The organism is Micromonospora sp. CA-244673 (assembly GCF_050948395.1).
GTDB lineage: Bacteria > Actinomycetota > Actinomycetes > Mycobacteriales > Micromonosporaceae > Micromonospora.
The window spans coordinates 447,819-502,123 of record NZ_CP192019.1 but is presented as its reverse complement, the minus strand read 5'-3'; the positions used below and the strand labels follow the sequence as shown (position 1 = coordinate 502,123).

Below are 54,305 nucleotides of genomic sequence, written 5' to 3'. Positions count from 1 at the left end.
CACCTGGCGGATCATCGCCACCTGGCCGTCCGGCAAGGCCACCGCCCAGGCGGTCTGGGATCTCGACAAGACCCGGCAGAACGTCGCGCCGCACGACGACATGGCGCAATACCTGTGCGCCGAGCGCCCCACGCCGATCCTCGGCCAGGAGCCGGCGCCGGAGCGGGGCGGCCACGCGCTGCCCGGCCCGTCGCGCGGCGAGCCGAGCCGGGGCGGGCACGGCCTGCCGTCGCCCGCCGAGCACGCCCGTCCGGGGCGGGATCCGATCCGCGCCGGCCGGGACGCGCTGCTCGCCTCGCTGGACCGGCCGCTCGGCGGCACGTCCGGCCGCGGTCTGGACACCCGCTCCCCGGCCGCGCTGGCCGGGTCCGACGCCCCCCGCCAGCGGGCGGTCACCGGCGGCGCGGCCGCGCTGCTCGGCGGCGGCCAGGGCTCCGCGTTCGACGACGACTCGGACGCGCCGAAGGAGATCCCGGCCGTGCCGTCGCTGGCCGTGCTCCGGCCCCGCCGCACCGGTCCCGCTGCGGCGACCGGTGGCACCGGCACCGAGTCCACCGACGCCGCCGGCAAGCCGCGCAAGCGCCTGCCGAGCTGGGACGACGTCCTCTTCGGCACCGGCCCGGCGGCCCGCGAGTCCTCCTGACCAACGGTCCACCCTGGCGTAACGAGGCACTCTAAGTGCCCGCGTGCCAGGGTGGACCCATGGAGTACACGAACCTGGGACGCACCGGCCTGTCGGTGAGCCGGCTCTGCCTCGGCACCATGAACTTCGGCCCGCAGACGACCGAGCCGGACAGCTTCGCCATCATGGACCGGGCACTCGAACACGGCATCAACTTCTTCGACACCGCCAACGTCTACGGCTGGAAGACCGGTGAGGGCGTCACCGAGCAGATCATCGGCCGCTGGTTCGCCCAGGGCGGCGGGCGCCGCGACAAGGTCGTCCTGGCCACCAAGGTCTACGGCAAGATGGGCGAGTGGCCCAACGAGCAGGGCCTGAGCGCCCGGCACATCATCCGGGCCTGCGAGGACTCGCTGCGCCGGCTGCAGACCGACACGATCGACCTCTACCAGATGCACCACATCTCGCGGACCACGCCGTGGGAGGAGATCTGGCAGGCCATGGAGACCCTGGTCGCCCAGGGCAAGGTCCTCTACGTCGGCTCGTCCAACTTCGCCGGCTGGCACATCGCGCAGGCGCAGGCGGCGGCCGGCCGCCGCAACTTCCTCGGCCTCGTCTCCGAGCAGAGCATCTACAACCTGATGACCCGGCACGTCGAGCTGGAGGTGATCCCGGCGGCGCAGCACTACGGGCTGGGCATCATCCCGTGGTCGCCGCTGCACGGCGGGCTGCTCTCCGGGGTCATCCGCAAGATGGCCGAGGGCGGCGCGGCCCGCGGCGCCTCCGGCCGGTCCGCCGACGCGCTGGCCGAGCACCGGTCCACCATCGAGGCGTACGAGAAGCTCTGCGCGGACCTCGGCCACGACCCGGCGGACGTGGCGCTGGCCTGGCTGCTCTCCCGGCCGGGCGTGACCGCCCCGATCGTCGGCCCGCGGACCATGGACCAGCTCGACCGCAACCTCGGCGCGCTGGATGTGCGGCTCGACGAGGCCACGCTGGAGAAGCTCGACGAGCTCTTCCCGCCGGTCGGCAACGGCGGCCCGGGCCCGGAGGCCTGGGCCTGGTGACCCGCTGACCGGGTTGGCCGGGCCTCTCCGGTCAACCCGGTCGGTGCGTCAGATGGGCCAGGCGGCGAGGCGGTCGTAGGTGGGGCGCGGGCCCGGGTGGCTGCGCACCAGGACCAGCTCGTCGGCGCTCCACTCCGGGCCGTGGTAGTCGTGCAGGGTCTCCCGGTCGGCCAGCACGTCGGCGCGGTCGATCCGGTCGCCGGGGCGGGCGATGGTCAGGTGGGCCCGGAACGGCTTCTCGTCGTGTGGCAGCCGGGCCCGGCGCAGCCCGGAGCGGATGAGCCGGGCGAGCACGGTCAACCCGTCGACCTCTCCGCGTACGTCCACCCAGAGCACGGTGAACCGGCCGCGCCCGAAGCTGCCCCCGCCGCCGAGCCGCAGCCGGGGGGAGCTGCCCCGGGCGCCCCGGAACGTCTGCGCGGCGAGGCCGAGCGCGCTCTCCACGTCGACCAGCCGGTCGTCGGGAGTGTCGCCGAGGAAGGCCAGGGTGAGATGGGCGTTGGCCGGGTCGGCCAGCCGGACGTTGGTGCCGGCGGCGGAGGCGGCCCCGGTGCGCAGCCGGGCCACCTGGGCGCTCAGGTCGTCGATCGCCGGCGTCGGCGGGTAGACCGCGACGAAGAGCCGCACCGGTCAGCGGTGCCGCTGGTGGTGGCCGGGGCGGGCGGCGGGCAGGGTGAGCCCGGCGGCGTGCAGGAGGCCCTCGACGCGTACCCGTTCGATTTCCTTGTCAACGCCCTCCAGCTCGGCCAGGTGCTCGGCGATGCCCAGCGCCCCGCAGGCGGCGCGCAGCCGCTCGTCGTACGCGTCGATGACCGAGCCGTGCCACACCACCGAGCGGTCGGCGGCGGCGAGCCGGTGGCCGCCGAAGCGGCGCAGGTCGACGGCGAGCTGCTCCAGCGGGCGGCGGTCCTCCCGGTCGAACTCGGTGAGGTCGATGTCGCGGGTGAGCGACTCGGCCTCGATGGCCCGGTCCAGCCGGGCGATGGTGCGGCGTTCCCGGCGCTGCTCGCGCCACTCGGCCCAGCCGCAGGCCACCCGGTCGAGGATCTCGTCGGCGCAGAAGATCAGCGCGAAGAGGGCCGGCAGGCAGCAGACGGCGAGGATCGCCAGCGCCAGCAGTAGTCCTCGCCCCACTCCCACATATCGACGCTATGCCGCGCCGTCCGCGCCCGCCACCCGATTGGTGAGATCCGGACGCGAATGAATGAGGAAGGACCGGTCCCCTCGGGCGGGAACCGGTCCTTCGGGCGGTCGACAGGTCACTCCGCCCCGGGCGACACCACGTAGAAGCGCGGCATGGGCAGCACCCGCAGCCGCAGCCGGGCGCCGGAGCGGCGCAGCTGCCAGGTGAGCGCCAGCAGGGCGGCGGCCAGCGAGATCAGGCCACCGATCCAGATGCTCGCGCCGGCGCCGAACGTCTCGGCCACCCAGCCGATGATCGGCGCGCCGACCGGGTTGGTGCCCAGGAAGACGAGCACCCACAGCGCCATGACCCGGCCCCGGAAGGCGGCGTCGACGCCGAGCTGGACCCGCTGGTTCGCGGCCTGGGCGAAGAAGACCATGAAGAACCCGGTGGGCAGCAACAGAGCCGCCACCAGCCAGTACGACGAGGCGAGCCCCACCAACGTGCCGAAGCTGGCACAGCCGACCGCCGCGCCGAGCACCAGCCACACGGTGGGCCGGCTGCGCCGGCCGGTGCCGGACAGGGCGCCGACCAGTGCGCCCACCGCCAGCGCGGTGGTGAACAGGCCGAACGAGGCGGCACCGGTGTGGAACACGGTCTTGGCCAGCGCGGCGAGGGTGAGCTGGAAGTTGAACAGGGTCATCCCGACCACCGACATCAGCGCCATCGGCAGCAGGAGGTCGGGGCGGCGCGCGACGTACCGGAGGCCGTCCACGACCTTGGCCTGGTCGCGCTCGCCGGCCGGCGGCAGGTCCTTGCGGTACAGCTCGCTGGTGCGCATCCGGACCACGTTGACCAGCGGGGCGATCGAGCTGAACGCGGTGATCAGGAAGACGGGGCCGACGTCGAAGGCGGCGATGGCCAGGCCGGCGATGGCCGGGCCGAGGATCCGGGCCGAGTTGAAGGTGGCCGCGTTGAGCGAGAGCGCGTTCGGCAGCAGCGGCATGCCGACCAGCTCGGAGACGAACGCCTGCCGGACCGGGGTCTCCACCGCGTTGAACACCCCGAGCAGGGCGGCGAACGCGAAGACGTGCCAGAGCTGCACGAGCCCGGTGACCACCAGCAGGCTCATCGCCAGCGCCAGGACGGTCCAGAAGATGTTGGCGATGAAGAGCAGCATCCGCTTGTCGTAGCGGTCGGCGAGGCGGCCGGAGATCAGTGTCAGCAGCAGGACGGGGGTGAACTGGAGCGCGGTGACCACGCCGAGCGCGGTCGCCGAGTTGCCGCTGAGGTCGAGGACGAGCCAGTCCTGGGCGATGTACATCATCCAGACGCCAATCAACTTGATCAGCTGTCCGGTGGCGAAGAGTCGGTAGTTGCGGACTCGTAGGGACTGGAACATCGTGCTCAACTTGGCCTGCACTCTAGGTGCGCCTCCTCGCGATCATGTACGCCTCATCCACAACGGACGAAGCGGACCGCGGGACGCGGGTACCCGCTCAGGCGCGAGCGATGCCCTGCAGGATGTCGGCGGCACGCTGCAGCGTGTCGCGTTCCTCCTCGGTCAGGGCCGCCAGCCGGGTGGCCAGCCACGAGTTGCGGGCCCGCTCGAACTGGTCGAGTACGGCCCGTCCTCCCTCGGTCGCCGCCAGGATGACCTGCCGTCCATCGGTCGGGTGGGGGGTCCGCTGCACAAGGCCGCGGTCCTCCAGCTTCGCGATGATCTTCGTCATCGTTGGCGGCTGCACCCGCTCGATGTCGGCCAGCTCCCGGGGTGTCAGGGCGCCCGCCAGGTTGAGGCTGGTGAGCGCCGAGAGCTGAGTGACCGTGAGGTCGCCGACCGGTCGGGCCTGTCGGACCCGCCGGTTGAGTCGAGTGATCGCATCACGCAGCTGAGGGGCCAGCTGCGCCGGTGGCACGCGTTTCGCCGTCACCGTCCGCTCCGTCACAGTAGTTAGCTTAACTAATGAGCCTGGCTAACGACATGCGATATGACCAGGCTCACCAGCGACTTCAGAGCACCACGGCCTCGATCGGCCCGCGCAGGAAGTAAAGGATGAACAGCGCGGCCACCCCGTACAGCAGGGGGTGGACGTCGCGGAACCGGCCCTTCGCCACCTTCAGCAGCACGAAAGTGATCACCCCGGCGCCGATCCCGTTCGAGATCGAGTAGGTGAAGGGCATCAGCACGATCGTGAGGAACGCGGGGATGGCGATCTCGTAGTCGGTCCAGTCGATCGTGCGGACCGCGGTCATCATGAGGAAGCCGACCACCACGAGCGCCGTCGACGCGGCCTCGAACGGCACCACCACCGCCAGCGGCGCCAGGAACATGGCCAGCAGGAACAGGCTGCCGGTGACCAGGTTGGCCACCCCGGTCCGGGCGCCCTCCGCGACCCCGGCGGCACTCTCGATGTACGACGTGTTGCTCGACACCGAGGCCGCCCCACCCGCGGCTGCGGCGATCGAGTCGACCAGCAGGATCTCCCGCGCCCGCGGCGGGGTGCCCCGCTCGTCGAGCATGTCGCCCTCCTGGCCGATCGCGACCATCGTGCCCATGGTGTCGAAGAAGTCCGTGATGAGCAGGGTGAAGACGAACATCAGCGGGACCAGCCAGCCGACCCGGGTCCACGAGTCCAGCAGGTTGAAATTGCCCAGCAGCGAGAGGTCGGGGACGTCCACCACCTTCGCCGGCACCTCGGGCACGTTCAACGCCCAGCCCTTGGGGTTCGGCTTCCCGTTGACGAACGACGGCCCGATGTTGCCGACCGCCTCGACCACGATCGCCAGCACGGTGGAGGCCAGGATGCCGATCAGGATCGCGCCGCGGACCCGGCGTACCACCAGCACCAGGGTGAGCAGCAGACCCACCACGAAGACCAGCAGCGGCCAGCTGACGATCTTGCCGCTGATGCCCAGCCCGACCGGCACGGTCGTGTTCGCGACGTCCGGCACACGTCGGACGAACCCGGCGTCGACCAGGCCGATGATGGTGAGGAAGAGGCCGATGCCGACACCGATCGCCGTCTTGAGCTGGGTGGGCACCGAGCGGAACACCGCCGTACGCAGCCCGGTGAGCACGAGGATGCCGATCAGCACACCCTCGATCACCACGAGGCCCATGGCGTCCGCCCACGTCATCTGCGGCGCGATCTCGAACGCGACCAGCGCGTTAACGCCCAGCCCGGCGGCCAGCGCGATCGGGAACCGGGCCACCACGCCCATCAGGATGGTCATCACGCCGGCGACCAGCGCCGTGGCCGCCGCCAACGCCGGGATGGCGAGCTTGCGCCCGTCGCCGTCGACCGCGCTGCCCAGGATCAGCGGGTTCAACACCACGATGTACGCCATCGTGAAGAACGTGGCCAGCCCACCCCGCACCTCCCGGCCCGGCGTCGACCGGCGGGCGGAGATCTCGAAGAAGCGGTCGAAGGCGTTGCGCGGGTGCGCGGGATCGGGTGGCGTGCCGTGGTCCGGCGGCGGCGCGATGGCCATCGGGTCCTCACATATCGATCGACCGGTTGTCGCGCGCATCGTCCCAGATCACTCGCGGGCAGGGAAGGACGATCGCGTACGCTGGGCGCGTGCCCCAGGAGCAACCGCCGCGGCCCGAGCCGCTCGACCCGCCGATGGTGCCGTTCGCCCTCGCCGGGCTGGTCGCCTGGGCGCTGGCCGGGCTGGTGCTACTGCTGTTCTTCCGTGGCTGGCTCACCGCGCACGGGCACGAGAACTGGCTCTGGACCTGCCTGGCCGGTTTTCTGTGGGGCTTTCCCGGGCTGGCCGTGATGATGCGGCACGACGCCAACCGGCGCCGCCGCCGAGCGGCAACCGCCCGTCAGGGCTGACCGGTCAGGGGTGGCCGTACGGCTCCGCCGGCTCGGCCGCCTCCACGGAGCCCGGGGCCCGGCTCACCGACATCGCCTCGACCGCGCTGTCGTCGTAGACCGTGGGCAGCTCGTCCACCGGGGAGTCCGCCGCTTCGACAAGCGTCTCCGAGTGGGCGCCGCAGCCGTGATCCGCGCTGACCACCCGACCGTCGTCGGGGGCGTAGAAGTTGCCGCAGGCGCCGAAGGACTGCCGCAGGGCGCCGGCAAGCGGCAGGTAGAAGCCGCAGGTGCCGCAGCGGGCGGCGGCCGGCGCGGCCACCGAGATCGCGGCGTCGGGGCCGTGGTCACCGTCGTACCAGCGCTGGGCGGCGTCGGTGCGGCCCTCGCGGGACAGCACCCGGGCCCGGCCGAGGCCCAGCTCCCAGGCGGTCTCCTCGACGGCCGGGTCGTCGGAGAGCAGGTAGCCGGGGGCGAGCCGCTCGTCGTCCGCCGGGGTGGGGAGCAGGTCACCGGGGCCGAGATCGCCCGGCTTGAGCCGCTCCTGCCAGGGCAGCCAGCCCGGGGCCAGCAGCGCGTCGGCGCCCGGCAGCAGCACCGTCTCGCAGATGGTGACGGTGCGGCTGCGCGGCACCCGGGTCACCGTGACGGCCCAGCGCCAGCCCCGGTAGCCGGCCAGGCGGCACTCGAAGTAGTGGGTGACGAGCCGTTCGCCCTCGGCGACGGCCTGGAGGTGATCGCCGACGTCGGCGGGGTCCACCTCGGTGATGGCGGCGCGGGCCACCTCGACGGCAGCGGCGCACATCTGGTCGAGCCGGGGAGCGCGGGCGGAGGCGGGCCTGGTCACCGGACCATTGTTCCCCATGCCCGTGGTCGGATGACAGGCACTCCCCGGAGTCGTTCTCTCCGGGTGATGCGGCGCGCGTGGATCAGATGGGCGAGGATGGGACACATGCCGCTGTCCTCCCGCTCCGGCCGGTCCGTCCTCGGGCGGACCGTCGGCACCGGCATCCGTGCCACCCGCCTGCTGCTCCGGGGCTCGCTGCACGGCGGGCGGTGGATGACCCGGCGGGCCGGCACGGCCCGCGCCCGCAGCGCCGGCAACGAGGTCGGCATGGTCCGCCTCTTCGACCTGCACGCCCTCTCCTGCGCCGGGGACACGCTCATCGCCATCGGCCTGGCCGGCACGATCTTCTTCGACGTCCCGCTCGGCGAGGCCCGCAACAAGGTCGCGCTCTACCTGCTGGTGACCATGGTCCCGTTCGCCATGCTCGCCCCCGTGGTCGGCCCACTGCTGGACCACTTCCGGCACGGCCGGCGCTACGCGCTCGCCGCCACCATGCTCGGCCGGGCCTTCCTGGCCTGGCTGATCTCCGACTACATCGGCGGTTTCGGGCTCTATCCGGCCGCGTTCGGGGTGCTCGCCCTCTCCCGGGCGTACGGGGTGGCCCGCTCGGCGGCGGTTCCCCGGCTGCTGCCCGAGGGGCTCGGGCTGTCGCAGGTGGGCGCCCGGGCGAGCGTCTACGGCACGGTGGCCGGCGCGCTGGTCGCACCGATCGGGCTGGCCGCGTTCTGGTTCGGGCCGCAGTGGCCGCTCCGGGTCGCCTCGCTCATCTTCCTGATCGGCATGATCATCTCGCTGCGGTTGCCGCCGCGGGCCGACTCGGAGCCGCCGGAGCGGGTGCCCAGGCCGCTGCGCGCGCTGCGCCGCCGAGACGGGGAACGCCCGCTGGGCCGGGGCCGGCCGGCGGGCCGGCTGGTGATCGCCACCCTGATCGGCGCGGCGGCGCTGCGCGGGCTCTACGGCTTCCTGCTGCTCTTCCTGGCCTTCGCGATCAAGGCCGGCGACCTGACCACCGACTTCTTCGGGCGAAATCTGGGCGCCCAGGGCGCGCTGGGCCTGGCCGGCGGCGCGCTGGCGGTGGGCACCTTCCTGGCCACCGCGATCGGCACCCGGCTGCGCATCCACCGCCCGGCGGCGATCCAGTCCAGCGGCACGGTCATCGTGGCCGGGGTGGCGGTGCTCGCCGCCCTGAAATTCTCGCTGCCCATGGTGGCGCTGCTCTGCGTGGTCACCTCACTGTTCAGCGGCATCGCCAAGCTCGCGGTCGACGCCTCGATCCAGGAGCGGATCCCGGAGCGGCTGCGGGCCAGCTCCTTCGCCCACTCGGAGACCGCGCTGATGCTGGCCTTCGTGGCCGGCGGCGGGCTCGGGCTGGTCCCGTTCACCGGCCCGGTCGGGGTGGCGGTCGCCGCCTGCGTGGCCGCGCTGGTGGCCGCCCGCGGGGTGCTGGTGGCCACCCGGTTGCGTGGCGAGCACCTGGTGGGCCGCCCGCTCGGCGACGACGAACTGGCCACCGAGCCCGGTACGGAGTTCGACGACCCCGCCCCCACCTCGCCCGCCCCGCCCCGGGCCGACCCGCCGCCCGCGAACCACGACGACGAACTGGCCCCGCCCGGATTCCACATCTACCGCCCCTCGTCCTCCGTGGGTGGGCCGGGCGGCAGCGAGGAGGAGAACCGGCGGGAGCCCCGGGGACCGGTGGCGTGAGCGGGCTGCTGGTGGTGACGGCGGTGCCCGCCGAGGCGGACGCGGTCCGGGCGGGCCTCACCGATCCCACGGTCACCGTCGCGCCGGTCGGGGTCGGCTCCGCCGTCGCCGGCGCCGCCACCGCGCGGCTGCTGGCGCTCGCCGAGGCGGCCGGACGCCCGTACCGGGCGGTGGTCAGCGCGGGCATCGCGGGCGGCTTCGTCGGCCGGGTGCCGGTCGGGGGCACCGTGCTGGCCACCCGCAGCGTCGCCGCCGACCTGGGCGCCGAGTCCCCCACCGGCTTCATCCCGCTGGAGGATCTTGGCATGCCGCCGGAGCTGCTCGGCGGCGGCAGCGTCATACCCGCCGACCCGGGCCTGCTGGGCGCCCTGCGCACCGCCCTGCCGGAGGCCACCGCCGGCACGGTACTCACCGTCAGCACGGTGACCGGCACCGCCGCGAGCACGGCGGCCCTCACCGACCGCCACCCCGACGCCGTGGCCGAGGCCATGGAGGGGTACGGCGTAGCCGTCGCCGCCACCCAGGCCAACCTCCCCTTCGCCGAGCTACGTACGGTGTCCAACCCGATCGGCCCCCGCGACCGCGACTCGTGGCGCATGCGCGAAGCCTTCGCCGCCCTCACCGCGGCGTCCGCCGCCCTCCACTGACCGGCGGCGGCCCCTCCTCGCTGCCCGGAGACCGCCCCTCCTCGCTGACCGGCGGCGGCTGCGCTCGGCTGGCCGGCCGGTGGAACCGCAACGCCGCCGGCCGGCTCGCCTCCAGGTCGAAGCCGCACGCGAGCAGGAAGCTGGCACCGCCGCTCTCGGCGATCGCGTGCGTCGACCGCACGCCGGCCCCGTCCATCTCCGTCAGGAGCGCGGCGACCAGCCGCCGCCCGATGCCCAGCAACCGGTAGGCCGGCGCGACGAGCACCCCGTCCAGCACCACCTGCCGCTGGCCGGGCTCGGGATGCCCGATGAGCAGGTCGCTGCTGCGTTCGTGCGCGCGCAGCTCGCCGACGAGATCACCGTCGGGCAGCTCGGCGACGAACCGCCAGGAGGTCGACGGCAGCGCCGGATCGACGTAACGGCGCACCAGATAATCGCGGCGCACCGCCTCGCGCAGCCTCTCCCGGTCCCGCACAGCCCGATCGAGCCGGAACGTCACGGCGGGCAACGGCGGCCACCGGTTGGACGGGATCTTGAACCAGTGCGCCCACCAGGCGCCGGGCCAGTCCTTCGGCTCACGCACCTCGCGGGCGTCCAGGTGCGCGGGGCAGTGCCGCCCCGCCGCGTCCCGCAACGTTTCGTACGGCACCGTTGCCAGCTCACCGGTCGCCGGCCCCTGAAGCACGATTCGACCGGCCACGGCGCCGACCAGGCGCTCGATGGTGCGGAAGCTCGGATCCGCCGTCTGCCCCGACTCGATGCGGGCGATCGTGGCCTGCGGCACCCCGGACTTCCCGGCCAGCTCGCGCTGACTCAGATCAGCCGCGCGCCGCAACGCCCTCAAGGCAGCGGCCAGGTCGGTCACGGGCGGCGCGTCGCTCACCGAACCATGTTCGGATGGCGCCGAGCCGCCCTCAACCCCGCGCTTTCCACCTGTGGAAAACCCTGTGGAAAACGGCGCTGGCTGGGGATGGGTGAGGTCGCTGGCGACTACAAACTTGATGACGTAGGTGGATCAGACCTCGGGCAGAGGTGGCTCCGGTGGATCCGCGGACGACGACAAACTCGCTGACTCCGGTGATTCAAGTCCCCGGTGGGGCTGCTGTGGCCGCCATGGTCGCTCCCGGCGCGATGGGCCGCCCGGGGCGGTCAAGCAGTGACGCGAGAGAGCCGGACTCAAGGCGGATGCCCGCACTTGACGCAGGTTGCCAACGGGCCGCCGTGATCCATCCACGTCATCAAGTTCGTAGCGGCTGAACAGGAGGCGCCGGGGCTCACGGGCGCACCCCGGACGGTCGCCCGTCACAGCCGGCGGGGCGGGGTGGTGGGCGCCGGAACGGGCGGGGTTACGGTGGGGGCGTGGCGCTCTCCCTGGCGATCTCGCCCTGCCCCAACGACACCTTCGTCTTCGACGCCCTCGTGCACGGCCGGGTGCCCGGCGCGCCGGCCGTCGAGGTGACCTACGCCGACGTCGACGTCACCAACACGGCCGCCGAGCGCGGGGCGTTCGACCTGGTGAAGGTGAGCTACGCGGCGTTGCCGTGGCTGCTCGACGACTACCACCTGCTGCCCTGCGGTGGGGCGCTGGGCCGGGGCTGCGGCCCGCTGGTGCTCACCCGGGGCGACCGGACCGACCTGTCCGGCGCGACAGTGGCGGTGCCGGGTGAGCGGACCACGGCGTACCTGCTGTTCCGGCTCTGGGCGGCGGAGCAGCCGCCGGCGCGGATCGAGGTGGTGCCGTTCCACGAGATCATGCCGGGGGTGGCGGCCGGGCGGTACGACGCCGGGCTGGTGATCCACGAGGCGCGGTTCACCTACCCGCGGCACGGGCTGACCGCCCTGGTCGACCTGGGCGAGTGGTGGGAGGGCGACACCGGGCTGCCGATCCCGCTCGGCGCGATCCTGGCCCGCAAGGGCGCGGTGGACCCGGTCGAGGCGGCCGCCTGGATCCGCGAGTCGGTCCGGCAGGCGTGGGCCGACCCGGAGGCCAGCCGGGAGTACGTGCTCGCGCACGCGCAGGAGATGGAGCCCGACGTGGTGGACCGGCACATCGGCCTCTACGTCAACGAGTTCACCGCCGACCTGGGAGAGGCCGGCTTCGCCGCCGTGGAGGCGCTGTTGGGCCGGGCCGCCGACGCCGGGCTCGTCCCTCAGACCTCCAGCTCGCGCGCCACCGCGTGGACCAGCTGAGCGATCTTCTGCGCGGTCTTCCGGTCCGGGAAGCGGCCCCGGCGCAGGTCCGGCTGGACCTTCGCCTCCAGCACCTTGATCATGTCTTCGACCAGGCCGTGCAGCTCCTCGGCCGGCCGGCGGCGCAGCTCCGCCACCGAGGGCGGCGCCTCCAGCAGCTTGACCCCCATGGCCTGGGCGCCCCGCCGGCTGTCCACCACGCTGAAATCGACCCGCTGGCCGCCCTTCAGGTCGGCGACACCCGCCGGTAGCGCGCCCTTCGGCAGGAACACGTCGCCACCCTCGTCACTGGTGACGAACCCGTATCCCTTGGCCGCGTCATACCACTTCACTCGACCCGTCGGCACCTGAAAACCCCTGCTTCGCTCGGAACCTCTACCCCTCCAAGGCTAGCCGGATGATCCGGTCCAGCGCCGCTGGGAATCCGGCGAGATCATCCAGCACGACGTGTGCACCCGCCGCGCTCAGCTCGTCCCTCGTGCAGGGGCCGGTCGCGACTCCCACGCCCGGGATTCCCGCAGCTTGTGCGGCGGCCATGTCGGCCACGTGGTCGCCGACGTAGAGGGTCGCGCCGTGGTCCCGCAGCGCGGTCGCCTTCTGTTCGGCGAACAGGTCGCCGGCCAGCTCGTCGACGGCCAGGCCGAGGTGGTCCAGGTGCAGCTTCGCCAGCCGGCCCATCTTCGCGGTGACCACCATGACCCGGCCGCCCCGCGCGTGCACCGCCGCGATGGCGGCCTCCGCGCCGGGCATCGGCAGGGCCGGGGTGATCGCATACGCCGGGTAGAGCTCCCGGTAGGCGACCACCGCCTCCTCGACCCGCTCCGGCGGGAACCAGTGCGCGATCTCGGTGCGCAGCGGCGGGCCGAGGCGGGAGACCGCCAGCTCGGCGTCGACGGGCACGCCGGTGCGGGCGGTCAACGCCCGGAAGGCGGCCGCGATGCCGGGGCGCGAGTCGACCAGGGTCATGTCGAGGTCGAATCCGACCATGAGCGAGGGCACGACGAGAACGTACCCGTCCGAGGGGCGCGACAGCCCCCGGCCGGGCTAGCGTGGAACGACGATGACCACCTCATTCGCCGACCACCTGCGGACCCTTCCCGACGAGTCCCTGGCCGCCCTCCTCCAGCTGCGGCCGGACCTCGTCGTACCGGTGCCCGCAGACGTCTCCGCCCTCGCCATCCGCGCCCAGTCGCGGGTCTCCGTGGCGCGGGCGCTCGACGGGCTGGACCAGTTCACCCTCCAGATCCTGGACGCCGCCCGGCTCACCCGTGACCCGGAGGGCGGCGGCACCGCCACCGAGGCCATCCTGGCCCTGGCCACCTCCGGCCCGCACCCACCCGCCCCGGCCGCGGTCCGCGGGGCGGTGAACCGGCTCCGCGCGCTCTTCCTGCTGTACGGGCCCGAGCACGACCTGCGCGTGGTGGGCGGCGTCGACGAGGTGTCCCCGTACCTTGCCGGTCTGGGCCGGCCGGCCGCGGAGCTGGACCCGCGGGCGGCGGCCGTCTGCGCGGACCCGGCCAAGCTGCGGCGGACGCTGCTGGCCGCGCCGCCCTCGGCCCGGGCGATCCTGGACCGGCTCGCCGCCGGCCCGCCGGTCGGCGCCGTGCCCCCGGGCGCGCTGGACGCCCCCGCGACCGGCGAGGAGGACATCCTGCCGCCGGACCTGGTCAACGGCGGGGCGGCCACCGGCTCCCCGATCCGCTGGCTCGTGGAGCACCGGCTGCTCGTCCGGATGTCGGCCGTCAAGGGTGGCGGCACCGTCGAGCTGCCCCGCGAGGTGGGGTTGCTGCTGCGCCGGGACACCGGCCCCCTCGGCCTGCTGCGCACCAGCCCGCCCGAGGTGTCGAGCCCGCCGCGGGAGGCCAAGTCCGTCGACTCGGCCGGCGCCGGGCAGACCATGGAGGTGGTCCGGCACACCGAGGCGCTGCTGGAGGCCCTGGCCGCCGAGCCGGCCCCGGTGCTGCGCTCCGGTGGGGTGGGCGTCCGGGACCTGCGCCGGCTGGCCCGCGGCCTCGGGCTGGACGACCCGACCACCGCGCTGATCTTCGAGGTGGCGTACGCGGCCGGGCTGGTCGGCGAGCTGGACCTGACCGGGGCGGTGACCAGCCGGTACGGGGGCGACCAGCAGATCCTGCCCACCGGCGGGTACGAGGTGTGGCGGGCCGCCTCGCTGGCCCAGCGTTGGGAACAGCTCGCCCGCGCCTGGCTCACCATGACCCGCCAGGTGGGCCTGGTCGGCCAGCGCGACGACCGGGACCGGCCCATCGCGGTGCTCTCCGCCGAGGCGGAACGGGCCGGCGCGCCGGCCGCCCGGCGTTCGGTGCTCGCCGTGCTGGCCGACCTGCCCCCGGCTACCGCCCCGACCCAGGACGAGGTGCTGGAGCTGCTGGACTGGCGGGCGCCCCGCCGCGCCCGGGGCCGGGAGGCGGCGCACCGCGAGGTGCTGGCCGAGGCGGCCCAGCTCGGGGTGACCGGGCTCGGGGCGCTGACCTCGTACGGGCGGCTGCTGCTGGCCGAGCTGAACGAGGCCGACGAGCGGGCCGACGACCCGCTCGGGCTGTACTCCGAGGCCGAATCGGGCGAGCCGTCCACCGCCGTCCGCGCGCTGGACGCGCTGCTCCCCGCCCCGGTCGACCACTTCCTCGTGCAGGCCGACCTGACCGTCGTGGTGCCCGGCCCGCCCGACCCGGCGCTCGCCGCCGAGCTGGACGTGGTGGCGGAGCACGAGTCGGCCGGCGGGGCCAGTGTCTACCGGGTCACCACGGCCAGCGTGCGGCGGGCCCTGGACGCCGGCTACTCGGCAGACGACCTGCACGCGCTGTTCCGCCGCCGGTCGCGTACCCCGGTGCCGCAGGGGTTGAGCTACCTGGTGGACGACGTGGCGCGCAAGCACGGCGGGCTTCGGGTCGGCTCGGCCGGCGGGTACGTGCGCAGCGACGACGAGGCGCTGCTCACCGAGGTGCTGTCCGACAGGCGGCTGGAGGCGCTGGCGTTGCGCCGGCTGGCCCCGACGGTGCTGGTCACCCCGTACCAGGTGAACCGGATGTTGATCGCGCTGCGCGACGCCGGTTACGCGCCGGTGGCCGAGGACGCCGGCGGCGCAGCCGTGCTGGCCCGGCCGAAGACCCGGCGGGCGCCGGCCCGGGTCCCGGCGGCCAGCCGCAGCCTCGACCCGCTCGCGGCGCCGCGGCTGCCGCTGCCCCGGCTGCTCGGGGTGGTCGAGCAGATCCGCCGGGGCGATGCGGCGGCCCGGGCGGCGCGGCGGGCCCCGGCGGTGGTCCGCGGCGGGACGGCGCGCACCGGCCCGGGGCCGGCGCACACCCACAGCGACGCCCTCGCCGTGCTCCAGCAGGCCGTGCGGGACAAGGCGCTGGTCTGGGTGGGCTACGTCGACGCGCACGGGGCGACCGCGTCCCGGCTGGTCCGGCCCGTCTCGATCGGGGCCGGCTACCTGCGTGCCGAGGACGACCGCACCGAGATGCTGCACACCTTCGCGCTGCACCGGATCACCGCGGCGGTGCTGGAGGACTAGTCCCCGTTGCGGCGCAGGGTGCCGATCACCGAGACGGCGAGCAGCAGGCCGAACGCGGCACCGGCCGACTCGCCGACCGAGTCGACGAAACCCTGCCGCTGCACCAGCAGCCCGAACAGGAACCAACCGAAGATGCCGGTGGCGGCGGCCGCGTAACCGAACATGGCCGCCGGTGAGACCTCCTGCTGGCGCGCCCGGTCGTCCTCGGGAAGCACGTCGTGATCGACGGTCATGGCCAGTCCCTCCCGCCCCGTGGTGGACCCGACCTCCAGAGTGGCACCGGAGGGGGTCACCCGGACAGGGGATAAAACCCTGATCCGGGCGCGCGGGTCACGGGGGGACGGGTATCAGGTGCCCGACCGGTGGCCGAAGACGACCACCCGGGTGCCGACCGAGCCCAGCTCCCAGAGCCGGACGGCGTCGCGGTGCAGCAGGTTCACGCAGCCGTGCGAGCCGATCGAGGAGTTGTGGATGTACGTCGTCGTCTCGTGGAAGCCGATCCCGCCGTTGAACCGCTGCCAGTAGGGCAGCCACACCTCGTACGGGTTGGACCACTCGCGCAGGTTCTTCCCACCCACCCGGTAGGTGCCGGTCGGCGTGGCGTAGCCGGACATGCCGGTGCGGGTCACCGTCGGGCCCATCACGACCTTGCCGCCGCGCATCGCGAAGACGGTCTGCCGGGTCAGGTCGACGCAGAAGGTGAGGCCGGAGCCGGCCCGGCAGCGCCCCGTGTCGGTGCTGGCCAGCCGCTTCGCCACGTCGTACGTGGTGGGGCCGGCGCGACCCGAGGCCGGGCTGATCCCGTACCGGCGCTGGAACTTCTTGATCGCGGTGCAGTCGGCGGCCGACTGCTTGCCGTCCACGCTCAACGTCCCGAAACCGCCCAGCCGGCTCAGGTACGTCTCCACGGCCCGCTGCTGCTCCCCCTGCGGGCAGCCGGCGGACTTGGACGGCTTCGGCGTGGTCGGCTTCGGCGTGGTGCTGTGGCCGGGCGTCGGCGTGGCCGTCCGGCTCGGCTGCGCCGACGGGGACGCGGCCGGCTGCTCCGGCGCGGGCGGCGCGCTCGCCCCCGATGCCCGTTCCGTCACGCCGACGGGCTGCGGGGCGGCGGCCCCGGACCCGTCGCCCTGCGGATCGAGCGCGCACGCACCGACGCCGACCAGCACGACCACTGCCAGGCCGACGGCCCGGGCGGCGAAACGGACACGCTTCATGGGCCCTCCCCCTGGACAGTTGTCTCGCTTGCTAGACGTACGGGAGCAGTGTGACGTTGCCTGTCCAGCGAGACTTTTTCCGGACACCCTCGGGCGTGCAACACTGGATGGTCCGCCTTCGGCAGGTCAGCCGCCGTGCGGGTGAGAATTTTCCGGCATAGGGAGAGGACACTGGCGTGAGCGGTGGACCACTGATCGTGCAGTCGGACAAGACCCTGCTGCTGGAGATCGACCACCCCGACGCCCAGGCGTGCCGGATGGCCATCGCGCCCTTCGCCGAGCTGGAGCGCTCCCCCGAGCACGTGCACACCTACCGGCTCACCCCGCTGGGGCTGTGGAACGCCCGGGCCGCCGGCCACGACGCCGAGGGCGTGGTGGACACGCTGATCAAGTACTCCCGCTACCCGGTGCCGCACGCGCTGCTGGTCGACGTGGCCGAGACCATGGACCGCTACGGCCGGCTCCAGCTCGCCAACGACCCGGCGCACGGCCTGGTGCTCCGCGCCCTCGACCGGGTGGTGCTCGTCGAGGTCGCCAAGAGCAAGAAGCTCGCCGGCATGCTCGGCCCGAAGCTCGACGACGACACCATCCAGGTGCACCCGTCCGAGCGCGGCCGGCTCAAGCAGGCGCTGCTCAAGCTCGGCTGGCCCGCCGAGGACCTGGCCGGCTACGTGGACGGCGAGGCGCACCCCATCGAGCTGGCCGAGGCCGGCAAGGACGGCGGCAAGCCGTGGACGCTGCGGTCCTACCAGCGGGAGGCCGTCGAGGCGTTCTGGGCCGGCGGCTCCGGCGTGGTGGTGCTCCCCTGCGGCGCCGGCAAGACCCTCGTCGGGGCGGCGGCCATGGCCGAGGCCAAGGCGACCACCCTGATCCTGGTGACCAACACGGTCGCCGGCCGGCAGTGGAAGCGCGAGCTGATCGCCCGCACGTCGCTCACCGAGGACGAGATCGGCGAGTACTCGGGCGAACGCAAGGAGATCCGCCCGGTCACCATCGCCACGTACCAGGTGCTCACCTCCCGCAAGAAGGGCGCGTTCACCCACCTCGACCTGTTCGGCGCCCGCGACTGGGGCCTCGTCGTCTACGACGAGGTGCACCTGCTGCCCGCGCCGATCTTCCGGTTCACCGCGGACCTCCAGGCCCGCCGCCGGCTCGGCCTCACGGCAACTCTGGTACGCGAGGACGGCCGCGAGGGCGACGTGTTCAGCCTGATCGGCCCGAAGCGGTACGACGCGCCGTGGAAGGACATCGAGCAGCAGGGCTGGATCGCCCCGGCCGAATGCACCGAGGTACGGGTGACGCTGACCGACGCCGAGCGGATGTCGTACGCGACGGCGGAGGCCGAGGAGCGCTACCGGATGGCGGCCACCGCGCGGACGAAGCTGCCGGTGGTGCGGGCGCTGGTGGAGCGGCATCCGGATGAGCAGGTGCTCGTGATTGGCGGGTACATCGACCAGTTGCACCAGCTCGGGGAGTACCTGGACGCGCCGATCGTGCAGGGGTCGACGACGAACCGCGAGCGGGAGCGGCTCTTTGACGCCTTCCGGTCCGGTGAGGTTCGGACGTTGGTGATTTCCAAGGTCGGGAACTTCTCCATCGACCTGCCGGAGGCTGCGGTGGCCATTCAGGTGTCGGGGACCTTCGGGTCGCGGCAGGAGGAGGCGCAGCGGTTGGGGCGGGTGCTGCGGCCTAAGGCAGATGGGCGGCAGGCGCACTTCTACACCGTCGTCTCCCGGGACACGATCGACACGGAGTACGCGGCGCACCGGCAGCGGTTCCTCGCGGAGCAGGGGTACGCCTACACCATCGTGGACGCCGACGACGTCCTCGGCCCGAAGCTCCCGACGATCGACTGACTGACTCACGTCGCCGCGGTGGTTTGATCTGATCATGATGCAGCCCCTGCGGCACGCCGCCTACCGGCTCTACACCCATCGCCTGCGCGCACAACTGGCCGGCACCTCACTGCCGCGGCACGTGGCCATGGTCATGGACGGCAACCGACGGTGGGCCAGGGAGATGGGCTTCGACGACCCGGGGGTGGGCCACCGGTACGGCGCGGAGCACATCCACGAGGTACTTGGCTGGTCTGCCGAAATGGGCATCCGCCACGTCACCCTGTTCGTCGCCTCCGTCGACAACATGCGCAAACGCGCATCCGACGAGGTCGAGAACCTCATGCAGATGATCGAACAGGTCGTCGCGGAGCCACTCCTACGGCCGGGCAACCCGTGGCAGCTGCACCTGGCCGGCCGCGCGGACGTCCTACCCGATTCAACGCGCCAGGCGCTGAAGCTCGCCGAAGACGCCACCGCTGAGCGAGGCGGCGATTTCCATCTCACCGTGGCCGTCGGCTACGACGGCCGCGAGGAAATTGTCAGTGCCGTCCGTTCCCTGCTCGAGGAGGAGGCCCGAGCCGGCGCGACACTCGATGACGTCACGCAACGCCTCACTGCCGAAGCCATCGCGGCGCACCTCTACACGGGCGGCCAGCCCGACCCCGATCTCGTCATCCGCACCAGCGGAGAACGCCGCATGTCCGGGTTCCTGCTCTGGCAAGCCGCCTACTCCGAGCTGTACTTCTGCGACGTGTACTGGCCCGGCTTCCGGGAGATCGACTTCCTCCGCGCCCTGCGCTCCTACTCAGCCCGCAACCGTCGATTCGGAGCCTGACGGGAAGCCGCGCTAGTCAACCGCTGAATGATCCCCAGCAACGTATACGCCCTTACCTTGATGACCTTCGATCAGCCCTTCGGCCTGAAGGATCAACAGAGCGGATCGGACCGGCTCGGCGGAGACGCCGTATTGCGCGGACATCTCGCGCAGAGAAGGCAACTTCGACCCTGGGCCGTACTCGCCCGAGCTGATCTTGTCGCGGATGTCCTGAGCGATGCGCTGACGGTCTGGGATTCGGGGCATGGCAACTCCTGGTAGGCCCCAAGATCCTCCCACGCCGCCATCACACTTCGACGCACCTCGACGCAGCCCGCCTGCTGGCCCAGCTCAGCGCCCGCGTTGAGCCCGGCGGCGTAACCGTCTCGCCCGAGGACCAGCAATCCCTACGCCACTGGGTGTTCTGCGACCGCCCACTCCCCATCGGCGGCCGCTGCGCCCTACCGGTCGACCACACATCACCCTGCGCGCGACGCGCACCCTGGCTCACCCGCCGCTGAGCACCACCGACGCCGCAGCCAGCGCTGACGGAATGGCGACTGGCCCAGCGGGTACGCGGACTGGAGGCAGGGCGGGTAGACGCTATGCCGCGGAAGCGCCATCTCCGATCTGACGCACGAAAGAAGAGAGGCACGCGATGAAGGACAGAATTCTCACTCCGATCAAAAGGGCGACAAAGAGTATCCAGGTGCGCCGTAGACGGGGAGACTCCCTGGTCACCAAGGCAAAGGCCACCCGGCCCGGCCGGCTCTTCCAGTAAGCCCGACACCCCGGACCGACCCGTCCGGTGAAGACGAAAACTGCCAGCGCGCTCGGCCTCCAAGAAGGCCGAGCGCGCCCAAGGCTACGAACGACGGTGCAGGTAGCGAGCCCGCCGGCCAAAGTCCTGGAACCCGAGCCGCCGGTACAGCCCCGCCGCCGGGTTGTTGTCGTTGACGCAGAGCCACACCTCCCGCGCCCCGTCGGCCGCCAGACCCCGCAGCGCCCGAGCCACCAGATACGCGCCGACCCGCCGCCCCCGCCACGCTGGGACGACGCCCACCTGGTCGATCCAGTTGTCGATGACGTTGACGAAGCCGACGGCGGCACCGTCGGGACCGTGCGCGATGAGCGACAGGTCCGCTCGGTACTCGTCGTCCTCCCCCAACTCACCCAGCCACTCCTCGGCCGTGGGCGAGGCGAAGCCGGGCCGGTCGGCGAACGATTCCCGGTAGGTCTCGAACAGCTCGGGACCGAGCGTCACCGGCTCGGTGGTCACGTCGACGGGCCGGGCGACCTCCGGGAGCGCGCCAAGGTCGTGCCGCTGCACCCACTCGGCGAAGGTCCGCTCGAAGCCGCGCGCCGTGAACAGGGCGTCCGTGTCCGGGCTCCACGACTCGGTGGTCACCAGCAGGTCCGCGTCACCCGCCTGCTCGCCGGCCCAGCTCAGCAGCCGCCCACCGAGGCCCCGCCCCCGCCAGTCGGGATGCACCAGGCCGGTGCTGGTGGCCGTCTGCCCGCCCAGGCCGACGCCCACGGCCGCGACCAGGCCGCCGTCGTGCCAGGCGCCGAGGGTACGCGTCTGGAGCAGCCGCGCCCGCAACAACGGGGTACGGGCGAACAGCGGCAGCCCACCATCGACGGCCAGGCACGCCTCGGCGAGCCCGGTCAGCTCCGCGAGGTGATCGTCGCCGAACTCTTCCCAGGTGAGCGCGTCCGTCCCGTCCATCCCTACCCCCGTCGTCAATGGCCCACCGACCGGCCAGCAATCACGTGTGGCCCGGCAGGCAGTAGGCACCGCATCCCCGGCGGGTGTCAACCAGATTCGGGCCGGTGTCGTACCCACCTGGGAGCATCAGCACATGCCGACCTCGAAGCAGCCGGTGACCGTGCCGACCGACGCCAGCGTCGACGACTTCCTGGCGGCCGTGCCGGACGACCGCCGGCGGGCCGACGCCGAGCGCCTCTGCGCACTGCTGCGCGAGGTGACCGGCGAGCCGCCGGTCATGTGGGGCCCGAGCATCGTGGGCTTCGGCACCTACCGCTACACCTACGCGGGCGGGCGCACGGGCGACTGGCCGCTGGTCGGCTTCTCGCCGCGCAAGCAGCAGCTCGTCGTCTACCTGGTGGGCGGCTACGAGGAGCGTTACCCGTCGGTGCTCGCCCGGCTCGGCCCGCACAAGACCGGTAAGGGCTGCCTCTATCTGAAGCGACTGGATGACGTGGACGAGAGCGCCCTGCGGGAGCTGGTCGACCGCACGGTCCGGGTGCACAAGGGCGTCGATCGGGCCAGCCAAAGCTGACCGGAGGCGAGGGTCAGGTCGCGACCCTCAACAGGGCGTCGGCGAAAGCCTCGTGCCCGCCTCCGGGGGCGTGGGGGCCGTCAGTTCCAGACGGCCGCCACCGCGGCGGCGTGTGCCGCGCCGACGGCCCGCCCCGCGCGGGCGGACGCTGCGCGGGTCGCGGGTGACAGCGCGTTGGTGCCGAACGCGTCGACGGACGCCTGGTCGGCGCTGATCACGTGGACGGTGGCCGGGGCGAGCGCGGCGATCTCGGCGTCCAGGTCGCCCCACGGCTGCGGCGTGTCGGCGAGGGTCGGCTGGATGATCAGCACGCGGTCGGCACCGGCGGCCAGGTCGGCGTTGGTCATGGAGCGCACTCCACCGTCGACGTAGCGGCGGTCGCCGATCGCGACCGGCGGCCAGATGCCGGGCACCGCGCAGCTCGCGGCGACGGCATCCAGCAGGGTCACGCCGGACTCGCGGGTGAAGATCGCCTCGTCGCCGGTCTCGGCGTCGACCGCGGGCAGCAGCAGGCGCCGGTCAGGCCACTGCTTCACGGGAAGCCGGGCGTCGATCGCGGCGAGCCGCAGGGCCGGGTCGACGGTCCGCGCGGCGAGCGCGATCCCACCGAACCGGCGGCGGGCCTCCTGCGGCCCGGACACGCCGGTCAGCACGGCGGCGTAGTCGGCGAAGAGCTTCTCCGTGTCGACGTCGACCTCGATCTCGGCGGTCTCCGCGCGGAGCTGGGCCGCGTACAGGTCGTCGAGCGCGACGCCGCTGGTGATCTGCGCGCCGACGGCGGAGACGGCGGAGGTCCCCACGACCAGGTCGGCGGCGAGGATCCGGTCGGCGAGGGTGGGGTCGGCGTCGGCGAGGCCGCGCAGGACGCCCAGCTCCCAGGCAATCCCGGCCACGCCGCCACCGGCGAGTACGAGCGCTTTCGTCATGATCGCCAGCCTTGCACAGCCCGCGGGCACTGTGGATGCCCGTGATCCGTGACGGACGCCTCAGAGGACCGGAGTGGCCCGGTCGACCGCATGGTCCGGGTGCACAAGGGCGTCGACCGGTCCAGCCAGCGTTGACCGGGCCAGGGTCAGATCGCGACCTGCAACACCGCGTCGGCGAACGCCTGCGGCGCCTCCTGCGGCAGGTTGTGCCCGACGCCGCCACTCACGGTGCGGTGTTCGTACCGGCCGGAGAAGCGCCCGGCATACACGGAAGGATCGAGGTGCGGTGCGCCGTTCGCGTCGCCTTCGAGGGTGATGGTGGGCACCCCGATGCTCGGGTTCGCCGACAGCTTCTCCTCCACCTCGTCGTACTGCGGCTCCCCGGAAGCGAGGCCGAGGCGCCAGCGGTAGTTGTGGATCACGACGTCGACGTGGTCGGGATTGTGCAGCGAGGCGACGCTCCGGGCGAACGTCTCGTCGTCGAAGGCCCACTTCGGGGAGGCCGTACGCCAGATCAGCTTGGCGAAGGCGTCCAGGTTCTTCTCGTACCCGTCCCGGCCGCGATCGGTCGCGAAGTAGAACTGGTACCACCAGGCGAGTTCGGCCGGCGGCGGCAGCGGCTTGCGCCCCGATTCCTGACCGGCGATCAGGTAGCCGCTCACCGAGACGAGCCCCTGGCAGCGCTCCGGCCACAGCGCCGCGATGATGTCGGCCGTCCGGGCGCCCCAGTCGAACCCGGCGAGGATCGCCTTCTGCACTCCGAGGGCGTCCATGAATGCCACGGTGTCGAGGGCCAGGGCCGCCGGCTGACCGTTCCGCAGGGTGTCGGCGGAGAGGAACCGTGTCGTGCCGTACCCCCGCAGGTGCGGCACGAGCACCCGGTGGCCGGCGTCCGTCAATCGGGGTACGACCTCGGCGAAGCTGTGGATGTCGTACGGCCACCCGTGCAGCAGGAGCACGACCGGCCCCTCCGGGGGCCCGGCGTCGACGTATCCGACGTTGAGCACACCGGCGTCCACCTGCCGCAGGTCCGTGAACGACGATGACGATCCGCTGGTGTTCATCCGGCCGCTCCTCGTGCTCGCCCCACCGACGTCTGCACGCTAGAGCCGGGCGACGGCCACCGGCGGCGTTCCCGGCGAAGGCGTTCGTCGCGACCCGCGGATGGCTAGGATCGGCCGGCCCCGCTGCCCAGGCAGCGGCCCAGATGGCGGCCAGGGGTCGACCGAGCAGCACCCGGGCGCACACCCGCACGCCACCGGAACCGTGTGCCGCGCAACCCGTAACCGGGTGTCACAGCACCCGAGTGACTCGCTCTCCCGCGAGGCGGGAGTCCCGGTCGGCCGGGTCGAGGTTGGCGCAGAGCACCACCGACGCGCCGGCCGCGAGCGGGGCGAGCAGCCATTTCAGCGGTTCCTCGTGCTCGGCCGCGTCGACCAGGAGCCGGTCGCCGGCGTGCAGGTCGAGCTGCTTGGCGTACTCCCGGGCGACCGCACCCCACTCGCCGTAGCTGGTGCCGTCCGGGCTGGCCGGATCGGACGGGCGGAGGGCGTCCAGGTCGGGAGCGATCTCGGGGTGCCGGAGCACCTCCGGGGACCAGTCCAACCAACCGGGCGGCACCGAGGACAGCGGGCCGGTGCCGGTGCCGACGAGGTAGCGGTGCGTGCCCTCGGGCACGTCCTCCAGCCAGTCGTCCAGGCGTTCCGGCGTGACGAACACCGCGTCGTACGGCAGGTCGGCGCCGGGTTCGAGGACCGGCAGCCCGGCCAGGGCCCGGGGCCGGAACGAGACCGCGAGCCCGACCGACCAGGCCCCGATGAGCACGGCCGCGGTACGCCAGTGCGGCGGCAGCAGCACGGCGACCCGGTCACCGGGGCGCAGCCCGCAGCCGTCCCGGAGCAGCCCGGCGCTGCGGGCCGCCCACGCGCCCAACTGCTGCGCCGTGAGGTCGGTGCGCTCGCCGGTGGCCCCGTCGAGGTAGCTGAGCAACGGCGCGTCGGTCGCGACGGCGACGGGTGGGTGGTCGGCCATCGGGTGACTCCTCCCTGGCGGTCAGCTCACCCTAGCCGGGCGAAGCGGTCCACCAGGATGGCCAGCCGCCGCTCGTGTTCCTCCCGCCGCAGCCGGCCGTTGCGCATCAACGTGACCAGGCCGTGCAGCCCGCTCCAGAAGGTCTCGGTGAACGTCTCCAGGTCGTCGTCGCCGGCGAACGGGCGCAGGGTCTCGGCCAGCTCGGCGAAGGCCCGGGCCAGCTCGACCGGCGTGTCCTGGCTGGCGAAGGACAGGGCGACGGGGAGGTTGAAGATCGCGTCGTAGAGCGCGGGCCGGCGTTCGGCAAACATGGCGTACGCCGTGGCGACGCCGGCCACCGCCTGCCGCGGGTCGGTCGCGGCGGCCCGGGCGGCGGCGAGTTCGACGGCCAGATCGCCGGAGCCTTCCACGGCGACGGCCGCCATGATGGCGTCCTTGCCCTTGAAGTGGCTGTAGAGGACGGGCTGGCTGTACTCGATCTCGGCGGCGAGCCGGCGCGTGGTGACCGCGTCCCAGCCTTCCGCCTCGGCCAGCTCCCGGGCGGCGGCGATGATCGCTCGCTCCCGCTCCGCCCGCTCCCGCTCGCGCCGCGCCTGAATCGACATGACCAGAACTCTAGCACCGCTAGCCAATCTGCCGGCGCTCTGCTAGCGTCGCTCTTGCATCTAGCACTGCTAGCAATCGGAGTCAGACATGCTCAGCGCCATCGCCTACGGGCTCGCCGTCGTCCTCAGCCTCTTCTGCGTCTTCATCGGCGCGCGGTTCCTTCTCGCGCCGCAGGCCTCGGCCGCCGGCTACGGCGTCCCGGTCAAGCCGGACGAGGACCCCGCCTACCTCACGATCAAGGGCCTGCGCGACCTCAGCTACGGCCTGCTCGGCCTCGCGCTGATCGCCTTCACCAGCGCCGAGGCGGTCGCCTGGTACATGCTGATCGTCGCGATCAACCCGCTGGGAGACACCCTCATCGTGCTGCGCCACGGCAGGAAGGCCGTCGCCTTCGGCGTCCACTTCGCCACCGCGGTGGTCGTCCTGCTCAACGCCGTCCTGCTGTTCGCCCTCTGACCCGCACCCCACGACAGGAGTAGCGCGATGTCCCTGATCACGCCCGACTTCGACCGGTCCGTCATCGTCCGCGACGTGGACGCCGAGGTGGTGGGCCGCGCCCCCACCACGATCCGGCTGCTCGCCGACAGCAGTGCCACCGGCGGCGCGCTCTCCACCCAGCGGGTCACCCTGACCGACGGCGCGGACGGCGCCCGGCCGCACCACCACGGCAACTCGGCGGAGCTGTTCTACCTGCTCGACGGCACCGCGCAACTGCTCTCCGGCGAGCAGGTCGTCACCGCCGAACGCGGCGACCTGGTGATCGTGCCGCCCGGCGTGGCGCACGCGTTCGCCGCCGCGCCCGGCGAGAACGCCGACATCCTCATCGTCATCACCCCGGGCGTCGAACGGTTCGAGTACTTCCGCCACCTGGAGCGGATCGCCTACGGCAAGGTGCCCCCGGAGAGCCTTCTGGAGGTGCAGGAGCTGTACGACACGTACTTCCGCAGCAGCGCCGCCTGGGACGCCGCCCGTCGCTGAACCCGACGACCGGACCCGCGACCGTCGACTTTGGTCGCGGGTCCGTCGGCCGATGGCCGTTTCGGTGATCCGGGCCGGCCGGGCACGGTACGGCCATGACAGCCAAGCGCCGCAGCCTTCCGCCCGCCATCGCGCTCCTGCTGCTCGCTCCCTGGGCCGCCGAGTGCGCCTGGGGCGGCTTCACCCTCGCCGGCATGCCGTTCGTGGTGCTCGTGCTCGCCCCGATGTACGGAGGCGCCGCCCTGCTGATCCGGGAGACGGCCCGGCGGCTCGGCCTCGGCTGGCCGGGGATCGTGGCGCTCGCCGCCGCCTTCGGCGTGATCCAGGCCGGGCTGGTCGACCAGTCGCTGTTCAACCCGGGGTTCCTCGACGACACCGAGTTCGCCGACACCCAGGCCGTCGCCCAGCAGACGATGGTGCCCGGCCTCGGGTTCAGCGCCCGGCAGGCAGTCGACTACGTGGGCAACCACGTGGCGTTGAGCATCTGCGCGCCGATCGCGCTCGTCGAGTCGTTCCTGGGCGCGGACCGGCGCCCGCGCCCGTGGCTCGGACGGCCGGGGCTGACCGTGGTCGCCCTGCTCTGGCTCGCCGGCAGCCTGCTGGTCTTCGCCGACGACGGCGGCCGCAAGAACTTCCTGGCCGCCCCGGCCCAGCTGGCGTTCGCCACCGTTGTCGCACTGGCGCTGATCGCCACCGCCCTGCTGCGCAGACGACGGCCCGTCGACCACACCACCCGGCCAGCGCCGCACCGGCCGAGTCCCGCCGCCACCGTCACGCCGACCGAACCGAACGCGCCGCGACCTCTCACTCCGGACACCCCGACCCCGCCCGGACAAGCGCGACCCGTCAGCTCGACCAACCAGCCCGTGCCAGACCGCCCGCGGTCCGTCAGCTCGACCACCCGGCCCACACCGCGTCCTGCCTGGATCGGGCTCGTGGTGGCCGTCGCCTACGCCGGGGCCGGGCTCGCGCCGGGCTGGCCCGGGATCGCACTCGCGCTGGCCCTCGCGGCCGCCGCCGCCGTCCTGCTCGTGCGCTGGTCCCGCCGACCAGGCTGGGGGCAGCGGCACGTGCTCGCCGCCGCCTCGGCCAGCCTGCTCGTCGCGGCCGCCTACGCGTATGCCGTGCCCACCTATGCCCCGGCGACGCCCGCGGCGGCCCTCGTGGGTGACGTGGCGATCAGCGTGATCGTCCTCGCCCTGGTCGGCGGCGCCTGGTGGCGGCTGCGCGCGCCTAGGTCACGGGCTCACGAGCCCGCACGCTGACGCGGACCAAAGCAGCGCTGCCCGCGACCGGTCGGGTCGCGGGCAGCTCGTCGCCGATAGGCGGCTACTGCTTGACCTTGACCACGTCGGTCGGGCGCTTCACCGTCACCGTGACGCCGTAGTCGAAGAGTTCGAGCGTCGAGCTGAACGTGCCCGTGTCGAGCCGGCCCTTAGCCGTCGTCTGCCAGGTGCCGGTGAGGGCCACCTTCGCGATCCGGCCGTCACCGTCGAGCGTGACGTCACCGGACGTGGTGGTCGACCCGACCTTGTCCGACGTCGTGTAGCCGAAGTGCAGCGTCCCGTCGGGGTTCTCCGAGATGGTCGCGTTCGCGCCCTTGAGCGCCGTGAACAGGGCCGCGGGGTCGGGTGCCGCGGCACCCAGGACGGTGTTCCCGTCGCCGTAGAGGGACAGCCGGTCGTACCGGCCCGGGTACTGGCCGTAGCGGCCGTACGTCTCGCCCGGGCCGTCCTTGTCGGCCGGCAGCTTGCCCCGGGGTCGCTCCGCGCCCTCGTACCGGGTGCCGTTGATCAGCAGCTCGGTCATGACGGAGTCGTCCTGCGCGACACGGACGTACCCGGTGGCGGTCCTCGGGTCGAACGCGCCCTCGTACGTCAGTCCCTCCGGCCCGGAGTTGCTCAGCCGCATCCGGTAGCTGATGTTCTCGCTGGCGGTAGCGGCCGAGACCAGCCGGATCGCCGGCGAGGCAGGCGGCGACGCCTGGGCGGTGACGCCGGGACGGCGCGGCGCCGGCGTCGTGGCCACGGTCGCCGCGGTGGCGACGCCCAGCGCCACCAGGGCGCACGTCGCCCCGGCCAGCGCGGTCGTCCGGCGGCGGCGGGCCCGCCGGCCGCGTTCCAGCAGCGCACCCACCGGGGGTACGGAGCCCGGCTCGTCGTCGACGATGTCGTGCAGCCGGTTGGCGAGTCGCTCATCGAGCGTGTTCATGACTGATCACCTGCTTGTCGAGTGGGAGGGTTCGTCGAGGAAGTGGCGAAGTTTGCCCAGCGCCCGGGCGTTCTGGCTCTTGACGGTGCCCACCGTGCAACCGAGCAGCCGGGCGACCTCGCGTTCGGTCAGGTCCTCGTAGTGGCGGAGCACCACCACGGCCCGCTGCTTCGCGGGCAGCGACATGAGCGCCCGGCGCAGCACGACGGCGTCGGGGCCGACGTCGCCGGCGGGGGCGGCCCGATCGGGTACGTCCGCGACGAGGCTCTCCCGGCGGCGCCGGCGCCAACCGGACGTGTGGTTGTTGACCAGGGCGCGGCGCAGGTAGGCGTGCGGGTCGTCGAGCCGGGAGAGCCGCCGCCACCGCTCGTACACCTTGACCAGGCTGTCCTGCAGCAGTTCCTCGGCCCGCCACCGGTCGCCGGCCAGCAGCATGGCCAGCCGGATATGTCGCTGCCAGGCCACCTCGACGAAGGCGACGTACGACCGGTCCGCCGCGGACCGGGGTTGCGTTTGGTCGGTCACGCCCCTAACACGTGGCGGCGCCACGGAAGGTTGTCACGGGCGCCCTTCGTCGGTTGTTCACGTCTGCGCAAGCTGCTGCTCCTCCGCGGGTGCCAGCCTCCGTCGGGGCACGACCTACGGAGGAAGTCCTTGACAGTGAGAAGAGCACTCATCGCGGCCGGTGTGGCGGTCGCCGGCCTGGCCGTCGTCACCCCGGCGTCGGCCGGCGGGCACCACCCGGGCGGGCCGGTCGCGTTCGACCGGGTCGCCACGTACCCGGTCTTCCAGAACCGGCCGGCCGGCGAGGACCCGGCGTCCCCGACCGTCGCCGAGATCTCGGCGGTCAGCCCGGACGGCCGCACCCTGGTCTACACCGACGCGCTGGCGCGCCGGATCGGTTTCCTCGACATCTCACGGGCCGACCAGCCCCGCGGCCTCGGCACTCTCTCGCTCGCCCAGCTCGGCGACGCCGAGGACGAGCCCACCTCGGTGGCCGTGGTCGGCCGGTACGTGCTGGTGGTGGTCAACACCAGCCGCAGCTACACCGAGCCGTCCGGCCGGCTGGACGTGATCGAGCTGGCGACCCGTACCCGGGTCCGCAGCCTCGACCTGGGCGGACAGCCCGACTCGATCGCCATCAGCAAGGACCTCCGCTACGCGGCGATCGCCATCGAGAACGAGCGCGACGAGGAGGCCACCCCGCCCGGCGGCGAGGAGGGCGACCTGCCCCAGGCCCCCGGCGGCCTCGTGCAGATCGTCGACCTGACCGGCGCCGCCCCGGCCGGCTGGCGGCTGCGGCCCGTACCCCTGACCGCCCCGGACGGCACGGCGCTGCCCGCCCTGGTCCGCGCCGGGCTCGCCGCGCCGACCGACCCGGAGCCGGAGTACGTCTCGATCAACGGCCGCAACGAGCTGGCCGTGACCCTCCAGGAGAACAACGGCGTCGCCCTCATCGACCTGCCCACCGGGCGGATCACCAAGGTCTTCTCGGCGGGCACCGCCACGGTCAGCGGGATCGACACGGTCAAGGACGGCACCATCGACCTGACCGGCCGCATCACCGACGTGCCGCGCGAGCCCGACGCGGTGGCCTGGATCGACGACCGCCACCTGGCGACGGCCAACGAGGGCGACTGGCGGGGCGGCACCCGCGGCTGGACGATCTTCGACAGCCGCACCGGCGCGGTCGCCTGGGACGCCGGCAACACCTTCGAGCGGCTGGCCGTCACGTACGGGTTGCACAACGAGGACCGCGCCGGCAAGAAGGGCACCGAGCCGGAGGGCGTGGCCGTCGCCGAGTACGACGGCGTCCGCTACGCCTTCGTCGGGTCGGAGCGCAGCAACTTCGTCGCCGTCTACGACCTGAGCAAGCCCACGAAGCCGGTGTTCCGGCAGGTCCTGCCCACCACCAACGGGCCGGAGGGGCTGCTGCCCATCCCGTCCCGGGGGCTGCTCGCGGTCTCCAGCGAGGAGGACGACGCCTCGGTCAGCGTGCGCGCCTCGGTCTCCCTCTTCCGGCTGGGCCGGGGCACACCCGGCTTCCCGAGCGTCGTCTCCGCCACCGGGGCGGGCGGCGCGCCGATCGGCTGGGGTGCGCTCGGCGCGCTCAGCGCGGTGCCCGGCAAGCCGCACCAGCTCTACAGCGTCACCGACGCGGCGTACGCGCAGACCCGGATCCTCACCGTCGACGCGCACCGCACGCCGGCCGTGGTCACCGCCGCGCTGCCCGTGCGGGACGCCGCCGGCCAGCCGGTCGGCTACGACGCCGAGGGCATCTTCGCCCGCCCGCAGGGCGGCTTCTGGCTGGCCGTCGAGGGCGCCAAGGGACCGGAGAACAAGCTGGTCCGGCTCGACGCCGCCGGGGTGACCCAGCAGGTCGTCCCGCTGCCGGCCGAGGTGGCCGCCGGCCTCGGCAAGCAGGGCCTGGAAGGCGTCACGGCCAGCACCGACCGGCACGGCCGGGAGATCGTCTGGGTGGCCGTGCAGCGCGAGCTGTCCACCGACCCGGCCGGGACCGTCCGGCTCGGCCGCTACGACGTCGCGGCCGGCACCTGGAGCTGGTTCGGCTACCGGCTGAACGGCACCACCGTCGCGGGTGACTGGATCGGGCTCTCCGAGATCACCGTGGTCGGCGACCGGCTCGCCGTCATCGAGCGGGACAAGCTGAACGGCCCGGCCGCCGCCCTGAAGCGGGTCTACACCGTGCCGCTGCCCGGCGCGGCCGCCGCGCCCGGCACGCTCCCCGTGCTGCCGAAGACCCTCGCGGTCGACGTGCTGCCGGCGCTGCGCGCCACGCACGGCTGGACCCAGGAGAAGCTGGAGGGCCTGACCGTGGCCGGCGACGGCCAGGTGTACGCGATCACCGACAACGACGCGGTCCAGGACGCCACCGGCGAGACGGTGTTCCTGCGGCTCGGCACCAACCGGCAGGTCTTCGGCCGCCGCTGAACCCTGACGCGGCCCGGCGTCCACCCTCCCCCGGTGGGCGCCGGGTCAGCGCAGCGGCAGCTCCGGGCCGCCGTCGAGCAGCGGGGCCAGCAGGTCGCCCTGCTTCTCCACCCGCTTCAGCACCTCGGTCGCCGTGTAGGGGCGAGTGGACGGCCGCTTGCCGGCCGCGCCCGCCTCCACCTCGTCCCAGGTCAGCGGGGTGGACGCCGAGGGCACGTCCTGGGCCCGCAGCGAGTACGGCGCCACCGTCGTCTTGGCCGCGCTGTTCTGGCTCCAGTCGATGAAGACCTTGCCGGGGCGCAGGTTCTTCGCCATCTTCGAGACGATCTGCTTCGCGTGCGCCTTCTCCAGCTCCTGCGCGATCCGCTTCGCGTAGGCCGACACGTCGTCGGAGGATTGCGTGCCGGCGATCGGGCAGCAGAGCTGCATGCCCTTCTTCCCCGACGTCTTCGGGTAGGCCTCGATGCCGTCGGCGGCCAGCCGGTCCCGCATGAGCAGGGCCACCTGGCAGCACTGCCGCAGCGCGGCCGGGGCGCCCGGGTCCAGGTCGACCACCATCATGTCCGGGTGCTCACCGACCTTCCACTGCGGCGTGTGCAGCTCCAGCGCGGCGAGGTTGGCCAGCCAGACCAGGGTGGGCAGGTCGTCGGCGACCACGTAGTCGATGGTCTCCCGCCCCTTGCTCGACCCGGGGGCGGGCAGGTTCTCGGTGCGTACCCATTCGGGGGTGGCGGCGGGCGCGTTCTTCTCGAAGAACGAGCCGCCGTCGACGCCGTTGGGGTAGCGGATCCGGGTCAGCGCCCGGTCCCGCAGGTGCGGCAGCAGCACCGGGGCGATCCGCGTGTAGTAGTCGATCACCTCGCCCTTGGTGAAGCCGGCCTTCGGGTAGAGCACCTTGTCCAGGTTGGACAGCTCCAGCGAGCGGCCCTCCACGTCCACCTTGAAGCGGTCAGCTGGCATCCTCGACCTCCTCGGCAGGCTTGTCCGGGCGCAGGCGCAGGATCCGGGGGAAGCGCAACCGGCCGTCCGGCGTGCGCTGGCCGTACTTGACCTCCACCACGACCTGGGGACTTACCCAGATCGCGCCACGGGCATCCTCGCGGGGCACGTCCCCGGCGAACGGCGACCCGCCGGTGCGCAGCGGTTCCAGCTCGCGCAGCAGCTCACGTTCGAGCGCCGCGCCGATCCCGCCGCCCACCCGACCCCGGTAGACGAGCCGCCCGTCCGGGCCGGGCACCCCGACCAGCAGCCCGCCGATCTTCCGCGCGCCGGGCCGCCAGCCGCCGACCACGAAGTCGCCGGTCACCTCCAGCTTGACCTTCACCCAGTCCGGCGAGCGCACCCCGGCCCGGTAGACCGCGTCGACCCGCTTGGCCATCACCCCCTCCAGGCCGTGCTCGCCGGCCGCCGCGTAGGTGGCCGGACCGTCGGCGAAGACCGGCGGCACCGCCCACCGGGCGGCGCCGAGCCCCAGGGACTCCAGCGCGGCGCGCCGCTCCCGGTAGGGCCGGCCGGTCAGGTCCGCGCCGCGCAACCGGAGCACGTCGAAGATCATGTACGTGACGGGGACGGTCGCCGCGAGCCGGGCGGCCTTGACCGCGTTGCGGACGTGCATCCGCTCGGCGAGGGCGGTGAACGAGGGCTGGCCGTCGGTGAAGAGCACCACCTCGCCGTCCAGCAGGGCGTCGTCGACCTGCTCGGCCAGGGGAATCAGCTCGGGGTACGCCGTGGTGATCTCGACACCGGATCGGGCGAACAGGTGCTGGTGGCCGCGGCTGATGTCGGCGAGCGCGCGGACCCCGTCCCACTTGAACTCGTACGCCCAGCCGTCACCGGCCGGGAGCTGCCCGGTCATCGCGAGCATCGGCTTCAACGGCGCGCCGGGCACCTTCTGACTGTAGTTGCACGCGGAAGCGCGTGCGTCCCGTTCGATCATTTGCGATTCTGGTCAGAACCGGGGAGAGGAGCGCGTCATGCGGGCGATCTGGAAAGGAGCGGTGTCGTTCGGCCTGGTGTCGATCGGGGTGAAGGTCTACTCGGCGACCGAGGAGAAGGACATCCGCTTCCATCAGGTGCACCGCGAGGACGGCGGCCGCATCCGCTATAAGCGCACCTGCTCGGTCTGCGGCGAGGAGGTGACCTACGACGACATCGCCAAGGGCTACGACATCGGCGGCGGCGAGATGGTCATCCTCACCGACGAGGATTTCGCCGAGCTGCCGCTGACCACCTCGCACGCGATCGACGTGCTGGAGTTCGTGCCGGCCGAGCAGGTCGACCCGATCCTCTACAACAAGGCGTACTTCCTGGAGCCGGAGGGCTCGGCCACGAAGCCGTACGTGCTGCTGCGCGACGCCCTGTCCGACTCGGAGCGGGTGGCCATCGTCAAGGTGGCGCTGCGCCAGCGGGAGCAACTCGCCACCCTGCGGGTCCGCGAGGGCGTCCTGCTGCTCAACACCATGCTCTGGCCCGACGAGATCCGCCAGCCGGACTTCGGCTTCCTGGACGAGGACCTCAAGGTGCGCCCGCCGGAGCTGGCCATGGCCAGCTCACTGATCGACTCGATGGCCGGCGAGTTCGAGCCCGACGCCTTCACCGACGACTACCGGGCGGCGTTGCAGGAGGTCATCGACGCCAAGATCGAGGGCCGCGAGGTGGTCCAGCCGGAGGAGGAAGAGGCCGCGCCGGCCGCCGCCGTGGACCTGATGGCCGCCCTGAAGGCGTCGGTCGAGCGGGCCCGGGCGGCCCGGGGCGAGGCGCCGGAGGGCGGGGCGGGCGAGCCGACGCCGATTTCCGCGGCGCGCTCGGCGCAGAAGGCGGCGAAGGCCACCAAGGCGCCCGCCAAGAAGGCGGCGGAGAAGAAGGCCGCGGCCAAGAAGGCCCCCGCCAAGAAGGCGGCCGAGAAGAAGGCCGAGCCGGCCAAGAAGACCGCCGCCAAGAAGACCCCGGCGAAGAAGGCCCCCGCCAAGAAGGCGGCCGAGAAGAAGGCCGCCCCCCGCAAGACCGCCTGACCTGCTGCCTTCCGCCAGCCGTTTGGATCTTGCAGCTCGGCTACTCGCTGAACGGGGAGTGGCCGAGTGGAGGTTCCCAGGAATACTTGAGCTGGCAAAGATCGCTCGGTGACAACCGAACCCCCCACCTCGCCCTGGCCGATGCCGCCTCAACCGCCGGCGCACCAACCCTCGCCGCCGTTTCCTGCCCCAGCCGCGCCCCGACGCAAGCTCGGCACCGGCGCGATCATCGGCATCGTGATCGGCGCGGTCGTCCTCGGCTGCTGCGGCCTCACCGGTGTGGTTGCGCTGGTCGGCGGAGACGACCCGGCATCCACGTCGGCCAAGAAGGTCGCGCCGACGGCTGCTGCCGCTCCGGTCGTCCCGTCGCTGCTTCCCACGACCGCCGCGGCTCCCACAACCGCCGCACCGACCGTGTCTGTCGTCCCGACCACTCCGGCGGCCCCACCGAAGCCGACCACCGTCGTCATGCCGAACCTGGTGGGGATCAATGCCGCTGTCGCTCAGGACAAGCTCGAGAGGCTCGGCCTGACCAACGTCCAGCTCGGCAGCCAGGACGAGAACGACACCATCGTGATCCTCGCGGCGAACTGGACGGTGACCAAGCAGTCCCACAAGAAGGGCACCCGGGTCGCGCTCGACGAGCTGGTGGTCCTGACCTGCACCAAGCAGCGATGACGTGTGCATCCCGCCGGACGTTCCGGCGGGATGCACAGCACGTCAGCCCCGGCCGAGGCGCTCCGTCGGGGTGATGCGGACGATCACCCGCTCCTCGCCAGGCCGGCGGAACGGGTAGGTCTCCTGCCCGAGATACTTCTGCGCCATCCGGTCGATGTGCGCGTCCGCCCCCTCGGTGACCAGCTCGGCCCGGCCCTTCACCCAGAGCGTGCGGAAGTCGTCCGCCTTGTCGACGACGGAGACGGCGACCACGGGGTTGCGGGCGATGTTGAGGTACTTCTGCCGGCCCTTGGCCGTGTTGAAGACGATGTGCTCGCCGTCGGTGTCCACCCACACGGGGGTGACGTGCGGAGTGCCGTCGGACTCGATCGTCGCCACGTGGGCGAGCTGCGGCTCGGCGAGCAGGGCCAGGTCTTCTTCGGTGAGGATCGCCATGGTCGAGAACCTACCCCCGGGGACCGGGTCGTCACCCGATGTTCCCTCCGGGCCGGCCTGTCGGGATCCGCCCGGCCGAAGGAGCACCGCGGGCGTCCGGGCGGGTACCGTGTGCGCTGGCCTCGGCGGCGGCCCGCCGGGGGCACCCACCCCACCCAGCAGGGAGTCGACGTGAGCGAGCGCGTGGAGAACCGGTCGGCGGGCCAGAGCCCGGGCACCAAGGCGGAGCGGCGGCTGGCCGCCCAGCTGGCGGCCAAGAAGGCCGCCGAGGCGAGGCGCCGCCGGCAGTCGATGTTGGGCGCCGCCGCCGGTGTGATCGCCGTGGCGGCCCTGATCGCCGGCATCGTCTGGCTCAACAACGGCGACGACGACAAGGCCGCGAGCACCGCCGCCACGCCCAGCGCGACCGTCCCGGCCGAGCCCACCGCCGCCCCGGAGCAGCAGCTCCCCGCCGACCTCGACCCGGCGCTGAAGACCAAGCCGGCCGTCGAGGCGGGCAAGGGCGAGCTGAAGAAGCTGACCGTGACCACGCTGGTCAAGGGCAAGGGCGCGGCGGTCAAGGCCGGCCAGCAGATCACCACGAACTACGTGGGCGTGTTCTACAAGGACGGCAAGGAGTTCGACGCCTCCTGGAACAACGGCCAGCCGGCCACCTTCCCGATCGGCGTCGGGCAGGTCATCCCGGGCTGGGACCAGGGCCTGGTGGGTGTCCCGGTCGGCAGCCGGGTGCAGCTGGACATCCCGGCCGAGCTGGCGTACGGCAACGACGCGTCGGGCGGCCGTCCGGCCGGGCCGCTGCGCTTCGTCGTCGACGTGCTCGCCGCGCAGTAGCTCACAGCAGGCTTCCGTCCGGTCACCCTGCGGCAGTAGGTTCATGGTCACCGCGGGCGGTCCACCCGCCCGCGGCGACCCGCCCACCGACGCGGAGGTGCACGTGGCGGCGCTGGACGACACCGGGCTGGCCCGGCTGATGTGGACACACTTCGAGCCGGTCCACGCGGTGACCTACTTCCACCCCCGGGCCCGCTCGGCGTACGAGGCGGTCGGGCTGCGCGGCTACTGGCGGGGCTACTTCGCCGGCCGGGCCGCCCCGCTGGGGGCGGTCGGCGCGCCGACCGTGGTGGCCGCGTTCTTCAGCTTCGCGCCGTCGATGGTGGCCCGGGCGCTGCCCTCGGTGTGGCGGCTGGCCACCCCGGAGGAGGCGCTGCGCGCCCGGCTCACCGGCGCCGTGCAGGCGCTCGCCGAGTTCACCTACGAGCTGCCCGAGTCGCACCTGGTCGAGGCGGCCGACCTGCTCGAGGAGGCGGCCGCGCGGGTGGAGACGGCCGGCCGCGTGCTCGGGTCGGTCAACGCGGCCCTGCCCCGGGGCGAGTACCCGCTGGCCCGGCTCTGGCAGGCCGCCACCACGCTGCGCGAGCACCGGGGCGACGGGCACGTGGCAGCGCTGGTCACCACCGGCCTCGCCCCCGTGGACGTGGTGGCCTGGCGGTGCCGGGTCGACCAGTCCCGCGAGTTCCACCAGGCGGCCCGGGGTTGGACCGACGAGGAGTGGGCCGCCGCCGAGGAGCGGCTGGTCGAGACGGGCTGGCTGACCGCCGACCGGACGCCGACCGAGCACGGCACGGCGACCTTCCGGGCCGTCGAGGAGGCCACCGACCGGGCCGCGCTCGGGCCGTGGCGGGCGCTGGGCGCGGAGCGGAGCGCCCGGCTGCGCGAGCTGCTCGAACCGATCGCCACCCGCTGCCGCACGATCATCCCGCCGAAGGCCCCGATCGGCCTGCCGGCCCAGCGCGGGTCCGCGAAGGACGCGGCGGCCCCGGCCCGCTGAGTGCCGGGCGGCGTAGCCTTCCGGGCATGTGGATCGTGGAACTTGCGTTCACCGAGGCGCCGGAGCGGCTCGCCGCCCGCCCCGCCCACCGCGCGCTCCTCGTGGAGCTGCACGAGAAGGGCGTCGTCCGGATGGCCGGCCCGCTGGCCGACGACTCCGGCGCCGTGCTCGTCTTCGACGTGCCGGACCGGCCGGAGCTGGACCGCCTGCTCGCCGCCGACGCCTACTTCGCCACGCCCGGCGTGGAGGTCACCAGGGTCCGGGAGTGGGCGCCGTTCCTGACCTGACCCGGGGCCGTCCGGCAGGATGGGTACGTGGTGGACGCGGTGCTCTTCGACCTGGACGGCGTGATCGTGGACTCCGAGCCCGTCTGGGAGGAGGTCCGGCGGGCGTACGTGGCCGAGCACGGTGGCACGTGGCAGCCGGACACCCAGCGCCGGCTCATGGGGATGAGCACCGGCGAATGGGCCGCCTACCTCAGCGGTGAGCTGGGCGTCGACCGCACCGCCGAGCAGGTCGCCACCGAGGTGGTGGCGGAGATGACCCGGCGGTACGCGCAGCGCGTACCCCTGATCGACGACGCCGACGCGGTGGTGCGCCGCACGGCCGCGCGGTGGCCGCTCGGGCTGGCCAGTTCCTCTCCCACCCGGCTGATCGCGGCGGCGCTGGACGCGACGGGCCTGGCCGACGCGTTCGGCGCGACCCTGTCGACCGAGGAGACCACCCGGGGCAAGCCCGCGCCGGACGTGTGGCTGGCGGTGGCGGCCCGGCTCGGCGTCGACCCGTCCCGGTGCGTGGCGGTGGAGGATTCCTCGAACGGGGTCCGCTCGGCGGCCGCCGCCGGCTGCCGGGTGGTGGCCGTGCCGCACGGCTCCTACCCCCTCGATCCGGACGCCGAGGCACTGGCGGCTGTGCTGCTGCCGTCGATCGACGCGCTCACCCCCGAGGTGGTGGAACGCGCGGCTTGCACCTGACGCGACGTCAGGTCATAGCGTCGCCCGGGTCGCCGCAGGGCGCGGTGACGCGAGAGGGAGTGGGACGTGGCGTCCACCTGGCGGATCGGTGAGCTGTGCCGGCGTACCGGGCTGACGGTCCGGACCCTCGGCCGGCTGAGTGGTTACGCCATGGGCGTCCACCGTGACCGTTGACACCCATGGCGTCCCGCCCGTCACGGCGGTGTCCGCCGACGGCCCGGTTGTACGGTTTCCGGGGCGTGCCGGATCGGAATGATCGCGGGGCGTCCGGGTAGCGCAGCCGCAGGACGGCGGAGGGACGGCGATGAGGGCGATCGTGTACGAGAGCAACGGGGACCCCTCGGTGCTCCAGGTGGTGGACCGGCCGGTGCCGGAGCCGGGCCCCGGCGAGGTGCTGGTGCGGATGGCCGTGGCCGGGGTGAACCCGACCGACTGGAAGGCGCGCCGCGCCTGGCCGCTGCCGCAGGGCTGGCAGATCCCCGGGCAGGACGGCGCCGGGGTGATCGAGGCGGTCGGCGAGGGCGTCGACCAGATCCTCATCGGCGAGCGGGTGTGGCTCTGGGAGGCGGCGTGGCAGCGCCCCTGGGGCACCGCCAGCGAGTACACGGTGGTGCCGGTCCGGCACGCGGTGAGCCTCGGGTCGGCCTCGTTCGACCTGGGCGCGGCGCTGGGCATTCCGTTCATGACCGCGCACCGCTGCCTGACGGCCGGCGAGTTCATGCCGGACAAGCTGCACGCCGGCGCGCTGAGCGACCACGTGGTGCTGGTGCAGGGCGGGGCGGGCGCCGTGGGGAACGCGGCGATCCAGCTGGCCCGCTGGGCCGACGCGTGCGTGATCGCCACGGTGAGCAGCCCGGAGAAGGCGCAGCTCGCCGCGGCGGCCGGGGCCAGCTTCGTCATCAACTACCGCGAGCAGGACGTGGTCGAGGAGGTCCGCAAGATCGCGCCCGACGGGGTGCACACGATCGTCGAGGTCTCGGCCGCCCGCAACGCCGCCGCCGACGTGCAGGTGCTGCGTACCGGGGGTGCGGTCTGCGTCTACGCCGACGACGGCGGCGAGCAGGTGACCCTGCCGATCCGGGCGCTCATGATGCCGAACGCGCGCTGGCAGTTCGTGCTGATCTACACGGCGCCGAAGGCGGCCAAGGCGCAGGCCGTGACGGACATCGCGGCGGCGGTGGCGCAGGGCGCGATCCGGGTGGGCGAGGAGGCCGGCCTGCCGCTGCACCACCACACGCTGGACGCGGCCCGGGCGGCCCACGAGGCGGTGGAGAACTCGGTGGTCGGCAAGGTGCTCATCACGACCAGCGAGACGTGAGAACGCGAAACGTATTTCGCCATCATCGGGACAGAGACGAACAAGTTTCGCGAGAATGACATTGCGGGTCGCCCCGCATTGGACGGGCGGCCCCGGCGCGGTGCGAACGCCGGGGCCGCCCTCTGGGGAGGAATGTTCGTGAGGAACACGTCCTACCCGTGCTGGCGACGCTACGCCGGAAAGTGTTACGGCGCGGTCAGTTCCCGCACGTCCAGGCCACCGTCGGCGTAGCGGGAACGCACCACCTTCTTGTCGAATTTGCCGACGCTGGTCTTCGGGACCGCGTCGATGAACGCCCACCGCTCGGGCAGCTGCCAGCGCGCCACCGACGTCGCCAGGAACTCCCGAAGCTCCTCGGCGGTGACCGAGGCGCCCTCCCGGACCACCACGGTCGCGAGGGGCCGCTCGTCCCAGCGCTCGTCCGGCACGCCCACCACGCACGCCTCCAGCACGGCCGGGTGCGCCATCAGCGCGTTCTCCAGCTCGACCGAGGAGATCCACTCACCGCCCGACTTGATCACGTCCTTGGCGCGGTCGGTGAGGGTGATGTAGCCGTCCGGCGAGAGCGTGCCGACGTCCCCGGTCCGCAGCCAGCCGTCGCGGAACTTCTCCTCGTCCGGGGTCTCGTCACCGACGTACCGGGCGGTCACCCACGGCCCACGGACCTCCAGCTCGCCCACGGACGTGCCGTCGGCGGGCAGCGGCTCGCCCAGCGGGCCGACGATCCGCGCGGCCACCCCGGCCGGCACCCGGCCCTGGGTGTAGCGGTAGCGCCACGCGTCCTCGCCGGCCGCGCCGGCCGGCGGCCGCGAGACCGAGCCCAGCGGCGACATCTCGGTCATGCCCCAGGCGTGGATGACCTCGATCCCGTGCCGGTCGTGGAAGGCGTGCATGAGCGACGGCGGGCAGGCCGAGCCACCGACGATCACCTCCTGGAGCGACGACGTGTCCACCTCGTGGCTGTCCAGGTAGGCCAGCAGGTCGGTCCAGATGGTCGGCACCGCGCCGGCCAGGGTGGGGCGCTCGGCGGCGATCATCGCGGCGATCGGCTCGGCCTGGAGGAACCGGTCCGGCATGATCAGCGACGCGCCGGAGAGGAACGCCGCGAAGGGCAGCCCCCAGGACATCGCGTGGAACATCGGGACGATCGCCAGCTCGCGGTCCTTCGGGCCGAGGCCGAAGCCCTCCGGCATGCAGACCTGGAGCGAGTGCAGGTAGATCGAGCGGTGCGAGTAGGCGACCCCCTTGGGGTTGCCGGTGGTCCCGGAGGTGTAGCAGAGCGCGGCGGCGTCGCGCTCGTCCACCTCGGGCCAGTCGTAGACCTCCGGCCGGTCGGCCAGCAGGGCGTCCCAGTGGTGCACGGCGATCCGGTCGCCGGTCGCGGCCAGCAGCGGGGCCGGGTCGCCACCGCCGACCACCACGACGTGCCGCACCGTGGTCATCTCGCCGATCACCCGGGCCAGCAGCGGGATCAGCGTGGCGTCGACCAGGACGACGCGGTCCTCGGCGTGGTTGGCGATGTAGGCGACCTGGTCGGGGAAGAGCCGGATGTTGAGGGTGTGCAGCACCGCGCCCATGCTCGGCACGGCGAAGTAGGCCACCAGGTGCTCGTTGTTGTTCCACATGAAGGTGGCGACCCGCTCGTCGCCGGTCACCCCGCACTCGTCGCGCAGCGCGTGGGCCAGCCGGGCGGCCGTCCTGCCGACCTCGGCGTACGTCATCCGACGGGGCTCGGCGCCGGTCCAGGTGACGACCTCGGCCGTGCCGTGCACGGTGGTGCCGTGTTCGAGGATCCGGGCGACCTGGAGGGGGGCGTCCATCATCGTGCTACGCATGGGTAACAACGTAGTGTCGCCGGTCACACGAACGGAACCCCCGGAACGGCCGAGCCGATCGGGGAAGCTGCGTAGATTGTCCGGGTGAGCATCTCGTGGGCCGACTCGTACGTCGGGCAGCTCCGGGCCCTGGCCGGTGACCGCACCCTGATGTTCGTCGGCGCCCGGGCCGTGGTGCGGGACAACGCCGCCCGGGTGCTGCTCATCCAGCGCTCGGACAACGGCCAGTGGGCACTGCCGGCCGGCGCCATGGAGCTGGGCGAGTCGATCGCCGACTGCGCCGTCCGGGAGGTCCGCGAGGAGACCGGCCTGCGTGCGCTGCGGGTCTGCGCGTTCGCCCTCTACACCGGCCCCGACTTCACCAACACCAACATGTACGGCCACACCTACCAGGTCTTCACCACGGCGTTCCGCGTCGAGGAGTGGGACGGCCAGCTGGCCCGGATGACCGACGAGACGACCGACGCGGGCTTCTTCCACCCCGAGGAGCTGCCCACCCCGCTCTCCGGCAGCGTCATCGAGACCCTCGCCGATCTGGACGTCTTCGAGCAGACCAACCGCCTCATCCTCAAGTGACGGCGCCGGCCGCCACGGGCCGCTCGTCGGGGGCCGCCCCGGCCTGGCTCGTCCGGGCGCCGGACCGTTCCGCGCCGATCCCGGCCACCACCACGAAGGCGATGCCCGCCACCGCGGCGACGCCCGGCACCTGACCCAGCGCGACCAGGCCGACCACCAGGGCGATGGCGGGCTCCAGGCTCATGAGCGTGCCGAACGCGGCCGTGGTGAGCCGGCGCAGCGCCAGCAACTCCAGCACGAACGGCACGACGGGCAGCAGCACGGCCAGCCCCAGGCCGGCCAGGAGCACCGGCCAGGTCAGGTCGCCGAACACCGACGGACCGACCACCACGGTGGCGACCACGGCGGCCACCGGCATGGAGACCGCCAGGCCGCGGATGCCCGAGACCTCGTCGCCCACCCGCTGGGTGAGCAGGATGTACGCGGCCCAGCAGGCGCCCGCACCCAGCGCGTACGCCACCCCGACCGGATCGGCGCCGCCGTGCCACGGCTCGGTGAGCAGCAGCACCCCGACCGCCGCGAGCGCCGGCCAGAGCTTGGCGCCGCCCCGACCACGCGCCACGGCCACGCCCAGTGGCCCGAGGAACTCCAGCGCGCTGGCCGTACCCAGCGGCAGCCGGGCCACCGCCGCCATGAACAGCATGGTGACGCCGGCCGTCACCACGCCGAGCGCCACGCAGGCCCACAGGGCGGAGCGGGTGAAGGCCGACGGGCGGGGCCGTACCAGGATCGCCAGCAGGACCCCGGCCCAGGCCAGGCGCAGCCAGGCGGCGCCCTCCGGACCGACCCGGTCGAAGAGCCCCACCGAGGCGGCCAACCCGAGCTGGACGCAGGTCATGGAGGCGACGGCCATGGCGGTGCCGGCGCGGGCCGGGGTCACGGTGCTCATGCGGACAGTAGAACCGGTCCGGACCGCTCATGTCCACGTGCCATTCCTGGACAGACCGTTCGCCAGTCGTGAACAATCGGCGGCATGGACCTGCGTCGCCTGCGCCTGCTGCGGGAACTGGCCCGGCTCGGCTCGATGCGGCAGGTCGCCGACGAGCTGCACGTCACCACGTCGACGGTGTCGCAGCAGCTCGCCGTGCTGGCCCGGGAGGTGGGCACCGAACTCGTCGAGCCGCACGGCCGCCGCGTCCGGCTCACCCCGGCCGGGCGCCGGCTGGCCGAACACGCCGTGACGATCCTCGCCGCGGTCGACGCCGCCCGCCTCGACCTGGACCCGCGGGCCGAGCCGGCCGGCACCGTACGCGTCGCCGGGTTCGCCACCGCCGTCCGGCGCTCGCTGCTGCCGCTCACCGCCCGGCTGGCGGCGGACCACCCCGGGGTGCGCCTCCGCATCCACGAGCACGAGCCGGCCGAGGCGTACGCGGCGCTCGCCGCCGACGGCGTCGACCTGGCGCTGACCTACGACTACAACCTGGCCCCGCTCGCGCCGGACCCGGCGCTGGACGCCACGCCGCTGTGGTCGGCCGCCTGGCACCTCGGGGTGCCGGCCGGCGCGGCGGCCCTCCCGGAGGCGGACGCCCCGGCGGTGTTCGGCCGGTTCCGCGACGCGGACTGGATCGTCAACTCGCGCAACACCGCCGACGAGGTGGTGGTGCGGACCATCGCCTCGATGGCGGGCTTCGAGCCCCGGATCGTGCACCGCGCGGACAGCCTCGACCTGGTCCAGGACCTCATCGTGGCGGGGCTCGGCGTCGGCCTGCTCCCCGGCGACCAGCCCACCGGGCCCGGCGTCCGCCTGCTGCCGCTCACCGGACCGCAGGCCCTGCTGCGCGCCTACGCCGTGACCCGGCGCGGCCGGGCGGCCTGGCCGCCGCTGGCGCTCATCCTCGACCTGCTCAGCGCCCCGCCGCGCGACGCCAGGTGACCCACCGCCGCGCCCGCCCGTTCGCTCAGAGCATCGTCTGGGACTTGGACTCCATGTCGGCGGCGGCCTCCTCCTTCGACTCCCTGGTGAGGGGCTTGCCGCCGGGGGCGGCCGCCGGGCCGCCGAGCGGGTCCGCGCCACCGGTCGAGCCCTGCGGGCCGGCACCGCGCAACTGCTCGTTCGGCATCAGCAGGGTGACCAGCACGGCCAGGATGGCGATCAGCCCGGTGGTCAGGAAGACCAGGTGCAGCGACTCGACGAACGAGGCCTGGATGGCGGCCCGCACCGGCCCGGGCAGCGCCAGGACGGTCGCCGGGTCGTTGATCGAGACGTTGGCGCCGCCGCTGGCCGCCACGGCCGCCCGCTGGTCCGGCGGGAGCTGGGCGAGCGCCGCCGGCAGCCGGCCGGCCAGCTCGCCGCTGAGCCGGGACGACAGCACCGCGCCGAGGATCGCCACGCCGAACGAGCCGCCCAGCGAGCGGAAGAACGTCGCCGAGGAGGTGCCGGCGCCCAGGTCACGCGGGTCGACCGCGTTCTGCACGCCCAGAATCAGCGACTGCATGCACAGGCCCAGCCCGACGCCGATCACCACCATGAAGCCGAAGGCCACCCAGAGCGAGGTGGCCACCTGGAGCTGCCGGAACAGCAGCATGCCGGCGACCAGCACGGCAGCGCCGGCCACCGGGAACCACTTGTACCGGCCGATCCGGCTCATGGCCCGCCCGGTGATGATCGAGGTGACGATGATGCCGGCCATCATGGGCAGCATCAGCAGACCGCTCTTGGTCGGCGAGGCGCCCTTGACGATCTGGAGATAGAGCGGGATGAAGATGATCGACCCGAACATCACCAGACCGAGCACGAAGCCCGCCGAGTTGGCCAGCGCGAAGGTGGCGCTGCGAAACAGCCGCAGCGGCAGGATCGGCTCGCGTACCCGGGCCTCCTGCAGCACGAAGAGCACGCCGAGCACCGCTCCGGCAACGAACAGCCCGATGATCACGCCGGAGCCCCAGGCGTACTCGTTGCCGCCCCAGCTCAGCGCGAGCAGCAGGCAGCTCACGCCGGCCACCAGCAGCCCGGCGCCGACCCAGTCGACGGTGTGCTCCCGGCGCTGGAACGGCACCAGCCGCATGACGTGGTAGCAGACCACGATGGCGAGGATCGCCAGCGGCACGTTGATGTAGAAGATCCACCGCCAGTTGGTCTCCGCGAAGTAGCCGCCGACCAGCGGGCCGGCGACCGAGGAGATGCCGAAGACCGCGCCGAACAGGCCCTGGTAGCGGCCACGCTCGCGGGGTGGCACCACGTCCGAGATGATGGTGAACGCCAGCGTCAGCAGGCCGCCCGCCCCGATTCCCTGCACACCCCGGGTGACGATCAGCTGGGTCATGTTCTGCGACAGCCCGGCCAGCAATGAGCCGAGCAGGAACGTGCCGATCGAGAAGAGGAAGACCGGGCGGCGCCCGTAGAGGTCGGCCATCTTGCCGTACAGCGGCGTCGAGGCCGTGGACGCGAGCAGGTACGCGGTGACCACCCACGAGTAGTGGTTGATCCCGCCCAGCTCACCGACGATGGTGGGCAGCGCGGTGCCGACGATGGTCTGGTCGAGCGCCGCCAGCAGCATGCCGGTCATCAGGCCGAGCATCAGCAGGCGGATCTGGCGGGCGTGCAGCACGGGACGAGCGGCCTGGGCTGTCATCCCGCTTCCTTTCCCACCGGGGGCGGATCATGCCCCCGGTGGGAGAAGAAGTCAGTGCTTCCCCTCGGCGAACTCCTCGACGATCTTGTCGCAGAAGGCCGGCAGGTCGTCCGGCTTGCGGCTGCTCACCAGACCGTTGTCGGTGACGACCTCCTGGTCGACCCAGTTCGCGCCGGCGTTCGTGAGGTCGGTGCGCAGGCTCGGCCAGGAGGTGATCGTGCGCCCGCGCACCACGTCCGCCTCGACCAGCGTCCACGGGCCGTGGCAGATCACGCCCACCGGCTTGCCGGCCTCGAAGAACGACTTTACGAACCGCACCGCGTCCGGGTCGGTCCGCAGGAAGTCCGGGTTCGCCACGCCGCCGGGCAGCACCAGCGCGTCGTACGCCCCCGCGTCCGCCTCCTTGGTCGTCACGTCGACCGGGTACTGCTTGCCGTGGTCGAGGTGGTTGAAGGCCTGGATCGAACCGGACTCGATCGAGACGAGCTCGACCCGGGCGCCCGCGTTCTCCACCGCCTCGCGGGGCTTCGTGTACTCGACCTCCTCGACGCCGTCGGCGGCCAGGAACGCGATCCGCTTGCCCTGCAGTGTCGCTGCCATGGTGGTTCTCCTCTCCGGGGTGTGCCTGCACCCGTTCCCGGACGGGACCGGCCGAAACCGGACGCCGTGGGTGGCCCGCGGCGCAGGTTTGGCCGGTCCCGCTCGGGGGACCCGAAGGGGCATGGCAGGAGCAGCAGCGGAAGATCGCCGGCTCGCCACCGTCGTGGCCGGCTGGCAGGGACGTCCCGTGCTGGTCGTCGGCGACGCCATGCTGGACGAGTGGCGGTTCGCGGAGTCGGAGCGGCTCTGCCGCGAGGCGCCCGCACCGGTCCTCACCCTGCGCCGGCGGATCTCCGCCGCCGGGGGCGCCGCGAACACCGCGGTCAACGTGGCCGCACTCGGCGGCCGGGCCGCCCTGGTCGCCCCGGTCGGCGCCGACGTGGCCGGTGACGAGCTGCACGACTGCCTCGACCGGGCCGGCGTCTGGGACCGCACGGTCAACCAGCCCGGCCGGCCCACACCGGTGAAGCGGCGGATGCTCGCCGGCAACCAGATCCTGCTCCGCGAGGACTCCGGCGACCCGGACGACGCGCTGGACGACGACGGGGTGGCCCGCCTCCTGACCGCGCTGCACTGCGCCACAGAGGAGCTGCGCGCCGTGGCCGCCGGGCAGCCCCTCACCCTGGTCGTCTGCGACTACGGCCTGGGCGCGCTGCCCCCCGGGGTGCGCGCCTGGCTGGTCGCCAACCGGGACCGCTACGCCACCGTGGCGCTCGACGCGCACGACCTGGCCGACTGGCGCGGTCTCAACCCGACCGTGGTGACCCCGAGCTTCGCCGAGGCGACCCGGCTGCTGGCCCGGGCCGCGGCCGGCTTCGGCGGCGGGCACCGGAGCGCCCCGCGCGGCGCGACCGCCGCCGACCTGCACCTGGACCATCTCGCCGACCCGGCCGACGGCCCCTCCGAGCTGGTCGTCGGCGCGGCGCCCGGCGGGGCCGGTGAACGGGAGCCGGGCACCCCGCACCCGACCTCCGGCGCGCCCGGGAGCGGGCCCGCCGGCGCGGCCACGGACCCGAGCAGGACCGAGCACGGCGGCGGGTTCGCGGGCCCGACCGGCGAGCCGACGCCCGGCGAGGAGCGGGTCGCGCTGACCGGCGACGGGCTCACCGTCACGGGCACCGGCGTGACCGTCAACGCGGCGGCCGGCGCGGGCGTGGACCGGGCCGTGCTGGCCCAGTCCCGCCTCGACGAGCTGCGCGAGCACACCGGCGCGGACGTGGTGGCGGTGACCCTGGACACCGAGGGCGCCGTGGTCGGCGGGGCCGACGGCGAACCCCGGCGCAGCCACAGCACGCCGGTCCCGGCCAGCCACGCCGTGGGGGCCGGGGACGCGTACCTGGCGGCGATGACCCTGGCGCTGGCGGCGGAGGCGAGCCTGCCGACCGCCGCGCAGCTCGCCCAGCTCGCCGCGACCATCACCGTCTCCGACACCGGCACCTGCGTGTGCCGGCGGGAGGACCTGCTCGGCGCGCTCGACAGCGGGCCGGAGGAGGCCGGGCGCCCGACCCAGGTGGGCGCCGAGGAACTGACCGCGCTCGTCGCGGAGCACCGCCGGGCCGGCCGGTCGATCGTCTTCACCAACGGCTGCTTCGACGTGCTGCACCCCGGGCACGTCCGATACCTCACCCAGGCCCGCGCGCTCGGCGACCTGCTGGTCGTGGCCGTCAACTCGGACGGCAGCGTACGCCGGCTCAAGGGGCCGGACCGGCCGGTCAACCCGGTCGAGGACCGCACGGCCCTGCTCGCCGCGCTGGAGTGCGTCGACCACGTGGTGGTCTTCGAGGAGGACTCCCCGGCGAAGCTGATCGAGGCGGTCCGCCCGGACGTCTACGTCAAGGGCGGCGACTACCCGCCCGAGATGGTCCCGGAGGCCCCGCTGGTGCGCCGGCTGGGCGGCCAGGTACGCACCCTCGGGTACGTGCCGGACCGTTCCACCTCGGCGATCATCGACCGGATCCGGGCGCACCCGGTGGTCCCGCCGGTGGGCGAGGGCAGGCCGGCGTGAACAGACCGCTCGACCTCGGCGCGCCCGACAGGTTCCGCCGCCCTCGGCAGCTCGACGTGCTGATCCCCACCCGCAACCGGCCCGCCGAACTGGCGGTCACCCTCTCCGGGCTGGCCGCGCAGGAGGGCGTACCCGACTTCGGGGTGGTGGTCAGCGACCAGTCCGACGGCGACCCCGCGTACGCGCACCCGGCGGCGGCCACCATGGTCCGGGCGCTGCGCCACCGGGGCCACCCGGTGCTGCTGACCCGGCGGCTGCCCCGGCGCGGGCTGGCCGAGCACCGCGCCTACCTGCTGGACCGGTCGGCGGCCCGGTACGTCCTCTGCCTCGACGACGACGTCTGGCTGGAGCCCGGCACGCTGTCCCGGCTGGTCACCGCCATCCGGGAGCTGGGCTGCGGTTTCGTCGGCAACGCCGTGCACGGCCTGTCCTACGCCGACGACGTGCGCCCGGAGACGCACGGGCACTACGAGGAGTGGCAGGGGCAGCCGGTGCCCGAACGGATCCGCCCGGGCAGCCCGGAGTGGCAGCGGGCGTCCATCCACCCGGCCGCGAACCTGCTGCACGTCACCGAGAAGCTGCGGCTGCCGGCCGGGGCGTGGCGGGCGTACAAGGTCTCCTGGATCGGCGGATGCGTGCTCTACGACCGGGCCAAGCTGGTCGACTCCGGCGGCTTCGACTTCTGGCGCCGGCTGCCGGAGCGGCACCAGGGCGAGGACGTCGCCGCGCAGCTCGCGGTGCTGGAGCGGCACGGCGGCGCCGGCGTACTGCCCAGCGGGGCCTACCACCTGGAGTCGCCGACCACGGTCACCGAGCGGGAGGTGGAGGCGTGGGAGGTCGTGGTCGCCGCGTCCGACACCCCGCAGCCCGCCTGAGCGGCTACTCGCCCAGCAGCTCGCGGGCCGCCTCGACCACCTCGGCGGCCGGCACGTCGGCCACGAACGAGTCGCGGTGCGGGCACGTCCCGTCGCCCGGCCGGTGCGGGTAGATGTCCCGCGTGCAGTCGATGCCGCAGACCGGGCAGTGGATCGTCCACGAGGCGATCGGCCGGTGCCGGACGCGCAGCGGAGTCGCCCCGTTGATCAGGTTGCCGATCCAGTAGACGCCGACCGTCGGGGCGCCCACCGCGGCGGCCAGGTGCAGCGGGCCGGTGTCGTTGGAGACCACCAGCGCGCACCCGGAGTACGCGGCGGCCAGCGCGCCCAGGCTGAGCGTGCCGACCTGCGGGCGGACCGGCACGCCCGCCGCGGCGACCACCTCGTCCACCGTCTCCCGCTCGGCGGGCGTGCCGGTGACCAGCACCTCGTACCCGTCGCCGGCCAGCGCCCGGGCCACCTCGCCGAAGCGCTCCGGCGGCCAGCGCCGCCGGCTGTCGGTGGCACCGGGGTGCAGCGCCACCCGGGGCCGGGTCGGCTCGCCGAGCACCTCGCGGGCTTCGGCCCGGTCCGCGTCGGTCACCGCCAGCGCCGGCGTGATCGTCACCGCCCCCGCGCCGACCAGGGCGACCGCCTCCAGGTAGCGGATCACCTCGTGCTGGTAGTAGACGTACCGGATCCAGCGGTCCAGCGGGGGCGCGTCCTCGGCCCGCAGGCCGGCGGTGACCCGGGCGCCCAGGCCGGCGATGAGCGGGTTGGAGTTGGCGCCACCGCCGTGCAGCTGCAGGGCCAGGTCGAACTGCTCCTTGCGGGCCGCCGCCACGAAGTCCGCCAGCCCGGACGGCGCCTCGTCCGGCCCGGGCTCGCGGATGCCGGGCGCGGGCGGGACCACCAGGACCCGGTCCACCGGGCCCGGGCGGTCGCGCCAGAGCTTCGCGTGCCACGGCCCGCCGAGCAGCACGATCTCGGCCGACGGGTACGCGGCCCGCAGCGCCTCCAGCGCCGGCAGCACGAAGATGAAGTCGCCCAGCGCGTTCGCCCGCAGCACGGCGATCCGCTCGACGTCGGGGACGCGCTCGCCGACCGGGCCGAGCGCCGACGGCTCCAGGTCACGGCGCGGCGACGGACGCGCCGAGCTGGGGTCGTCGGACGACGGCTTCAGGTCGCGGCGCGGCGACAGACGCGCCGAGCTGGAGTCGTCGGACAGGGTGGTCACGCCACCCCTACGGCCGGTCGATCTCGTCGGCCGTGGTGTCCGGGTGGTGCAGCTCCCGGTCGGCGGCCGGGTCGACGAAGGTCCGCGTACCCCCGGAGGTCGCGTGCGGGCCGGTGCGGCCGACGGTGATGGTGCGCGGCGCGGGCCGGGCCGCCCGGGGCAGCCGCACCCGGAGCAGGCCGTGGTCCATCACCGCGTCGATCCGCTCCGGGTCCACCCGGGACGGCAGGTCCACCCGGTATTCGAAGCCACGGGTGGTGAACCCGCCCGGGATGCCCTGGTCGGCGTTGACCTCGGCCTCCGACCGGGCCCGCACGCACAGCTCCCGGTCGTCCAGCTCGACGGCCACCTCCTCGGGCGCCACACCGGGCAGCCGGACGACCACCTCCCAGCCGTCGGCGACCTCGGTCAGCTCCACGTCCGAGCTGCCGCCGCGGCCACCGACCAGGCGGCTCAGCTCGGCCCGCAGCGACTGCAGCTCACCCATCGGATCCCAGCCCTGCTGGCGGCCCCGCCAGCCCCGACCGCCGCCACTCTGTTCCGTCATCGCACGTCTCCGATCCGCTGTGTCGCCGAAGGGGGTCGCAGCGAGCTGGGGGCGTTCAGGTCGTGCTCCGGGTCGACGCCCACACCCAGCCGGTCCACCAGCTCGCCGCCGAGCCAGGCGCTCACGCCGAGGATGGCCACGGCGACCACCTCGATGGCGATCAGCGCGCCGCCGGCGGCCCGCGAGTCGGCGTTGAGCCGGACCGCCCAGACGGCGGCGAAAAGCAGGATCACCGCCACGTTGGCGGCGGCGTGGGTGAGCCCGACCCGCTTGGCGCGGGTGCCGGTGGGCAGGGCGAGCAGGTCGAAGGCGCCGGCCGCCGCGGCCAGCAGGCCGCCGACCAGGCCGACCGTGATGTTCCAGTACGCGACCTCGCCGAGGAAGTCCGGCCCGCCCACGGTGTCGATCACGTCGAAGATCACGGCGGTCACCAGGAGGGCCACCGGGAACATCACCAGCATCGGGTGCACGGGGTGACCGAGCACCTTCAGTCGGCTCTCCATCCCGGCCTCCATCGATCGCGTCCCGGCGCGCTGCGGCTCAGTCCGTACCCGCGGGTTCAGGGGGCAAACCTCGCCGTCGACGCGCACTCCTAGGCTGACGATGGCGGAAACCAGCCGTTCGCGGGCCGGAATCGCCGTCAAGGTCAACGGACGGGGGAGGCAGACGTGACGACACGGGAGATCACCAGCCCGGAGGAACTGGCGGAACTGCTGGGCGCACCGACACCGCGGGCGCGGGACAAGGAGCGCACGAAGCTGCACCAGCGGGACCGGGAGTGGCTGGCCGCCTCGCCGTTCTGCCTGGTCGCCACGGCCGGCGCGGACGGCAGCTGCGACGTCTCCCCGAAGGGCGACCCGGCCGGCTTCACCCTGGTGCTGGACGAGACGACCATCGCCATCCCCGAGCGGCCCGGCAACCGGCGGGCCGACGGCTACCGCAACATCCTGGCCAACCCCCACGTCGGGCTGATCTTCCTGATCCCCGGCCGCACCGACACGCTGCGGATCAACGGCCGGGCCCGGCTGGTGGTCGACGCGCCGTACTTCGAAGGGATGGTGGTCAAGGGACACCGCCCGGTGCTGGCCGTCGAGGTGTCCATCGAGCAGATCTTCTACCACTGCGCGAAGGCGTTCTTCCGCTCCGAGCTGTGGAAGCCGGAGACCTGGCGGCCCGACGTGCTGCCCACCCGCGCCCGGCTGGTGAAGGAGGTCGAGGCCCCGACGGCCAACCTCGCCGATCTGGAACGCCACTACGGCCCGGACTACGCCAGCCGCCTCTACGTCTGATCCTCCCCACCCGACCGCCGGCCGCCTTTCCTCCGATTAGGCCCGATCCCCTGGGGTACGGATTTCGGTGCAGACCACTGAACGACAAGGAGTGCTCATGGCCACGAAGGTCGAGAAGTCCATCGAAGTCGACGTGCCGGTCAGCACCGCGTACAACCAGTGGACCCAGTTCGAGGAGTTCCCCCGGTTCATGGGTGGCGTGCAGGAGGTGCGCCAGCTCGACGACCGGCGGATGCACTGGGTCGCCGAGATCGCCGGCGTGAAGCGCGAGTGGGAAGCCCGGATCCTGGAGCAGGTCCCGGACCGCAAGGTCGCCTGGGCCGCCACCAGCGGCGCCACCAACGCCGGCGCCGTCCACTTCCAGCCGATCGGCACCGACCGCACCCAGGTGCTGCTCTCCCTGGAGTACGAGCCGGAGGGGCTGGTCGAGAAGACCGGCGACAAGCTGCACCTCGTGGAGAAGCGGGCCGAGGCCGACCTGGAGAAGTTCAAGTCGTACATCGAGGGTCGGGGCGCCGAGACGGGCGCCTGGCGCGGCACCGTCGACGAGGGCCGTACCCTCGGCACGCCCGGCGTGGAGCACGCCGCGTCCTCGCGCGGTGACGACGGCAAGGCCGGCGTCTCCGGCAAGGCGGTCGCGGCGGGCGCGGTCGCCGCGGGCGCGGCAGCGGCAGCGGCCGCCGCAGCGGCCCGGCACCGCACGGAGACCGACGAGGAGCCCACCCCGGAACCCGAGACGGAGTACGTGGTGACCGACGTCCCCGCCCAGCGGACCGGCGCCTTCCCGCCCGACCCGCGCCGCGCCCTCTAGACCCTTCACCTCCCTGCCGGAGTGAGCCCGGTGGACCGGCCGCCGCGCCGTGCCCGCCGGGCTCGCTCCGTGTGGCGCGTATCGTTGCCGGCCGTGACCGACCTCGGACCACGCCAACCGGAGATCACCGTTGCCACCCCGGCGGACCGCGGGCGGGTGGTCGGGTCGCTGGTCGCCGCCTTCGCCGGCGACCCCGTCCTGACCCACCTCTTCCCCGACCCGGCCGGCTACCCCCGGCACGCCGCCGCCTTCTTCGGGCACCTCTTCGACAAGCGCGTCGGTCGGAGGACAATCTGGACGATCGGCGGGGGCGCGTCGGTGGCGATCTGGGAACCACCCACCCCGCCGGAGCCGGGGCCGGTCGACCCGCTCGCCGCCCACCTGCCCGCCGACGCGCTGGCCCGGGTGCACGCCTACGACGAGGCCGTCCACGCCGCGCTGCCCGACGGGCCGTTCTGGTATCTCGGTGTGCTCGGGACCCACCCCGCCAGCGCCGGCCGGCGCTGGGGCCACGCCGTCATGCGGGCCGGGTTGCGCCGGGCCGCGGCGGACGGGTTGCCGGCGGTGCTGGAAACGAGCAACCCGGCCAACGTCGAGATCTACCGCCGTGCCGGCTGGCAGGTGGTACGCGAGATCGCCGAACCGCTGCCGACCTGGATCATGCAACAGCCGGGCTGACCACGGTCAGCTCCAGGTCAACCTGCTGATCTCCCGCTTGAACTGTGTGAGGGTGCTGCTGGTCCCCTCGGCCGGAGTCAGCCGCAGCGAATAGGTGACCTCCCCCGCGGCCCACCAGAAGGTCCACGAGCTGTCCGCCGTGCCGGTGATGACGCCGTCACGCCCACCGATGGTGGCGGCCGTGCCGCCGGCGGGCCGCGGCACCTCGGCCGTGCGGCCCGCGGTCACGGTGAGATGCAAGCCTTCCGGGCCGTTGTAGCCCTGGTACCAGCCCTCGTCGGTGGACGCCCACTGCCCTCGGTGGGGGCTCCACCGCTGGTCCGAGGCCAGCCCCGGCAGGTCACGTTCGAAATAGGTCGGCGGCAGGTCCGCGGAGGCGGCGTCTCGGAGCATCCGGTCACCGAGGGGTTCCGGCAGCGACAGCACGACGGGAACGGCTGAGCCGCTCGTGCTGCAGTCGGCCGCGTCCAGGACACGGGCCTGCACCGCCACGACCACCCGGGCACCGTCCTGCCCGGAGATCACCGCCCGGGGCTGCACGAGTTCCTTGCACTGCACGCTCGTTCCGGCGTACACGGTCACGGATGTGCCGTCACGGGCGACCATCGCCGACAGCCACGGCACGGCG

Annotated in this window: 58 protein-coding genes and 1 pseudogene (1 of these 59 only partly in view); 29 read left to right on the top strand and 30 right to left on the bottom strand. The window is 73.3% G+C overall.

What is annotated here, in order from left to right; all coding sequences use genetic code 11:
• Positions 1–643, top strand: the 3' portion of a protein-coding gene (sepH, locus tag ACQP12_RS02515) for a septation protein SepH (RefSeq protein WP_357940375.1). The gene continues 446 nt to the left of window position 1, outside the view; only the last 643 of its 1,089 coding nucleotides appear in the window; its start codon lies off the left edge, out of view; its stop codon occupies positions 641–643.
• A 59-nt stretch (positions 644–702) separates the two neighbouring features.
• A complete protein-coding gene (locus tag ACQP12_RS02510) occupies positions 703–1,689 on the top strand; it encodes an aldo/keto reductase (protein ID WP_357940373.1) in 987 nt (328 codons plus the stop codon).
• A gap of 48 nt (positions 1,690–1,737) precedes the next feature.
• On the opposite strand, the gene thpR is transcribed toward ACQP12_RS02510, so the two are convergent.
• The 5 genes from thpR to ACQP12_RS02485 form a co-directional block, all read right to left on the bottom strand.
• A complete protein-coding gene (gene thpR, locus ACQP12_RS02505; RefSeq protein ID WP_433284704.1) occupies positions 1,738–2,316 on the bottom strand; it encodes an RNA 2',3'-cyclic phosphodiesterase in 579 nt (192 codons plus the stop codon).
• A gap of 3 nt (positions 2,317–2,319) precedes the next feature.
• Complete coding sequence (locus ACQP12_RS02500) at positions 2,320–2,829, bottom strand: hypothetical protein (protein WP_433284702.1); 510 nt, start codon at positions 2,827–2,829, stop codon at positions 2,320–2,322.
• Between the two features lie 119 nt (positions 2,830–2,948).
• Complete coding sequence (locus ACQP12_RS02495) at positions 2,949–4,235, bottom strand: MFS transporter (RefSeq protein WP_433284700.1); 1,287 nt, start codon at positions 4,233–4,235, stop codon at positions 2,949–2,951.
• Positions 4,236–4,311: 76 nt separating this feature from the next.
• Entirely contained in the window at positions 4,312–4,761 is a 450-nt protein-coding gene (locus ACQP12_RS02490; protein ID WP_357940364.1) for a MarR family winged helix-turn-helix transcriptional regulator, read from the bottom strand.
• A 64-nt stretch (positions 4,762–4,825) separates the two neighbouring features.
• The gene (locus ACQP12_RS02485; RefSeq protein WP_433284698.1) at positions 4,826–6,307 is read right to left on the bottom strand and encodes an NCS2 family permease; all 1,482 of its coding nucleotides are present in this window, start codon (positions 6,305–6,307) and stop codon (positions 4,826–4,828) included.
• Between the two features lie 89 nt (positions 6,308–6,396).
• Here ACQP12_RS02485 and ACQP12_RS02480 point away from each other — a divergent pair, with 89 nt between their 5' ends.
• Entirely contained in the window at positions 6,397–6,657 is a 261-nt protein-coding gene (locus ACQP12_RS02480; protein WP_433284696.1) for a DUF2530 domain-containing protein, read from the top strand.
• Between the two features lie 4 nt (positions 6,658–6,661).
• On the opposite strand, the gene ACQP12_RS02475 is transcribed toward ACQP12_RS02480, so the two are convergent.
• Positions 6,662–7,501: a DUF3027 domain-containing protein gene (locus tag ACQP12_RS02475; RefSeq protein ID WP_433284694.1), complete on the bottom strand. Its 840-nt coding sequence runs from the start codon at positions 7,499–7,501 to the stop codon at positions 6,662–6,664.
• 87 nt (positions 7,502–7,588) lie between these two features.
• Between ACQP12_RS02475 and ACQP12_RS02470 the strand changes: the two genes are divergently transcribed.
• Together ACQP12_RS02470 and ACQP12_RS02465 are read left to right on the top strand one after the other, a co-directional pair.
• Positions 7,589–9,187 (top strand): MFS transporter, encoded by a 1,599-nt coding sequence (locus ACQP12_RS02470; protein ID WP_357940356.1) that lies wholly within the window; start codon positions 7,589–7,591, stop codon positions 9,185–9,187.
• Entirely contained in the window at positions 9,184–9,834 is a 651-nt protein-coding gene (locus ACQP12_RS02465) for a futalosine hydrolase (protein WP_433284691.1), read from the top strand. Before ACQP12_RS02470 ends, ACQP12_RS02465 begins: the two co-directional genes overlap by 4 nt.
• Here ACQP12_RS02465 and ACQP12_RS02460 read toward each other — a convergent pair.
• The gene (locus tag ACQP12_RS02460) at positions 9,806–10,717 is read right to left on the bottom strand and encodes a GNAT family N-acetyltransferase (protein WP_433284689.1); all 912 of its coding nucleotides are present in this window, start codon (positions 10,715–10,717) and stop codon (positions 9,806–9,808) included. The genes ACQP12_RS02465 and ACQP12_RS02460 overlap by 29 nt on opposite strands.
• A gap of 476 nt (positions 10,718–11,193) precedes the next feature.
• Between ACQP12_RS02460 and ACQP12_RS02455 the strand changes: the two genes are divergently transcribed.
• Positions 11,194–12,024 (top strand): 1,4-dihydroxy-6-naphthoate synthase, encoded by an 831-nt coding sequence (locus tag ACQP12_RS02455; protein ID WP_151465489.1) that lies wholly within the window; start codon positions 11,194–11,196, stop codon positions 12,022–12,024.
• Here the strand turns inward: ACQP12_RS02455 and ACQP12_RS02450 are convergent.
• A complete protein-coding gene (locus ACQP12_RS02450; protein ID WP_026267952.1) occupies positions 11,985–12,371 on the bottom strand; it encodes a cold-shock protein in 387 nt (128 codons plus the stop codon). The two genes, ACQP12_RS02455 and ACQP12_RS02450, sit on opposite strands and share 40 nt — an antisense overlap.
• Before the next feature lie 28 nt (positions 12,372–12,399).
• Positions 12,400–13,023, bottom strand: coding sequence for an HAD family hydrolase (locus ACQP12_RS02445; RefSeq protein WP_357940350.1), 624 nt, complete (start codon positions 13,021–13,023; stop codon positions 12,400–12,402).
• A 61-nt stretch (positions 13,024–13,084) separates the two neighbouring features.
• Between ACQP12_RS02445 and ACQP12_RS02440 the strand changes: the two genes are divergently transcribed.
• Positions 13,085–15,556: a helicase-associated domain-containing protein gene (locus ACQP12_RS02440; protein ID WP_433284686.1), complete on the top strand. Its 2,472-nt coding sequence runs from the start codon at positions 13,085–13,087 to the stop codon at positions 15,554–15,556.
• Here ACQP12_RS02440 and ACQP12_RS02435 read toward each other — a convergent pair.
• Both ACQP12_RS02435 and ACQP12_RS02430 read right to left on the bottom strand, forming a co-directional pair.
• Positions 15,553–15,789 (bottom strand): hypothetical protein, encoded by a 237-nt coding sequence (locus ACQP12_RS02435; protein ID WP_357940346.1) that lies wholly within the window; start codon positions 15,787–15,789, stop codon positions 15,553–15,555. The two genes, ACQP12_RS02440 and ACQP12_RS02435, sit on opposite strands and share 4 nt — an antisense overlap.
• Positions 15,790–15,903: 114 nt before the next feature.
• Complete coding sequence (locus tag ACQP12_RS02430; protein WP_433284684.1) at positions 15,904–16,770, bottom strand: L,D-transpeptidase family protein; 867 nt, start codon at positions 16,768–16,770, stop codon at positions 15,904–15,906.
• A 176-nt stretch (positions 16,771–16,946) separates the two neighbouring features.
• Between ACQP12_RS02430 and ACQP12_RS02425 the strand changes: the two genes are divergently transcribed.
• Positions 16,947–18,626: a DNA repair helicase XPB gene (locus ACQP12_RS02425; RefSeq protein ID WP_433284682.1), complete on the top strand. Its 1,680-nt coding sequence runs from the start codon at positions 16,947–16,949 to the stop codon at positions 18,624–18,626.
• A gap of 34 nt (positions 18,627–18,660) precedes the next feature.
• Positions 18,661–19,443, top strand: a complete 783-nt coding sequence (gene uppS, locus ACQP12_RS02420) for a polyprenyl diphosphate synthase (protein WP_433284680.1) — start codon at positions 18,661–18,663, stop codon at positions 19,441–19,443.
• A 12-nt stretch (positions 19,444–19,455) separates the two neighbouring features.
• Here uppS and ACQP12_RS02415 read toward each other — a convergent pair whose 3' ends face one another.
• Positions 19,456–19,689 (bottom strand): winged helix-turn-helix domain-containing protein, encoded by a 234-nt coding sequence (locus ACQP12_RS02415; RefSeq protein WP_433284678.1) that lies wholly within the window; start codon positions 19,687–19,689, stop codon positions 19,456–19,458.
• Positions 19,690–19,697: 8 nt separating this feature from the next.
• Here ACQP12_RS02415 and ACQP12_RS02410 point away from each other — a divergent pair, with 8 nt between their 5' ends.
• Complete coding sequence (locus tag ACQP12_RS02410) at positions 19,698–19,943, top strand: hypothetical protein (RefSeq protein WP_433289098.1); 246 nt, start codon at positions 19,698–19,700, stop codon at positions 19,941–19,943.
• A gap of 344 nt (positions 19,944–20,287) precedes the next feature.
• Here ACQP12_RS02410 and ACQP12_RS02405 read toward each other — a convergent pair whose 3' ends face one another.
• A complete protein-coding gene (locus tag ACQP12_RS02405; protein ID WP_433284676.1) occupies positions 20,288–21,151 on the bottom strand; it encodes a GNAT family N-acetyltransferase in 864 nt (287 codons plus the stop codon).
• Positions 21,152–21,284: 133 nt separating this feature from the next.
• Here ACQP12_RS02405 and ACQP12_RS02400 point away from each other — a divergent pair, with 133 nt between their 5' ends.
• Positions 21,285–21,725, top strand: coding sequence for a DUF1801 domain-containing protein (locus ACQP12_RS02400; RefSeq protein ID WP_433284674.1), 441 nt, complete (start codon positions 21,285–21,287; stop codon positions 21,723–21,725).
• An 80-nt stretch (positions 21,726–21,805) separates the two neighbouring features.
• On the opposite strand, the gene ACQP12_RS02395 is transcribed toward ACQP12_RS02400, so the two are convergent.
• The 4 genes from ACQP12_RS02395 to ACQP12_RS02380 all read right to left on the bottom strand — a co-directional run bounded on the left by ACQP12_RS02395 (position 21,806) and on the right by ACQP12_RS02380 (position 25,287).
• Positions 21,806–22,651 (bottom strand): patatin-like phospholipase family protein, encoded by an 846-nt coding sequence (locus tag ACQP12_RS02395; protein WP_433284672.1) that lies wholly within the window; start codon positions 22,649–22,651, stop codon positions 21,806–21,808.
• Positions 22,652–22,797: 146 nt separating this feature from the next.
• Positions 22,798–23,715, bottom strand: a complete 918-nt coding sequence (locus tag ACQP12_RS02390; protein WP_433284670.1) for an alpha/beta fold hydrolase — start codon at positions 23,713–23,715, stop codon at positions 22,798–22,800.
• A gap of 229 nt (positions 23,716–23,944) precedes the next feature.
• Positions 23,945–24,682 carry a TIGR03089 family protein gene (locus tag ACQP12_RS02385; RefSeq protein ID WP_433284668.1) on the bottom strand — a complete coding sequence of 246 codons (738 nt, stop codon included), beginning with the start codon at positions 24,680–24,682 and terminating at the stop codon, positions 23,945–23,947.
• A gap of 26 nt (positions 24,683–24,708) precedes the next feature.
• Positions 24,709–25,287 carry a TetR/AcrR family transcriptional regulator gene (locus ACQP12_RS02380; protein WP_433284666.1) on the bottom strand — a complete coding sequence of 193 codons (579 nt, stop codon included), beginning with the start codon at positions 25,285–25,287 and terminating at the stop codon, positions 24,709–24,711.
• Positions 25,288–25,375: 88 nt separating this feature from the next.
• On the opposite strand from ACQP12_RS02380, the gene ACQP12_RS02375 reads away from it, so the two are divergent.
• From ACQP12_RS02375 to ACQP12_RS02365, 3 genes are all read left to right on the top strand, one after another.
• The gene (locus ACQP12_RS02375; RefSeq protein WP_151464478.1) at positions 25,376–25,744 is read left to right on the top strand and encodes a DUF4267 domain-containing protein; all 369 of its coding nucleotides are present in this window, start codon (positions 25,376–25,378) and stop codon (positions 25,742–25,744) included.
• 27 nt (positions 25,745–25,771) lie between these two features.
• Positions 25,772–26,266, top strand: a complete 495-nt coding sequence (locus tag ACQP12_RS02370) for a cupin domain-containing protein (protein WP_433284664.1) — start codon at positions 25,772–25,774, stop codon at positions 26,264–26,266.
• Between the two features lie 95 nt (positions 26,267–26,361).
• A complete protein-coding gene (locus tag ACQP12_RS02365) occupies positions 26,362–27,531 on the top strand; it encodes a hypothetical protein (protein ID WP_433284662.1) in 1,170 nt (389 codons plus the stop codon).
• 64 nt (positions 27,532–27,595) lie between these two features.
• On the opposite strand, the gene ACQP12_RS02360 is transcribed toward ACQP12_RS02365, so the two are convergent.
• Both ACQP12_RS02360 and ACQP12_RS02355 read right to left on the bottom strand, forming a co-directional pair.
• Complete coding sequence (locus tag ACQP12_RS02360) at positions 27,596–28,477, bottom strand: hypothetical protein (RefSeq protein WP_433284660.1); 882 nt, start codon at positions 28,475–28,477, stop codon at positions 27,596–27,598.
• A gap of 6 nt (positions 28,478–28,483) precedes the next feature.
• The gene (locus ACQP12_RS02355) at positions 28,484–29,002 is read right to left on the bottom strand and encodes a SigE family RNA polymerase sigma factor (protein ID WP_433284658.1); all 519 of its coding nucleotides are present in this window, start codon (positions 29,000–29,002) and stop codon (positions 28,484–28,486) included.
• 135 nt (positions 29,003–29,137) lie between these two features.
• On the opposite strand from ACQP12_RS02355, the gene ACQP12_RS02350 reads away from it, so the two are divergent.
• Positions 29,138–31,429 (top strand): esterase-like activity of phytase family protein, encoded by a 2,292-nt coding sequence (locus tag ACQP12_RS02350; RefSeq protein WP_433284656.1) that lies wholly within the window; start codon positions 29,138–29,140, stop codon positions 31,427–31,429.
• A gap of 45 nt (positions 31,430–31,474) precedes the next feature.
• Here the strand turns inward: ACQP12_RS02350 and ligD (ACQP12_RS02345) are convergent, their stop codons facing one another.
• Positions 31,475–32,389, bottom strand: a complete 915-nt coding sequence (gene ligD, locus ACQP12_RS02345; protein ID WP_357940308.1) for a non-homologous end-joining DNA ligase — start codon at positions 32,387–32,389, stop codon at positions 31,475–31,477.
• On the bottom strand, positions 32,379–33,317 hold the full coding sequence (gene ligD, locus ACQP12_RS02340) for a non-homologous end-joining DNA ligase (protein WP_433284654.1): 939 nt from the start codon (positions 33,315–33,317) through the stop codon (positions 32,379–32,381). Before ligD (ACQP12_RS02340) ends, ligD (ACQP12_RS02345) begins: the two co-directional genes overlap by 11 nt.
• An 85-nt stretch (positions 33,318–33,402) precedes the next feature.
• Between ligD (ACQP12_RS02340) and ACQP12_RS02335 the strand changes: the two genes are divergently transcribed.
• A complete protein-coding gene (locus tag ACQP12_RS02335; protein ID WP_433284652.1) occupies positions 33,403–34,440 on the top strand; it encodes a Ku protein in 1,038 nt (345 codons plus the stop codon).
• A gap of 237 nt (positions 34,441–34,677) precedes the next feature.
• Positions 34,678–35,118: a PASTA domain-containing protein gene (locus tag ACQP12_RS02330; RefSeq protein WP_433284650.1), complete on the top strand. Its 441-nt coding sequence runs from the start codon at positions 34,678–34,680 to the stop codon at positions 35,116–35,118.
• 42 nt (positions 35,119–35,160) lie between these two features.
• Here ACQP12_RS02330 and ACQP12_RS02325 read toward each other — a convergent pair whose 3' ends face one another.
• A complete protein-coding gene (locus tag ACQP12_RS02325; protein ID WP_357940299.1) occupies positions 35,161–35,553 on the bottom strand; it encodes a PPOX class F420-dependent oxidoreductase in 393 nt (130 codons plus the stop codon).
• Positions 35,554–35,724: 171 nt separating this feature from the next.
• Here ACQP12_RS02325 and ACQP12_RS02320 point away from each other — a divergent pair, with 171 nt between their 5' ends.
• From ACQP12_RS02320 to ACQP12_RS02300, 5 genes are all read left to right on the top strand, one after another.
• Entirely contained in the window at positions 35,725–36,384 is a 660-nt protein-coding gene (locus ACQP12_RS02320; protein WP_357940297.1) for an FKBP-type peptidyl-prolyl cis-trans isomerase, read from the top strand.
• A 139-nt stretch (positions 36,385–36,523) separates the two neighbouring features.
• A complete protein-coding gene (locus tag ACQP12_RS02315) occupies positions 36,524–37,381 on the top strand; it encodes an SCO6745 family protein (RefSeq protein ID WP_433289096.1) in 858 nt (285 codons plus the stop codon).
• 26 nt (positions 37,382–37,407) lie between these two features.
• The gene (locus ACQP12_RS02310) at positions 37,408–37,668 is read left to right on the top strand and encodes a YciI family protein (protein WP_433284647.1); all 261 of its coding nucleotides are present in this window, start codon (positions 37,408–37,410) and stop codon (positions 37,666–37,668) included.
• Positions 37,669–37,695: 27 nt separating this feature from the next.
• Complete coding sequence (locus ACQP12_RS02305; protein ID WP_433284645.1) at positions 37,696–38,355, top strand: HAD family hydrolase; 660 nt, start codon at positions 37,696–37,698, stop codon at positions 38,353–38,355.
• Positions 38,356–38,659: 304 nt separating this feature from the next.
• Positions 38,660–39,673 (top strand): NADPH:quinone reductase, encoded by a 1,014-nt coding sequence (locus ACQP12_RS02300; protein WP_357940289.1) that lies wholly within the window; start codon positions 38,660–38,662, stop codon positions 39,671–39,673.
• Positions 39,674–39,858: 185 nt separating this feature from the next.
• On the opposite strand, the gene ACQP12_RS02295 is transcribed toward ACQP12_RS02300, so the two are convergent.
• Positions 39,859–41,493, bottom strand: a complete 1,635-nt coding sequence (locus ACQP12_RS02295; RefSeq protein WP_433289093.1) for a fatty acid--CoA ligase — start codon at positions 41,491–41,493, stop codon at positions 39,859–39,861.
• A gap of 99 nt (positions 41,494–41,592) precedes the next feature.
• Between ACQP12_RS02295 and ACQP12_RS02290 the strand changes: the two genes are divergently transcribed.
• A complete protein-coding gene (locus ACQP12_RS02290) occupies positions 41,593–42,084 on the top strand; it encodes an NUDIX domain-containing protein (RefSeq protein ID WP_357940287.1) in 492 nt (163 codons plus the stop codon).
• Here the strand turns inward: ACQP12_RS02290 and ACQP12_RS02285 are convergent.
• Positions 42,077–42,973 (bottom strand): EamA family transporter, encoded by an 897-nt coding sequence (locus ACQP12_RS02285; protein WP_433284642.1) that lies wholly within the window; start codon positions 42,971–42,973, stop codon positions 42,077–42,079. The two genes, ACQP12_RS02290 and ACQP12_RS02285, sit on opposite strands and share 8 nt — an antisense overlap.
• 84 nt (positions 42,974–43,057) lie before the next feature.
• Here ACQP12_RS02285 and ACQP12_RS02280 point away from each other — a divergent pair, with 84 nt between their 5' ends.
• Complete coding sequence (locus tag ACQP12_RS02280) at positions 43,058–43,957, top strand: LysR family transcriptional regulator (RefSeq protein WP_433284640.1); 900 nt, start codon at positions 43,058–43,060, stop codon at positions 43,955–43,957.
• Positions 43,958–43,982: 25 nt separating this feature from the next.
• On the opposite strand, the gene ACQP12_RS02275 is transcribed toward ACQP12_RS02280, so the two are convergent.
• Complete coding sequence (locus ACQP12_RS02275; protein WP_357940281.1) at positions 43,983–45,656, bottom strand: MDR family MFS transporter; 1,674 nt, start codon at positions 45,654–45,656, stop codon at positions 43,983–43,985.
• 51 nt (positions 45,657–45,707) lie between these two features.
• Positions 45,708–46,256 carry a type 1 glutamine amidotransferase domain-containing protein gene (locus ACQP12_RS02270; RefSeq protein WP_433284638.1) on the bottom strand — a complete coding sequence of 183 codons (549 nt, stop codon included), beginning with the start codon at positions 46,254–46,256 and terminating at the stop codon, positions 45,708–45,710.
• A gap of 121 nt (positions 46,257–46,377) precedes the next feature.
• Here ACQP12_RS02270 and rfaE2 point away from each other — a divergent pair, with 121 nt between their 5' ends.
• Positions 46,378–48,261 (top strand): D-glycero-beta-D-manno-heptose 1-phosphate adenylyltransferase, encoded by a 1,884-nt coding sequence (gene rfaE2, locus ACQP12_RS02265; protein WP_357940277.1) that lies wholly within the window; start codon positions 46,378–46,380, stop codon positions 48,259–48,261.
• Positions 48,258–49,136 (top strand): glycosyltransferase family A protein, encoded by an 879-nt coding sequence (locus tag ACQP12_RS02260; RefSeq protein WP_433284635.1) that lies wholly within the window; start codon positions 48,258–48,260, stop codon positions 49,134–49,136. The genes rfaE2 and ACQP12_RS02260 overlap by 4 nt, the downstream gene beginning before the upstream one ends.
• 4 nt (positions 49,137–49,140) lie before the next feature.
• Here the strand turns inward: ACQP12_RS02260 and ACQP12_RS02255 are convergent, their stop codons facing one another.
• The 3 genes from ACQP12_RS02255 to ACQP12_RS02245 all read right to left on the bottom strand — a co-directional run bounded on the left by ACQP12_RS02255 (position 49,141) and on the right by ACQP12_RS02245 (position 51,402).
• The gene (locus ACQP12_RS02255; protein ID WP_433289091.1) at positions 49,141–50,244 is read right to left on the bottom strand and encodes a glycosyltransferase family 9 protein; all 1,104 of its coding nucleotides are present in this window, start codon (positions 50,242–50,244) and stop codon (positions 49,141–49,143) included.
• Between the two features lie 115 nt (positions 50,245–50,359).
• Positions 50,360–50,899: an Hsp20/alpha crystallin family protein gene (locus ACQP12_RS02250; RefSeq protein ID WP_357940273.1), complete on the bottom strand. Its 540-nt coding sequence runs from the start codon at positions 50,897–50,899 to the stop codon at positions 50,360–50,362.
• Entirely contained in the window at positions 50,896–51,402 is a 507-nt protein-coding gene (locus ACQP12_RS02245) for a DUF2231 domain-containing protein (protein ID WP_357940271.1), read from the bottom strand. The genes ACQP12_RS02250 and ACQP12_RS02245 overlap by 4 nt, the downstream gene beginning before the upstream one ends.
• A 165-nt stretch (positions 51,403–51,567) precedes the next feature.
• Between ACQP12_RS02245 and ACQP12_RS02240 the strand changes: the two genes are divergently transcribed.
• From ACQP12_RS02240 to ACQP12_RS02230, 3 genes and pseudogenes are all read left to right on the top strand, one after another.
• Positions 51,568–52,188: a pyridoxamine 5'-phosphate oxidase family protein gene (locus ACQP12_RS02240; protein ID WP_433284632.1), complete on the top strand. Its 621-nt coding sequence runs from the start codon at positions 51,568–51,570 to the stop codon at positions 52,186–52,188.
• Between the two features lie 97 nt (positions 52,189–52,285).
• Positions 52,286–52,735, top strand: a pseudogene (locus ACQP12_RS02235) (SRPBCC family protein); the annotation flags it as partial.
• A gap of 357 nt (positions 52,736–53,092) precedes the next feature.
• Positions 53,093–53,677: a GNAT family N-acetyltransferase gene (locus tag ACQP12_RS02230; protein WP_433284630.1), complete on the top strand. Its 585-nt coding sequence runs from the start codon at positions 53,093–53,095 to the stop codon at positions 53,675–53,677.
• Between the two features lie 6 nt (positions 53,678–53,683).
• On the opposite strand, the gene ACQP12_RS02225 is transcribed toward ACQP12_RS02230, so the two are convergent.
• Positions 53,684–54,259: a hypothetical protein gene (locus tag ACQP12_RS02225; protein WP_433284628.1), complete on the bottom strand. Its 576-nt coding sequence runs from the start codon at positions 54,257–54,259 to the stop codon at positions 53,684–53,686.
• Positions 54,260–54,305 lie beyond the last annotated feature (46 nt).

Excerpts from the sequence above, each read along its gene's own strand:
- ACQP12_RS02510 (WP_357940373.1), top strand. The coding sequence starts at position 703 with ATGGAGTACACGAACCTGGGACGCACCGGCCTGTCGGTGAGCCGGCTC.
- ACQP12_RS02485 (WP_433284698.1), bottom strand. The coding sequence starts at position 6,307 with ATGGCCATCGCGCCGCCGCCGGACCACGGCACGCCACCCGATCCCGCG.
- ACQP12_RS02475 (WP_433284694.1), bottom strand. The coding sequence starts at position 7,501 with ATGGGGAACAATGGTCCGGTGACCAGGCCCGCCTCCGCCCGCGCTCCC.
- ACQP12_RS02470 (WP_357940356.1), top strand. The coding sequence starts at position 7,589 with ATGCCGCTGTCCTCCCGCTCCGGCCGGTCCGTCCTCGGGCGGACCGTC.
- ACQP12_RS02440 (WP_433284686.1), top strand. The coding sequence starts at position 13,085 with ATGACCACCTCATTCGCCGACCACCTGCGGACCCTTCCCGACGAGTCC.
- ACQP12_RS02435 (WP_357940346.1), bottom strand. The coding sequence starts at position 15,789 with ATGACCGTCGATCACGACGTGCTTCCCGAGGACGACCGGGCGCGCCAG.
- ACQP12_RS02430 (WP_433284684.1), bottom strand. The coding sequence starts at position 16,770 with ATGAAGCGTGTCCGTTTCGCCGCCCGGGCCGTCGGCCTGGCAGTGGTC.
- uppS (WP_433284680.1), top strand. The coding sequence starts at position 18,661 with ATGATGCAGCCCCTGCGGCACGCCGCCTACCGGCTCTACACCCATCGC.
- ACQP12_RS02415 (WP_433284678.1), bottom strand. The coding sequence starts at position 19,689 with ATGCCCCGAATCCCAGACCGTCAGCGCATCGCTCAGGACATCCGCGAC.
- ACQP12_RS02405 (WP_433284676.1), bottom strand. The coding sequence starts at position 21,151 with ATGGACGGGACGGACGCGCTCACCTGGGAAGAGTTCGGCGACGATCAC.
- ACQP12_RS02400 (WP_433284674.1), top strand. The coding sequence starts at position 21,285 with ATGCCGACCTCGAAGCAGCCGGTGACCGTGCCGACCGACGCCAGCGTC.
- ACQP12_RS02395 (WP_433284672.1), bottom strand. The coding sequence starts at position 22,651 with ATGACGAAAGCGCTCGTACTCGCCGGTGGCGGCGTGGCCGGGATTGCC.
- ACQP12_RS02390 (WP_433284670.1), bottom strand. The coding sequence starts at position 23,715 with ATGAACACCAGCGGATCGTCATCGTCGTTCACGGACCTGCGGCAGGTG.
- ACQP12_RS02385 (WP_433284668.1), bottom strand. The coding sequence starts at position 24,682 with ATGGCCGACCACCCACCCGTCGCCGTCGCGACCGACGCGCCGTTGCTC.
- ACQP12_RS02380 (WP_433284666.1), bottom strand. The coding sequence starts at position 25,287 with ATGTCGATTCAGGCGCGGCGCGAGCGGGAGCGGGCGGAGCGGGAGCGA.
- ACQP12_RS02375 (WP_151464478.1), top strand. The coding sequence starts at position 25,376 with ATGCTCAGCGCCATCGCCTACGGGCTCGCCGTCGTCCTCAGCCTCTTC.
- ACQP12_RS02370 (WP_433284664.1), top strand. The coding sequence starts at position 25,772 with ATGTCCCTGATCACGCCCGACTTCGACCGGTCCGTCATCGTCCGCGAC.
- ACQP12_RS02365 (WP_433284662.1), top strand. The coding sequence starts at position 26,362 with ATGACAGCCAAGCGCCGCAGCCTTCCGCCCGCCATCGCGCTCCTGCTG.
- ACQP12_RS02360 (WP_433284660.1), bottom strand. The coding sequence starts at position 28,477 with ATGAACACGCTCGATGAGCGACTCGCCAACCGGCTGCACGACATCGTC.
- ligD (WP_357940308.1), bottom strand. The coding sequence starts at position 32,389 with ATGCCAGCTGACCGCTTCAAGGTGGACGTGGAGGGCCGCTCGCTGGAG.
- ACQP12_RS02335 (WP_433284652.1), top strand. The coding sequence starts at position 33,403 with ATGCGGGCGATCTGGAAAGGAGCGGTGTCGTTCGGCCTGGTGTCGATC.
- ACQP12_RS02325 (WP_357940299.1), bottom strand. The coding sequence starts at position 35,553 with ATGGCGATCCTCACCGAAGAAGACCTGGCCCTGCTCGCCGAGCCGCAG.
- ACQP12_RS02315 (WP_433289096.1), top strand. The coding sequence starts at position 36,524 with ATGTGGACACACTTCGAGCCGGTCCACGCGGTGACCTACTTCCACCCC.
- ACQP12_RS02310 (WP_433284647.1), top strand. The coding sequence starts at position 37,408 with ATGTGGATCGTGGAACTTGCGTTCACCGAGGCGCCGGAGCGGCTCGCC.
- ACQP12_RS02300 (WP_357940289.1), top strand. The coding sequence starts at position 38,660 with ATGAGGGCGATCGTGTACGAGAGCAACGGGGACCCCTCGGTGCTCCAG.
- ACQP12_RS02295 (WP_433289093.1), bottom strand. The coding sequence starts at position 41,493 with ATGGACGCCCCCCTCCAGGTCGCCCGGATCCTCGAACACGGCACCACC.
- ACQP12_RS02285 (WP_433284642.1), bottom strand. The coding sequence starts at position 42,973 with ATGAGCACCGTGACCCCGGCCCGCGCCGGCACCGCCATGGCCGTCGCC.
- ACQP12_RS02280 (WP_433284640.1), top strand. The coding sequence starts at position 43,058 with ATGGACCTGCGTCGCCTGCGCCTGCTGCGGGAACTGGCCCGGCTCGGC.
- ACQP12_RS02275 (WP_357940281.1), bottom strand. The coding sequence starts at position 45,656 with ATGACAGCCCAGGCCGCTCGTCCCGTGCTGCACGCCCGCCAGATCCGC.
- ACQP12_RS02270 (WP_433284638.1), bottom strand. The coding sequence starts at position 46,256 with ATGGCAGCGACACTGCAGGGCAAGCGGATCGCGTTCCTGGCCGCCGAC.
- rfaE2 (WP_357940277.1), top strand. The coding sequence starts at position 46,378 with ATGGCAGGAGCAGCAGCGGAAGATCGCCGGCTCGCCACCGTCGTGGCC.
- ACQP12_RS02250 (WP_357940273.1), bottom strand. The coding sequence starts at position 50,899 with ATGACGGAACAGAGTGGCGGCGGTCGGGGCTGGCGGGGCCGCCAGCAG.
- ACQP12_RS02245 (WP_357940271.1), bottom strand. The coding sequence starts at position 51,402 with ATGGAGAGCCGACTGAAGGTGCTCGGTCACCCCGTGCACCCGATGCTG.